Raw genomic sequence first — 56749 nt, 5'->3', positions numbered from 1 at the left:
GCGTATCTCGCGTTCTACTTCTGGCTGCGCCACACGTTCGGCGTGGACGCGATCGTCCACGTGGGCAAGCACGGCAGCCTCGAATGGCTGCCCGGCAAGAGCGTGGCGTTGAGCGAGCAGTGCTGGCCCGACCTCACGCTGGGGCCCACGCCGCATCTCTATCCGTTCATCGTCAACGACCCCGGCGAGGGCAGCCAGGCGAAACGGCGCGCGCATGCGGTGATCGTCGATCATCTGATGCCGCCGCTCACGCGCGCCGAAAACTACGGGCCGATGCAGGACCTCGAACGCCAGGTCGACGAATACTACGAGGCGCTGATGGTCGACGCGCGGCGCGCGAAGCTGCTGCGCGCAAGCATTCTCGAGACCATCGTGAAGCACAGGCTGCACGAGGAACTGAGCGTCGCAAAACCGCGCGGGGCGGACGAGGAAGACGCGCTGCTCGTGCGCGTGGACGCATGGCTCTGTGAGCTGAAGGAAGCGCAGATTCGCGACGGCCTGCACGTGTTCGGCCATTCGCCCCAAGGGCGCGAGCGACGCGACACGCTGCTCGCGCTCGCACGCTTTCCTGCCGGCGACGGCCAGGGCGCGAACGCGGGCTTGATCGATGCGCTCGCGAAAGATCTCGGCATCGCTGATTGCTTCGATCCGCTGACGGCGGAATGGTCGACACCGTGGACCGGCCCGCGGCCCGCGTGGCTCGAAGCCGTGAGCGATGCGCCGTGGCGCCACAACGGCGACACCCGCGAGCGACTGGAGCAACTGGCGGCGGTGTTGCTCGGAGGCGTCTGCGAAGCGACGGCGGGCGATGCGGCTGAAGGGATTGATGCGGCAGAAGCGGCAGAAGCGGCAGAAGCGGCTCGCGCGGATGCGGGGCCATCCCGCCTTGCCGGTTTGCTCGATGCCGCGCAAGCAGCAACCGCCTTGCCGCTCGCGACCCAGGTGCTGCACCGTCTGCGCGACGACGTGCTGCCGCGTCTCGACGCCTGCGGCAGCGAAGAATTGCGCCAGCTCACGCGCGGTCTGGAAGGCCGCTTCGTGCCGCCGGGCCCCAGCGGCTCGCCGTCACGCGGCCGCCCCGATGTCCTGCCCACGGGCCGCAACTTTTATTCGGTGGATACGCGCGCCATTCCCACTCAGGCCGCGTGGGCGCTCGGCGTGAAGTCGGCGCGCCAGTTGGTGGAGCGGCATCTTCAGGAGCACGGCGACTATCCGCGCGCCATCGGTCTCTCGGTCTGGGGCACGGCGACCATGCGCACGGGCGGCGACGACATCGCCCAGGCGCTGGCGCTCATCGGCGTGCGGCCGAAGTGGGCGGCGGGCAGCCATCGCGTGACGGACTTCGAGATTCTGCCGGCGGGCGCGCTGGAGCGTCCGCGTATCGACGTCACGCTGCGCGTGTCGGGCTTCTTCCGCGACGCGTTTCCGAACGTGATGCATCTGTTCGACGCCGCCGTGCAGGCCGTGGCGGATCTCGACGACGAGCCCGAGGACGTGAACCCCATTCGCGCGCGCGTGTTGCGCGAGCGCGACGCGTGGATCGCACGCGGGCTCGACGCGCAGGAAGCCCGCCAGCGGGCCGGCTGGCGCGTGTTCAGCGCGCGGCCCGGCGCCTACGGTGCGGGCTTGCAACAGATGATCGACACGCGCCAGTGGCAGACCGACGAAGACCTCGCCGAAGCGTATCGCGCCTGGGGCGGCTACGCGTACACGCAGACGGGCGCGGGCGAAGCCGCGCACGGCGCGTTCGCTACGCGGCTTGCCACCATCGACGTCGTGCTCCAGAACCAGGACAACCGCGAGCACGACGTGCTTGATTCGAACGACTACCACCAGTTCCACGGCGGCATGACGGCGGCTGTCCGTCATTTCGCGGGACAGCAGCCGCAGGTTTATCACGGCGACCACAGCAACCCGGCCGCACCGCGCGTGCGTCCGCTCGCCGAAGAGATAGCGCGCGTGATCCGCTCGCGTGTGGTCAATCCGAAGTGGCTGGACGGCGTGAAGCGCCACGGCTACAAGGGGGCCGCGGAAATCGCCGCGACCGTGGACTACCTGTTCGGCTACGACGCGACCGCACGCGTCGTCTCGGACCATCAATACGCGCTGGTGGCGGACGCCTACGTCAACGACGCCGACACGCGCGCTTTCATGCAGCAGCACAATCCGCACGCGCTGCGTTCGGTGTGCGAGCGGCTGATCGAGGCGATGGACCGCGGCCTGTGGCAGGCGCCCGGCGAACGGCGCGCGCAGATCGAAAGCCAGTTGCTCGCCATCGACGAGCGCATTGAAGAGAGGTCATCGTGAACGCATCCGCTGAATCTGTGCCCGGCATGTTGCCGCGATCCTATCCGTTCAGTGCCCTCGTCGGCCAGACCGCGTTGCGCGAAGCGCTGTTGCTCGCCGCCGTGGACCCCGGCGTGGGCGGCGTGCTGGTGAGCGGGCCGCGCGGCACGGCGAAATCGACGGCGGCGCGCTCGCTGGCCGAACTGCTGCCCGAGGGCCGCTTCGTCACGCTGCCGCTCGGCGCGACCCAGGAGCGGCTCGTGGGCTCGCTCGACCTGAACGAAGCGCTGCGCGGCGGCAGCGTCACGTTTTCGCCAGGCTTGCTCGCGCAGGCGCATCACGGCGTGCTGTACGTGGACGAGGTGAACCTGCTCGACGACGCGCTCGTGGACGCCGTGCTCGACGCCGCCGCAAGCGGCGTGAACGTGGTGGAGCGCGACGGCGTGTCGCACAACCACGCGGCGCGCTTCGTGCTGATCGGCACCATGAACCCGGAAGAGGGCGAACTGCGCCCGCAGTTGCTGGACCGCTTCGGGCTCATGGTCGAACTCGACAACTGCTTCGATGTGGCCGCGCGGCAGCAGATCGTGAAGACGCGGCTCGCATTCGACGCGGACCCCGATGCGTTTTGCCGCGCCTATGCCGACGAGCAGCAAGCCGTGGCGCAACGCATTCGCGAGGCACGTGAAGCGCTGCCCGCGCTCGCCTTCGATGACGCGATTCACGCCGACGTGAGCGCGCGTTGCATCGAAGCGGGCGTGGACGGCTTGCGTGCCGACCTCGTCATGTTGCGTGCAGCCCGCGCGCTGGCCGCGCTGGAGCGCGCCACGGCCATCACGACCGCACACGTGGACCGCGTGGCGCCCGCGGTGTTGCGGCATCGGCGACGCGAGGAGGAGGGCGGGCAACGCGGCGAGCGGGCTGCATCGCCTGGCTCGTCGTCTGCACCGCGAGGTGACACGGCTGGCGCCGCTCACGAAGAGAAAGGCCGTTCCACAGAAGGCGGCGACGTTCGTCATGGATCGCCGCCGCACACGGCAGCGGCGCAACCCGACGCCGGAACGCCGAGCCCGGGCGGCGAGCGCGACTGGGGCTACCTTGCGCCCGAGCACACGGACATCGCCAACGTGAAGGGCGTGATCCCGCTGTCCGTAAAAAAACGCTGAGCCATCGGAAAGGCGCCGCCGCTGACTCGCGCAGCGGATTCCGATGGCCGGGTGAAGTGGGCGTGAGCGCACGGCGCGATGGCGGACCTCGCACGAGCATCGGCACAGGCAGCAGCACGCGCATCGCGTGGCCCGCCACCTTCGCGCGCAAGCGCAACGCGCCGCTGCGCGCGGACCATCTGCGCTACGTGCGCCAAACCGCGGAGCGCGGCGAGTTGCATTGCTTCGTGCTGGACTGCTCGGCGTCGATGCTGGGCGGCGAACGTTTCGCGCTCGCCAAGGGCCTGCTGGTGCGCTGCTTCGATTCCGCGGCGCGGGCACGCGTCGAGGTGGCGCTGGTCTCTTTCGGCGGTGTGCGCGCTGACGTGCGCTTCGGTCCGGGCGTGCCGCGCTGGTGGAACGAACGATGGCTCGCGCCCGTGGGCGGCGGAGGCGGAACGCCTTTCGCGCTCGGCCTGCGCACAGCGGGCCAGGTGCTTCAGCGTGCCGCGCGCAGACAACCGGCACAGCACCGCGCGCTCTGGATTCTCACCGACGGCCGCAGCAGCGAACGTCCCGCGAAGCCGGCCTGGGCCGATCGCATCGTGTTCGTGGACTTCGAGCGCGAGGTGCCGGCGCTTCAGGTTTGCGGCCGGCTCGCGCAGGCGTGGGACGCGGAGTGGGTGCGGGCGCAAGCGCTGACCGGATGAGGTGAGCGGCGAGCAGGGCGCGGCAGACCGGTCACGACTGAAAAAAGCCGGCGCACCAACCCGCCCTTACGCCTCATACCACCGCGGCGTATAGATCCACTCGCCGTGGGGGCCGCCTGCCACGCCGCGCGTGGTCGACGACCCGACGATCACCATCGTGCGCATGTCCACCTGATCGGCGCGCAAGGCGCCCAGCGTCGTCGTGACGAGCGTGGCGCCGGGCCGGCCGATGTCGCGGCCCAGCACCACGCGCGTCTGCGGCGCGCGGTAGCCGCGCACGATGTCGAGCGCGCGGTCGAGCTGCCAGGGCCGCGCGCGGGAAATCGGGTTGTAGAACGCCATCACCAGATCGGCCTCGGCGGCGTGGCGCAGCCGTTGCTCGATGATGCGCCAGGGCTTGAGGTTGTCCGAGAGCGAGAGCATGCAGAAGTCGTGGCCCAGCGGCGCGCCTGCCTGTGCCGCGGTGGCCATCGCCGCCGAAACGCCCGGCACGATGGCGAGCGCTACCTTGCGCCAGCGCGGGTGGTCGGCGGTATCGAGCGCTTCGAGCACGGCGGCTGCCATCGCGAATACGCCGGGGTCGCCGGACGAGACGATCGCGACGCGCCGCCCCTCGCTCGCGAGCGCGAAGGCGTGGCGCGCGCGCTGAAGCTCTTCGCGGTTGTCGGTGGGATGCACGCGCTGATCGTCGCGGAACGGGCCGGCCATGTTCACGTAGGTCGCATAGCCGAGGATGTCGGTGGCCTCATGGAGCGCCGTGCGTGCGGCCGGCACCATCAGTTCGGCGCTGCCGGGGCCCAGACCCACCACCGTCACGCGTCCGCGCGCCGCACCTGGCAGAGCCGCCGCAACGGGTCGCGACGCGACGGCGAGGGCAATGCCGTTGTGGTGCGTATGGATTTCGTGAGGCACGCGCAACGCTGTGCGGAGCAGTTGTCCGGCGCGCTCGTGAGGCGCGCTGCCTTGCTCCGTTGCGTCACCGGCGGCGCTAAACCGCAGCGGCACGCCCAATGAGCGCGCCGCTTCTTCGAGGGCGTTGTCGTCCATGCGCTCTTCAGGCGCGAGCAATGCGGCGAGTGCAAGCGGTGCCAAACCTTGCGCGCGCAGCGCCTCGTGAACGCGGTGCACGATGGAGGCGGCCTTGGTGATTGGCGTGCCGGTCGAGTCGGGTTCGCCATCGGAACCGGAACGGCTGTTGAGGCCGGGTGCTGCGATTGAGTGGTCGGCCGAGTCCAGATGGTTCTCTTCGCCGCTCGTGTTGTTCTTCGCCGTCAGGTCGTGCGCGCCGTTCTTCGCTGCGCCATCGTTGCAGGCCGTATGCGCGCTATCCGGCGCGTTCAAATCCCCTACGGCCGCCACCACACTCTTCGGATGCACCACGAGTTCATCGCGCCGTTCGTCCGGTACCTGGGCCGTCACGCGGATCGTGAGCCGCGCGGATGCGTCCACCGGCAACGGCACGCCGTCGAGCCACGGCGCTTCGCCTTCGATGCGCGCATGCTCGCCCGCCAGCAGATCGGAGACGAAACGCTTGCCTTGTTCGAGGCTCGCGAGCGCGTAGCCTTCCGGCGGATTGAGCAGGCAGGTGCCGAAGCGCAGTTCGCCGCTCGTCGTGATGGCGGGCGCTACGCCGAGCGCCGCGGCGATCTCGCGCGCCATCACGTTGACGCCCGCAAGTCCGCCCAGCAGCGGCACGACGGCGCTGCCGTCTTCGGCCACGGCGAGCACGGGCGGCTCGCTGCCCTTGTTCGCAAGCGCGGGCGCGAGGCTGCGAATCACGATGCCCGCCGCGCACAGCGCCACGATGGGCGTGCCCTGCGCGTAGAGCGTGCGCAGATGGACGCCGAGTTCGGTGAACGCCACGTCGGCATCCACGCGCGCGTGCAGCCCGTGCAGTTGCGCGCCCGCGTAGCTCGCCTGAATGCGTCGCGCGGTGTCGAGCGCCCCCGGCCCCAGCACGACGATCGCGGGCGGTGCGCTTACCCTTGCCATTTTTCCCCCGGCACGACGAGCAGCGAAAAATACGGCGACGCCATGGGGTCCACGTCGGCGAGCGGCACGATGCGCTGGTTCGCCATCGTGGCGCGCTCCACGTAGAGCGCACGGCTGCCGAGACCCAGTTCATCCAGCACGCGCCGCACCTTCTCGAAGTTCCGGCCCAGTTTCATGACGACGGCCGCATCGGCGTCCTTGAGCCTGCGGCGCAGTTCGTCTTCGGGCAGCACGCCGGAGAGCACCGAAAGGCTCTGGTTGCGATAGACGAGTGGCGCGCCCAGCACCGCCGCGCCGCCCAGCATCGAACAGACGCCGGGCACCACGTCTACGTCGAAGTGGGGCGCGAGGCGGTCGTGCAGGTACATGTACGAGCCGTAGAAGAACGGATCGCCTTCGCAGATCACGGCCACGTCGCGGCCTGCATCCAGATGCGCGCTCACCACGGCGGCGGCCGTGTCGTAGAAGTCCGCGATGATGGCTTCGTACGACAGCGGTGGCGCAAGCGTTTCGGTCGTTACGGGGTAGATGAGGGGCAACTGGATCTGCTCGTGGGCGAGGTGCGCTTCGACGATGCTGAACGCGTTGCCCTTCTTGCCCTTCGCGACGAAATACGCGACCACGGGCGCGGCCTTGAGCAAACGCAGCGCCTTGAGCGTGAGCAGCTCGGGGTCGCCGGGGCCGACGCCGATGCCGTAGAGTCGCCCGCGCTGTGTCGTGCGCTCTGTCGTCCTCTGTGTCGTCATTCAGCCTCCGAGGCGAGCGCGTTCACGGCGGCCGCGGCCATCGCACTGCCGCCGCGCCGGCCTGCCACGATCACGTAGGGCACGCCGCGGCTGTCGGCGGCGAGCATTGCTTTCGATTCGGCGGCGCCCACGAACCCCACCGGAAAGCCGAGAATCAGCGCGGGCCGCGGCGCGCCCGCGTCGAGCATGTCGAGCAGATGGAAGAGCGCCGTAGGCGCATTGCCGATGGCGACCACGCTGCCTTCCAGATGAGGACGCCACAGTTCGAGCGCCGCAGCCGAGCGCGTGTTGCCAAGCTCGCGTGCCAACTGCGGCACGGCCGGGTCGCCGAGCGTGCAGAGCACCGGGTTCGCCGCGGGCAACCGCGCGCGCGTGACGCCTTCGGCCACCATGCGGGCGTCGCAGAGAATCGGGGCGCCGCGCTTGAGTGCCTCGCGCCCCGCCGTGCCGGCGCCCGGCGAAAACTTGAGCGCTTCGACGATATCGACCATGCCGCACGCGTGGATCACGCGCACCGCGAGCTTTTCGAGGTCGGGCGGGATGCGGGAGAGATCGGCCTCGGCGCGTATCGTCGCGAAAGACTCGCGGTAGATGGCCTGGCCGTCGCGGACGTAATCAAGCATGGGAAGAAACTCCGGCGTCCGGGCGTGCCGCGTGAAGGATGCGGGCAGCCTGGTCGAGGGTGAGGTGGGCAGCGAGGCGTTCGCCGAAGCGCGGGTGTTCGAAGCGCGGGCTTTCGGGGCGCAAGGCCAGGTCAAAAGCTTCGTTTTCATCGGAAGGCGCTTGCGCGGCCGCCTGCTCGATGCGCCGATAGACGTCGTAGCGTCCCGGTTCCACCGCCAGCAGCGTATAGGGCGCGCAGTGCGCGGCGGCGCACGAGCGCACGCAGCCGCTCAGGTGGACTTCCACGTTCATGTCCGCGGGTAGGTGCGGCGCGAGCACGAGGGCATCGGCTTTCGTGTCGGCATGCGCCTTCACGCAGCCCGGTGAGCCGGCGCACGCGACGAGCCTTGCGAGCGGATGCCGCGCGTCCTGGATCAGTCCGAGTGCATCCAGCCCACGTTCGACCTGCGCTAGCGCGGCCGCTTCGAGGTCGGGCAGCAGCAGGCCTTGCCACGGTGTGGCGCGCAGTGTCGCGTGGCCGTGCTTTTCGGCGACCTGTTCGGCCAGCCGCGCGAGTTCGTGCAGCGCGGGCGCATCGAGCCGACCGAGCGGCGGCTGGGCCCCCACGTACCAGCGTTCGCCATCGCGTTGCCGATGCGCGCCGAATCGCAGCGATGCATCGGCCGGCTGGCGGCGCCACGCGTCGACGGCGGCGTCACGGTGCAACGGAAAATCGATACGGCGTGCCAGGTGTTCGAGCAGCGCGGCCTCGCCGTGGGAGGCGACGAGATGGCGCATGCGCGTGTCGTCGGGGCCGGCGAGGTCGAGAAAGAGCGTGAGCAGCGCGCGAACCAGCGCGGGCACGTTGGCCGTCTGCACGGCGGCCAGTGCGCAGCGCTGCGTGCACGAAGGCTTGCCCGCGAGGCCGAACGCAAACCACGTTTCGTCGGCATGTTGTTCGGGCGCGATGGCCGAGAGCCAGATGTCGTGCGGATGATCGAGCGCCGCGAGCTGCTCGCCACCGTCGAGCAGCAACGCGAACTTCGGCGAGAGCGCCGCGAAACGCGGCTCGCCTTCCAGCAGCGCGAGCACTTGCGCGGCGAGCGGACGCGTGTCGATGAGCGCGCCGGCATCGCGGCCCGCGGTGGGACTCACCATCACGTTGCGCACGTCGTCGGCGGCAGCGAGGCGCGGGGTCAACGACGGAGCGTTGCATGACGCGTCGGACGCAAAGGGCGACGCGCCCGGCAGTTGCCGCGGCCCGAGCCCCGCCGCGAGCAGCCGCGCGATCAACGCGGCCTCGTGACCGGCCCGCACACCGCGTAGTTGCACGTTGGACCGGTTCGTCAGTTCGATCACGCCGGAAGCGTGTTCGCTGGCCGCCTCGGCAATCGCGACGGCCTGCGCGGCGAGCAGTTCGCCGCCGGGCAGCTTGATGCGGCACAACCCGCCGTCGCGTGCGCTCACGATGCGCGTAAGCGCGGGACAGGCGGAAGGCCGAAGCGAAAGAGAGAAATCGTGGCTCAATGCGCAGCGCTCGTTCAGTGAAATCGGTGAGAAGGCTCAACGAAGAATCAGGCGTCGCGCTGCGGCCAGGTGCGCTCCCTGCGTGGCGAGGAGAGCACGCTGCACCGGTGCACCCCGCCCGGTGTTGGCTTGCACGAACGTTCTTGCCGGCAGGTCTCCTGGCTCGCAGCTTGCCGGGTTGCCTCATGGACGACGCACGAAAAAACGCGTTGAACACCATGTGCGACCCGGCGTCCGTGCTGGCCTTCCCGGTGGATCGGCTGGCTTGCCCGATCGTCCAGTGGCGCGTGGCGGCGCGGACTTTCTGCTCACAGTTGCGGGGGCAGCCACAGCTTTGCTGTGTTCCCTTTTCAGCCCCGTAGGGCACCGGCGAGGCGGTATTATCCTCTTTTTTGCGACGGGCACGACCCCGTGGCGAGGCCGCATGGAAGCCCGAACAAGCGAAGGCGAGGCGGCACTGATCAAGCTCAAAGGAAACGATGCGATGCCGGCCTGGCTGACGGTGGTGGGGGTAGGGGAAGACGGGTTTGCCGGGCTCGGCCGGGCCGCGCGGCGCGCGTTGCTTGAAGCAGATGTGGTGGTGGGTGGCGAGCGGCACCTCGCCATGCTGCCCGCGCGCATTGGGGCTCAACGCGAGCCCTGGCCCTCGCCGTTTGACATTGCGCCGGTGCTCGCGCGTCGCGGCAAGCCGGTGTGCGTGCTCGCGAGCGGCGACCCCATGCTCTACGGCGTGGGCGCCACGCTCGCGCGTGCATTGCCCGCCGACGAATGGCGCGTGCTGCCGGCGCCGTCGTCGCTTTCGCTCGCGGCGGCGCGGCTCGGGTGGGCGTTGCAGGAAGTGGCGGTGGTGTCGCTGGTGGGCCGCCCGCTTGCGGCACTGAATGCACATCTTCACGACGGCGCGCGCATCTTCGTGCTGAGCCGCGACGGCGGCTCGCCGGCCGCCATCGCGGCGCTGCTGTGCGAGCGCGGTTTCGGTGCCACGCGCATGCACGTGTTCGAGCATCTGGGCGGCGATCGCGAACGGCGCATCGACACGCTCGCAACCGCCTGGCAGACCGATGAAGCAAAGGACGTGGCCGCGCTCAACGTCGTAGCCCTCGCATGCGAGGCCATGCGCGCGCATTCGTTGCCGCTCACCTGCGGTCTTCCCGACGACGCTTTTCTCAACGACGGCCAGCTCACCAGGCGCGACGTGCGCGCCATCACACTCGCGCGTCTCGCGCCGCGTCCCGGCGAACTGCTCTGGGACGTGGGCGCGGGCAGCGGCTCGATCGGTATCGAATGGATGCGCGCGCATCCCGCATGTCGTGCCCTTGCTATCGAAGCCGATGCGGGGCGCCAGCGTTTCATCGAGCACAATCGCGACGCGCTCGGCGTGCCCGGGCTCGTGCTGGTGGCGGGCCGTGCGCCCGATGCGCTGGCCGGCTTGCCGGCACCCGATGCCGTGTTCATCGGCGGCGGCGTGACCGTGCCCGGCGTGCTGGAGGCGTGCTGGTCGAACCTGCGCGAAGGCGGCCGGCTCGTGGCCAACGCGGTGACGTTGCAGGGCGACGCTGCGCTCGTGGCGTGGCGCGACCGTTGCGGCGGCACGCTCACGCGCATCGCACTCAACGAGGCGCTGCCGCTGGGCAGCTTCGACACATGGCGGCCGGCGCTACCGGTCACGCTCTACGAAGTCACGAAGCCTTTACCCCCTTTACCCCATGACGGCGGCGCGACCGCTCGCAACGGCGAGCAACGATGATGCGCGACGAAACGTCTGAAACGCCGCGGCCACTGCGCAGCGGCTACACCACGGGAAGCTGTGCGACGGCAACGTCGCTCGCGGCGGCGCGTCTGCTGCTGGGCGGCGAGACACGTGATGTGGCTGAAATCGTCTTGCCGAAGGGGCAGCACGTTGCGATGAGGCTCAAGTACTGCCGCTTCGTGAACGGTCATGATGGCGCCGAGGGTGCCGAAGCCGGCACCGTGAAAGATGCCGGCGACGACCCCGACGTCACGCACGGCGCAGTGGTCTTCGCGCGCGTGCGATTGAGCACGGAACCCGGCGTGCGCTTTCACGCGGCGCCCGGCGTGGGCACCGTGACGCGCGCCGGGCTCGTCGTGCCCGTCGGCGAACCTGCGATCAATCCCGTGCCGCGCCAGATGATGCGCGACCACCTCGCGCAACTCGCGGCGCAGTATGCGTACACGGGCGGCTTCGAGGTGGCGATCGGCGTGGAAGGCGGCGAGGCTCTCGCGCTCAAGACCATGAACCCGCGGCTCGGCATCGTGGGCGGGCTCTCGATTCTCGGCACCACGGGTATCGTGCGGCCGTTCTCGTGCTCGGCCTACATCGCGTCGATCCATCAAGGTATCGACGTGGCGCGCGCCAACGGCATCACGCATATCGCCGCCTGCACGGGCAACGCCAGCGAAGACGCCATGCGTCGCCGCTACGGCCTGCCCGACATGGCGCTGATCGAAATGGGCGACTTCGCGGGCGCCGTGCTCAAGCATCTGCGTCGCGCGCCCGTCGCCCGGCTCAGCCTGTGCGGTGGATTCGGCAAGTTGAGCAAGCTCGCCGCCGGGCACCTCGATCTGCACAGCCGGCAGTCGAGCATCGATTTGCCGCTGCTCGCGCAATGGGCCGCCGAACACGGCGCGAGCGACGAACTGCAGGCCGCGATGCGCGCGTCCAACACGAGCCAGCAGGCGCTCGCGCTTGCGCAGGCAGAGGGCATCGCGCTGGGGGACATCGTGTGCCGCGAGGCGCTCGAGGTGGCGCGCGGCATCGTGCCGCCCGAAGTCGCCGTGGAAATGTTCGCCATCAACCGCGAGGGCCGCTTCGTCGGCGAAGCACGATGAAGCGCCTGTTACTGCTCGGCGGAACGGGCGACGCGCTCAGGATCGCGCGAGGTCTGGCGCGCGACGACGTCTATAGCCTCGTGGGACTCGGCAAGGTGCCCGGCGATCTGGCATGCCAGGTACGCGTGGGCGGCTTCGGCGGCAGCGACGGGCTCGCGCGGTATCTGCGCGAGCAGCGCATGGACCTCGTGGTCGATGCTACGCATCCGTACGCGGCGAACATCAGCGGGCATGCGGTCGCGGCGTGCCGCACGGCTCGCGTGCCGTGCTGGGCGCTGCGGCGTTCCGCATGGCAGCCGGGGCCGCACGACGACTGGCGTTTCGTGCGCAACTGGTCCGAACTGATGGCGGCGCTCGCGCCGTTCGCGCGGCCGCTCTTCACCTCGGGGCGCGAGCCGCTCGCGCGTCTCGACGAAATTCCCGCGCATCAATACTGGACCGTGCGCTGCCTCGACGCGCATGCCGGCAACGCGCGTTGCCGCGTGATCGGCGCGCGCGGTCCGTTCACGTTGGAAGGCGAGCGCGCGTTGTTCGACGAGTGCGGCACCGATGTCGTGGTCAGCAAGAACAGCGGTGGCGTCGCGACCGAAGCGAAGCTCGACGTGGCGCGCGAACGCGGCTTGCCGGTGATCCTGCTGCAGCGGCCTACGCTGCCCGAAGCGGACCGCGCGTTCGACGACGCAGCAGCGCTGCTCGACGCCATCCGCGCATGGCGCGCCGCGCACCGGCGGTAATCCGACGAATCATCACGGAGCGAACGAATGACGGTGTACTTCATCGGTGCGGGGCCAGGCGACCCCGAACTCATCACGGTCAAGGGGCAGCGGCTCGTGCGCAGTTGTCCCGTGATCCTGTATGCGGGGTCGCTCGTGCCGCCCGCCGTGCTCGCGGGCAACACGGCTGAACGCGTGGTCAATACGGCGGATCTCGATCTCGATACGATCGTCGCGCTGCTCGCCGAGGCGCATCGAAACGGGCAGCACGTGGCGCGCGTGCATTCGGGCGACCCGTCGCTCTATGGCGCGATCGGCGAGCAGATTCGCCGCATCCGCGCGCTCGGGATTCCATACGAAATCGTGCCGGGCGTGACGGCGACGGCGGCGTGCGCGGCGGCGCTCGGCTGCGAACTCACGTTACCCGGCATCTCGCAGACGCTGATTCTCACGCGCTATGCAACGAAGACCGCGATGCCCGAGGGCGAGCAACTAGGCGACCTCGCGCGTCATCGGTCCACCCTGGCGATTCATCTGGGCGTGCGTCACATTGCGCGCATCGTCGACGAACTGCTGCCTCACTACGGTGCGGACTGCCCCGTCGCGGTGATCTACCGCGCGAGCTGGCCGGACGAGGAACGCGTGACGGGCACGCTCGCCGACATCGCGGGGAAAGTCGGGCAGACCGACATCGAACGCACGGCGCTGATTCTCGTGGGCCGCGTGCTGGCTGCGGAAGGCTTCGCCGATTCGTCGCTCTATGCCAGGGCGCTGACCGGCGGTCAATGAAGGTTGGGCAGGGCGCCAACGCATCTCGCCGACGCATCTGACTGAGCCCAGCCCGTGCGCCGCTGGCGCAATTCGTCATATCCATGTCGGATGCGCGCAAAATTTCCTGACGTGTTCTGACGTCATCCCGATTGGGCCCCGCGATCAATCGTTCGACACGCGTTCGATTCCTCGTTCGATTGCCGGGCGCCACACGCAGCTCGTTCATCCGAACCGGGGTATCCCGCGCCCAGCCGGCATGCGCCGGCTGGCGCCTCAGGGCACGTCATGCGAAAACAACTCACCATCCGCGGCGGGCTGGCCGCGACCATCGGCGGCTATACCGTCCTGCTCATGCTCGTCGTGGGCGCCTGCATCGCCGGGCTCTATGCGGGCAACGCCTCGCTCGAAGCCATGTATCGCGACGATACGGCCGCGCTGCTGCATCTGAAAACCAGTTCCGAACGCATGCTCGTGCTGCGCGGCGCGCTGGGCGACGTGGGGCAGATGCTGAGCGCGGGGCAGCCGGCGAAAGAGGCGATTGCGCGGCTGCATGAACTGCTCGCGCAAAGCAATGCGGAACTCGACGCCTACACACGCCTGCATGCGGCCGACGCGGCGGAACAGGCGCTCGTCGCCACGCTGCAGCAACACCGCCAGGCGCTGCTCGATCAGGTGGTCACGAAGGCGCTCGCGCAGCTCGATCAGGACGACACGTTCAATTTTCTCCAGACCCAGCGCGAGATGCCGCCCGCGCTTTTCGCGTCCTACCAGCAGGCCATCGGCGCGCTCGAAGACTTCCAGGTGGCGCGCGAAAAAGCCCGCTACGAAGCGGCGGATGCGCGCCTGCGCAAGCTTGTGGGCGGCATGGCGGCCGTGGCGCTCTTCGCGCTCGTGATCGGCGTGGTGGCGCAGCGCGCGCTCGCAAAGGCGGTGGTGGGGCCCATTCATCTCGCGGTGGATCACTTCCAGAAGATCGCGCAGGGCGATCTCACCGCTCACGTGGTGGCGACGCGCCGAAACGAGATGGCGTATCTGCTCGACGCGCTCAAGCAGATGCAGACGGGGCTCGCGAAGACGGTGCTGCAGGTGCGCACGAGCGCACACACCATCGTGGGCGACGTGCGCGCGATTGCGAGCGGCAACGTCGACCTTTCCGCTCGCACGGAACAGCAGGCGGTTTCGCTCCAGCAAGCGGCCGCGAGCGTCGAGCAACTGACGGCGGCGGTGCGCCAGAACGCCGACAACGCGCGCGACGCGCGCAGCCATGCCGCGGGCGCCGCAGATCTCGCCTCGCGCGGCGGCGATGCCATGCAGCGCGCCGTATCGACGATGGGCTCGATTTCGGAGAGCGCGTCGAAGATCGCGGGCATCGTGAGCGTGATCGAAAGCATCGCGTTCCAGACCAACATCCTCGCGCTCAACGCCGCGGTGGAGGCGGCGCGCGCGGGCGAGCAGGGCCGGGGCTTCGCCGTGGTCGCGGCCGAAGTGCGCGGGCTCGCGCAGCGCTGTGCATCGGCGGCCAAGGAGATCAAGGAACTGATCGGCGACTCGACGCAGCGGGTGGAGGACGGCAGCAAGCTCGTCACACAGGCGGGTTCGACCATGAGCGCGCTCGTCGATGCGGTGGCGCGCGTGAACACGATCATGAACGAGATCAGCCTCGCCTCCGACGAACAGTCCGCCGGCATCGAGCAGGTGAACGCCACCGTGACGCAGATGGAGCAGACGATGCAGCGCAACGCGGCGCTCGTGGAGGAAGCATCGGCGGCGGCGCTCTCGCTGGAAGCGCAGAGCGCGCGGCTCTATGAGGCCGTCGCGCAGTTCAACGTGCGGGACGAGGCGATGGCGTGAGCGCATAGGTGCACGGACGCGTTCAGCGGCCTGCAGCGATTCCGGTTAACCTGTGCGCCTCACGCTGCGCACAGGGCGCGGCCGCAACCGCTATCGCTTTCAGGAACGCAATGACCCAACCGCTCAGAATCGATTTCGTCTCCGATATCGCGTGCCCGTGGTGCGCCGTCGGCCTTTCTTCGCTTCAACTTGCGCACGCACGCCTTGGCAACGAGGTGGACGCGCAGGTCGTGATGCATCCCTTCGAACTGAATCCGCAGATGGGCCCGGGCGGCGAGGCCATTGTGGACTATCTCGGCAAGAAATATGGCCGTACGCCCGAGCAGATCGCCGAGACCCAGACGATGATCGGCGAGCGCGGCGAGAGCGTGGGCTTCACCTTCGGTCCGCGCACGCGCGTCTACAACACCTTCGACGGGCACCGGCTGTTGCACTGGGCCGGCATCGAAGGTAAGCAATTGCCGCTCAAGCTCGCGCTGCTGCGCGCCTATCACGGCGAAGGCAAAGACCCGAGCGATCACGAAGTGCTGGTGGAGGCGGCGCGATCGGTAGGGCTCGACGCCGACGCGGCGCGCCAGGTGCTGCAAAGCGGCGCCTACGCCGACGAGGTGCGCGCGGAAGAAGCGCAGTACCAGTCGATGGGCATTCAGTCGGTGCCGTCCATCATTTTCAACGGCCGCTATCTCGTGACAGGCGGGCAGCCCGTGGAAGCGTTCGAGCAGGTGGTGCGGCAGGTGCTGGCGGAGGCGCAGGCTTGATGGGGTTGTGAGCGGCCGTGATCTGCGGCGGGTCTCCAGCGCTCTGCGTGCTCTGTCGGGTACGACAAATGCGGCTCTTGCGCCCATGTGGCGAGCACGGCGCGAGATGTCTTCAAAGCGTTTGCAGACCGTCTGCAAACGCACTGCAAAGTGCTCTGCCAAGTGCGTCACCGCACAAAGCGTCCGTCGCGACGTTGAATTGTCGGCACGGTCTCTTAGAATGCATTGAGCATGGCTCGCTTCGGCGTGGACCCTTCGCCGGAGCGCAGTGGGCTGCGGTCAGGCCTTGCCGCTGGCCGCCAGGGTTTGCGCCGCCGGCCTCTGCGGCGCGTGCGCCGGCCCGTCGGGCCGGGCATCACGGACGGGAGCGGCGAATCATGCAAGACATTCCCGACGGGTCGCGCGTTCCAGTCTGGTGCGCGGCCGTTTTCCTCGTTGCCATGCCGGTGACGGACGCCTTCGCCAAATCGGCATGTCCCGCTTACGTCGAACTGCCTTCGGGCAGCGCATTCGACATTGCCCACCTCGTCAAGGACGCCGGTTCGCCCGAGGCGGCACTCGGCAAAGTGCGCGACGCGCTGGCTCGAATCGATGCGAACGGCGGCTGTCCGCACTCGGTGCGCCCGCTCGTGTGCCAGGAAACGCTGGCCGTCGCGCGAAAAGCGATGGCGGCGCTGCAGGCCTGCTCGTCCTCGCTTTCCGCGCTGCCGCCCGTGCAGCAGACTACGCGCGACGCGGCACGGTAGGCGGGCTGCGTGCGGGTTGCCGGCGGGATTTGCTGAAGATCGGCTTGAAGGCTTGAATCCGTGAAGGCTCGAAGACTCGACGCCGTGAAGGGGCATTGCCGCCGTTCCGCCGTGGCCTCGTTTTCACCGAGCGCCAGCCGAAGGCTTGAAAGATTTTGAAACGCGTGTAATGATAACGATTCGCATCTGGATGCGTGGCGACATGCCGCGCATCGTCCGATGATCGCAACGCAAAACTAATCGTAGCCAGCCTCGCACCTTCGCTCCGCGCGTAAAGGTCGCCCCGCCAGCCAGCATCGCGCCGCCCCCGGTTTCGTTCGACCGGTTGGCGCGTGTTCATCTTCGACGGGGATTCCATGTTCGACAAGAAGCCGCTGGCCACAGCGATGGCACTGCTGTGCGTCACATCGGCCGCCACGCACGCGTCCGCTCAAACCTCATCCGCTGCGGCTGCGGCGCCTGCCGGCGCCAGCGGAACGCGCAGCGCTACCAGCACCGCTAGCGCCACCAGCGCCCAGGCGAAGGACGGCACCCAGCTTGCCAGCGAAGGCACTTTGCCTGCTGTCGTGGTGTCCAGCGCCACCGACCAGCACGACTTCCAGGCCGACCGCGCGACCGTGGGCGCGAAGACGCCCACGTCGCTGCGGGACATTCCTCAGACCGTTACCGTCATCAACAAGGCGCTGCTCAACTCTCAGGCCGCCACGTCGTTTCAGGACGCGCTGCGCAACGCGCCGGGCGTGACGATCGGCGGCGCGGAGGGCGGGCAGATCGGCAACAACGTGAACCTGCGCGGCTTCACGGCGCAAAACGACATCTACCTGGACGGCTTTCGCGACCGCAACCAATACTATCGCGACACGTTCGACCTGGAAGCCGTGGAAGTGCTGTACGGGCCTTCGTCGATGCTGTTCGGCCGCGGCTCCACGGGCGGCGTCATCAACCAGGTCACGAAGAAGGCGAATCTCACGCCCTCGGCGGAAATTTCCACGATGATCGGCACCGACGACCGCTATCGCACCGCGGTGGATGTGAACCGGCCGCTCACGGATACGTCGGCGATCCGGCTCAACGCGTTCGGCCAGTCGCTCGGCTCGAGCCGTGACGAGATGCACAACAAGGACTACGGCTTTGCGCCCGAAGCGCGCTTCGGTATCGGCACGCCCACCGAGATCACGCTGTCCGCGCTCATCCAGCACAACTACGATCAGCCCGATTACGGCGTGCCGCCGCTCAACGGCCATCCCGCGCCCGTGTCGCGCAACACGTATTACGGCATCACGTCGGACCGCACGATCCAGGACGTGCAGACGTTCAACGCGAGCATCAAGCACCGCTTCAACGACCACTTCACGATCACCAACCGCACGCAGATTTCGCACTCCATGACGGACGCGCGCGAAACCGCGCCGCAGGCGGTGCTCACGGGGCCGCTCGCCACGAGCACCGCGCTCTCGAACGGCAACTACACGCAGATTCCGCTGAGCCAGTTGTACGTGAAGCTGCAAAGCCATGACCGCGTGATCCAGAACCACGCCATCTACAACGACACGATGGCGCAGTACAAATTCACGACCGGTCCCATTGCGCACGACCTGATCGCGGGCGTCGAACTGGGCCACGAGACTTACTCGAACCAGGCCTACACGCGCGGCAACCTGCCCGTGGTGTCGCTGATCGATCCGGTCTATCTGTCCGATCCGGCCGGCGTGACCACGACGAAGGGCAACTACGCGTCGTCGTCGGCGAATTCGATTGGGACCTACGTCAACGACACGGTCTCGCTCGGCCAGCACTGGAAGGTGGTGGGCGGGCTGCGCTGGGACCGCTACCAGGCGCACATCTCGAACACCATCAACGCGCCTTCGTATGCCGCGCAGACCAACAACTACACGAGCGTGCGCGGCGGCGTGATCTGGCAGCCGAGCGACTGGCAGTCGTATTACGCGTCGTACGGCACGTCGTTCAATCCGTCGCTGGAAGCGCTCACGGTCACGAACCTCACGCAGAACCTGCCGCCCGAAACGACGCGTTCGTTCGAAGTGGGCAGCAAGTGGGACCTGCTGAACGGCAACCTCTCGGTGACCTCGGCGCTGTTCCAGCAGGAAAAGCGCAACGCGCGAACCCAGGTGTCGTCGACGGAATACACGCTCGACGGCGACGTGCGCGTGAACGGTTTCCAGGCGAGCGCGACGGGCCGCCTCACGGAGCGCTGGCAGATCTTCGCGGGTTACACGTACATGGACGCGCGCATCGTCTCCGCACGCGACGGCACCCAGGGCCACGTGCCGGCCAATACGCCGCGCAACACGCTGACGCTGTGGAGCACCTATGCGATCACGCCGCACTGGCAGATCGGCGGCGGGCCGACCTACATGTCCGCGCGCTATGCGGCCAACACGAATCTCGTCGAGGTGGGCGGCTATACGCGCTGGGACGCGATGGCGGGTTATCACACGAAGCGCTACGACGTGCAGTTGAACGTGCTGAATCTGACGAACAAGCGCTACTACGACGCGCTGATTCAGTCGGACGGCGGCCGGTCGGTGCCGGGCATTGGGCGCACGCTGCTGGCGACGGCGAATTACCGGTTCTGAAGCCGGTTCTGAAGCCGGTTTTGAACGCGCTTTCAAGCTCGCCTCTGAATGCGGCGGGCGTCATTCAATCTGTATCGAAGGTCCACCCATGCTGCTGCCCATTCCCGATGTTTTGACCGCCGACCAGGTGCGCTACGTGCGCGAGCGTCTGGAAGGCGCAGGCGACGCGTGGGTGGATGGCCGCGCGACAGCGGGCTATCAGGGCGCGCCCGTGAAGCGCAACCAGCAGATCGCCGAGCATTCGCCGGTGGCGCGCGAACTGGGCGACGTGATCGTGGGCGCCATCGAGTGCAATCCGCTCTTCATCAGCGCGGCGCTGCCGAATCAGGTGTATCCGCCGCTCTTCAATCGCTACGAGAGCGGGATGACGTTCGGCAGTCACGTCGACGGCGCGGTGCGCGTGCTGCCGAACGGCGTGAAGCTGCGCACCGACGTTTCGGCGACGCTCTTCCTGTGCGACCCCGACGAATACGACGGCGGCGAACTCGTGATCGAAGACACCTACGGCATGCATCAGGTCAAGCTGCCGGCCGGGCACATGGTGGTGTATCCCGCAACGAGCCTGCATCAGGTGACGCCGGTCACGCGCGGCACGCGGCTCGCGAGTTTCTTCTGGGTGCAAAGCCTCGTGCGCAGCGACACGCAGCGCGCGCTGCTGTTCGACATGGACACGGCGATCCAGCGCCTCAATGCAACAGGCGCCGACGACGCGGCGCGCCGCAGCCTCGTCGGCTGTTATCACAACCTGCTGCGGCTCTGGAGCGAAACGTAGGCCTGAACCGGTAGGACTAGACGGACGGCCGCCTGCGTTAACCGGCTTTCTTCACCTGGAAGATCTTCACGGCTTCGGCCAGCGTTTGCGACTGTTCCTGCAGCGACCCGGCCGCCGCCGACGCCTGCTCGACGAGCGCCGCGTTCTGCTGCGTGGCGTTATCGATCTGCGCGATCTCCGTGTGAATCTGCTCGATGCCGGTGCGCTGCGCGGTCGTGGCCGTGCTGATCTCGCCCATGATCTGCTCGGCCTGCTTCACGCTCTTCACGATCTCTTCCATGGTGCGGCCGGCCACGTCCACGAGCCGCACACCCGTTTCGATGCGCTCCACGGAGCGGCTGATGAGCTCGTTGATCTCCTTGGCCGCCGTGGCGCTGCGCTGCGCGAGCGCGCGCACCTCGGTTGCGACCACAGCGAAGCCGCGGCCCTGCTCGCCGGCGCGGGCGGCTTCCACCGCGGCGTTGAGCGCGAGGATGTTGGTCTGGAACGCGATGCTGTCGATCACGCTGATGATGTCGCCGATCTTCGTCGCGCTCGTGTTGATCTCGCCCATCGTCGCGACGACTTCGCTCATCGTGCGCCCGCCTTCGGTAGCCACTTCGCTCGCGGAGGCGACCAGTTCGTTGGCCTGCGCGGCGTGCTCGGCGTTGTTCTTCACGGCGTCCGTAAGCGCGGCGATGGAGTGCGCGGTGCGCTGCAGGCTCAGTGCCTGCTGTTCGGTGCGCGTGCTCAAGTCGTTGTTGCCGGCGGCGATCTCGCACGAGGCCTGCGCCACCGTTTCCGCGGACTGTCGGACTTCGGCGATGGTCGACTGGAGCTTCTTGCGCATCATGTTGAGTTCGTAGTTGAGCCACGCGATTTCGTCGCGACCGGCCGATTCGATCTTCGTCGCCAGATCGCCGCCCGCAATGCGGCCCACGGTAGCGACCACGCCCTCGACCGGCGTCTTGATGGCGCGCCGGATGCCCCAGCCCAGCATCACGCCTACCGCGACCGCCAGCCCCGACGACACGATCACCACCGGCACGAGCGCGCTCGCCGCTGTGCTTGTGGCGGTGCCGTCGGCGCCGCCCGCAGCGTGCTCCGAGCTGGCGAGTTGCACCGCCCATAGCGCGGCGCCGCTCGCGCAGAGCACGAGCAGGATCATTGCGGCGAAGCCTGCGGAAATACGCGTCGTGAGACGGAAATTGGAGAGTCGGATCACAGTCACCTCGGTCACGCTTTTATAAAGGCTGCCAGGCACGCGGCTCGAGTGGCGCGCGAGGCATCGGCGCGATGTTCCATTCCGCGGCCGGCCAGCATCTACGCGTTATTACGGCAAGGCGGGGGACGGCGACTCACGGGGGTTTACGCGAAGCGTGCAACAGACTTGCAGCGTTTTTTCGGGCGATGCATAAGCGATCGTTTAGTCAATTCGCGCGGCGAGTGGCCGGGGCGCTTTCTGGGCCCGTCTTTGGACCGGCTTTTTGGGCTGCTTTCCGGTCTGCCTTCCCGGTCGCTTGCCGGCGATGGCGGGCGGCTGCCCGTGCGGGGTGCTTTGCCTTCGTATTCGGGCAGGGGCGGGAGGTGCGCATCGAGCCCGAGGCGGGTCATCAGGCGGCGCGCGTCGAACGGTGCGCGCACCTTCACGTCGTTGTCGAAATAGCAGAAGACATCGCGTTGGCCGCGCGGCTTCGGTGCCGGGCGTCCGATGCGCCGGGCGTCCGCGGGCTCCGCGCCCGCATGCCAGGCCGCGATCCGTTCGGCCCAACGGGCGAGGGCGTCGTCGGGATAGGCGCCGTGGTACATCTGCTCGCTGCCATGTAGCCGCAGATAGACGAAGTCGCTCGTCACGTCTTCGGCATAGGGCCACTTGCCGGCGGAATGCGCGAACACGAGTGCGATGCGATGGCGGCGCAGCAGATCGACGAAGGCTTCGCAGAGGAAGCTTTCGTGCCGGATCTCGATGGCGTGGCGCAGCGGCCGCTTGCGGTCGATAGCCAGAGTCGAGCGGCCGGCGACGCGCTCGTCGTGATGCTCGCGTGCGAAGTCGAGCGCCGTTTGCGTGTCGCGCGGCAGCAGGGCGAAGAAGTGCTCGAAGCGCTCGGCGTCGAACCGAAACGAGCCCGGAAACTGCCAGAGCAAGACGCCGAGTTTTTCCTTGAGTTCGAAGACGCCCGATGCGAGGAAGTTGCCAAACGCGGCTTCGATGTTCTTGAGGCGCAACCGATGCGTCAAGAAGCGCGGCGCCTTGACGGCGAAGACGAAGCCGGGCGGCGTCTGCTCGTAGAACCCGGCGTAATCGGACGGGCGCATGAGGCTGTAGAACGACCCGTTGATCTCGATGGTGGGCAACGCCTGCGCGGCGTAGTGCAGTTCCTGCGCCTGCCGCAGCCCGGGCGGATAGAACACGCCGCGCCAGGGCGCATAGCGCCAACCCGAAATGCCGATGCGGATGGTTTTCATGCCGTCCCCCTTGTTTCCCTTATCGCGGCGCGCCGGCGCCGGATATCGGGTGAGACAGCGTGAACGCGGATGGCGTTTCGCTGGCGAGCGAGCGCATTGGGGCGTGACGCCTCGAATGTTTGTTCGCAACTAACGGTCTGTCCCGCAAGGCACCTTCGAATCGGTTCCGGTCGCCTGCGTGCTCGATCCATCGTGCTTCGCCGGCTGGCAAGCGACCGGGGCGGGTAGGTATGCCGGTCAGCGGTTCCCGTCAAGCAGGTCGTTCAGCAATTCGTCGAACGCTGCCTGGGCTTCTTCGAGCTCCTCCAGCGCGGCGTCGAACGTCTGCAAGGCGAGTTGCGACGGGCGTCCGTCGCCCTTGGGCGGAAACTGGGACTGAAGGGCGGCAAAGGTGGTGTGGACGCGCTGCGTCGCCGCGAGCACACGGTCCATTGCGCGGGTTTCTTCGGCTCGTGCTTCTTCGGGTGTCATGGATGCTCCGTCAGGTTCAAATCAGATTCGGGACAAACGGCTCGCGCTCGGCGGGACCGTGGATCGGGGTGGACCGGGCGTGCGGCGGGCTGCGGAAGGCGACGGTGCGAGCGACGACGAGATCCGCCCGCAGGGCGGCAAGGTCTCTGCGGCGCGCCCGCCAACCCGTGCTGCTCACGGCACGGGCAGTCCGCCGTTGGCCTTCACTTCGCGCAGCGATAGCGACGATTCCACGGACGTCACGCCCGGCAGGCAGCGAAGCTCGTCGCGCATAAACGTACCGTAGTCGTCCAGGTCGCGGGCAACGACCTGCAGGATGTAATCGGCACTGCCCGAGACGTTATGACACGACAGGATGCGGGGAATGGCCAACACCTCGCGTTCGAAGCGGTCGGCGAGCGCGCGGTCGTGGACGGCAAAGCGCACGTACACGAACGCCACCACACCGAGCCCGAGCGCTTCGCGCGAGAGCATGGCCCGATACCGCTCGATATAGCCTTCCTGTTCGAGTCGTTTCAGACGCCGAGCACAGGGCGTTTCGCTGAGCCCCACCGTTTCGGCGAGGCGCGCGTTCGGGATGCGGCCATCCGCCTGTACGGCGGAGAGGATGGCGCGGTCAATCCTGTCGAGTTCGGGGGTGTTCACGGTGAAAATGGAATTCTCGAAATTAAGTGCGGATGTTAGCGTATTCCTCCAGGCGAAGCCGGCCACGGACTGAAAGTCGCCAGAAATCCCTCGTGTCGCGATAGCAATATAGAGCCCGACAAAACGGGTTCCTGCCGGGGTTTTCTGCGATGGTTTCCACTCACCTTCTGGTCGTCTTCGTTGCCGCACTGATCGTTGTCTATGCCTTGCCGGGCCCCGACATGGCCTTGATCCTGCAAACCAGTATCGGACGAGGCGTGCGCAGCGGCCTCGCGGCCGCAGCCGGCCTGGGCGCGGCGCGCGCGACGCACGTGACGCTGTCTGCGTGCGGCGTGGCCGCGCTGCTTCACAACGCACCCTGGCTCTACGAGGTGGTGCGGTATGCGGGCGCGGTTTATCTGGCATGGGTCGCCGTGCAGATATTCCGTTCGCCCGTGTTTGCGTTGCCGGGGGCCGGAGCTGGCGATAGTCGCGCGGCCACGCCTCGTCAGCCTGCGGCCAGCGCAGCCGCGGTGTCGGCGGCGCTGCAGCGGCCGCGGCGCGTCGACTTCGTCAAGGGGCTGCTGACGAACCTGCTCAACCCGAAGGCCCTGCTGTTCTGCTCAGTCCTATTGCCCCAGTTCGTGCGTGCCGACGCTGGCCCCGTGGCGTTTCAGGTCACGGAGCTGGGCGTCGTGCTGGTCACAATGGGCGCGTGCTTCGACGCCCTCTACGTGCTGGGTGCGGCACGCATCGCGAACTGGGTCCGCGCGCATCCACTCGCGCAGACTGCGCAGCGCTGGGCATTTTCGGCTGCGCTGATCGGGTTCGCGGTGCGACTCTCGCTCGATTGAGGCGATTGAAGCGATTGTTGAGGCGATTTGGGCGATCAAGACCGCCGCAGCGGCACTCTCCAACGCCTTCTACATCTTCAAGCGGCCCGCTTTGCTCCGAGGTAATCCAGCTTGCCCAGTTCCACACCGTTGTGGCGGAGGATGTCGTAGGCCGTGGTCACGTGGAAGAAGAAATTGGGCAGCACAAAGTGCAGCAGATAGCTCATGCCCGTGAATTCGATGGGGCCGGTGCGCATCTTGAGCGTGATCGTGCGCTCTTCGGAGCCGTCGATCTGCGCGGGCTTGAATTCCTTCAGGTAATCGATCGTCTTCTGGATGCGGGCCTGCAATTCGTCGAACGTGAATTCGACGTCCTCGTAGCGCGGCGCTTCCACGTCGGCCAACCGCGCAGCACAGCCTTTGGCGGTGTCGGTCGCGATATGGATCTGGCGCGCGAGCGGCAGCATGTCCGGGAACAGGCGTGCGCCCGTGAACACCGAAGGATCGATCTGCTTTTCGGCCGCGTGCGCTTCGCCTTTGCCCAGAATGGCTTGCAGGTTGGTCAAGCCGTGCAGCAGCACGGGCACCGATGCTTGATACATGGAAATGGACATGGGAATTCCTCGTTCTTCGATGGTGTGCGCCGCGCTTCGCCCGGTTGCGCACTGCGACGCACCGGAAGCTGCGGGCGGCCCATTATGCGTCATCTTCTGAATGCGTCGCCATCGGCCATACGGACAGGTGCCGGTGCGCAGGAACTGTGCTTGAATGGTTTTGTCGGACGGTTCTGCGCTATCCCACTGAAACGAAATTCCCCTCGGGTTCGAGTCGCAGCGCGCGTGCTGCGGCCGTGCCCGGCGCGGGCAACGCGTGGCTACCGTCGTGCATTCCGGAGGTGTCGAAACCATGGCGAAACATCCGCTGGCAGGAAGTGAGCGTGCAGTTGCTGAAGGATCAAAGGTGGTTGGGCATTGCGACCCGGCCGAGGTAATCGAGGTGGTGGTCATGCTGCGTCGCCGGGACGAACCGGCGTTTCACGCGCTCATGCAGAAGCTGGAGTCCGGCGCCCCGGACGCGAAGCCGCTTTCGAGGGAAGAGTTCGCGAAGCGCTTCGGCACGCCCGCTGACGACCTTGCCAAGGTGCAGGCTTTCGCGGCGCAGCATGGGTTGGCCGTCGTCCGCTCCGACGCCGCCGCGTGCACCGTCGTGCTGAAGGGCACGATTGCCGAATTCCAGAAGGCGTTCGACGTCGAATTGCAGCATTACGAGCATCACACCATCGGCCGCTATCGCGGGCGCACCGGGCCGGTCAACTTGCCAGACGATCTGCACGGCGTCGTCACCGCCGTGCTCGGGCTGGACAATCGTCCGCAGGCGCGGCCGCACTTTCGTATCCGCCCCCCGTTCCGGCCGGCCCAGGCGCGCGAAACCGCGTCGTTCACGCCGCCGCAGTTGGCCGCGCTCTACGAGTTTCCGGCTGGCGACGGCGCCGGCCAATGCATTGGCGTCATCGAACTGGGCGGCGGATATCGCAACGCCGACCTGCAGCAGTATTTCTCGAGCCTCGGCATGCCGGCGCCGAAGGTGGTGGCCGTGGGCGTGGACCAGGGCAGCAATCGGCCGACAGGCGACCCGGGCGGGCCCGACGGCGAAGTAGCGCTCGATATCGAGATCGCGGGCGCCGTTGCGCCGGGCGCGACCATCGCCGTCTATTTCACTCAGAACAGCGATGCCGGCTTCGTCGACGCGGTGAGCCGTGCGGTGCACGACACCACGCACAAGCCATCCGTCATCGCGATCAGTTGGGGGGCACCGGAAACGGCGTGGACGGCGCAATCGCTGCAGGCCTTCAACAACGTGCTGCAAGCCGCGGTCGCGGTGGGCGTTACGGTATGTGTGGCATCGGGCGACAGTGGATCGAGCGACGGGGTGAGCGACGGCGCAGATCACGTCGACTTTCCTGCATCGAGCCCGTATGTGCTTGCCTGCGGCGGCACGAGCGTGCAGGCATCGGGTCAGTCGGTGACGAGCGAAACCGTCTGGAACGACGGACCTTCAGGCGGCGCGGGCGGTGGCGGGGTGAGCGGGGCGTTCCCGGTCCCTGCCTGGCAGGAAGGCTTGAGCGTAACGCGAACCGGTGGTTCGAAAATTGCGCTTTCCGGCCGCGGCGTGCCCGATGTTGCGGGAGACGCATCGCCGGCAACGGGCTATGAAGTGCTGGTGGACGGCACGCAAACGGTGGTGGGCGGAACGAGCGCCGTGGCGCCGTTGTGGGCGGGACTGATCGCGCGCATCAATGCAGCGAAGGGCCAGCCGGCCGGGTTCATCAATCCGAAGCTGTATAAGGCTCAACGCGTGTGCAACGACATCACCCAGGGTAACAACGGCAGTTTCGAGGCGGCGCCGGGCTGGGACGCCTGCACGGGGCTTGGCAGCCCCAATGGTCAGAAAATCGCCGCGGCTCTATAGTCGTTGGCGAACGTGGTGTGGTGAAAGGGCCGCCGGCTTGCCGGCGGTTTCCGTCTGGCGCGACTCGCCACCGGGCGGTCGCGTGGCGTGAAAACGCATAACGAATCCGATGGAGCGATCATGACGAACCCCGATTCAGCTTCCGGCAGTGTGCAGTCGTCCCACAATTCCCACGCGTCGCCCGCATCGCGCGCGTCGGTAGCCTCCGCGGCTTCGTCCGCACTGGCGGCGGCACCTTCTCCGGTGCCGTCGTCGCCGGCAGCGCACCGCAGCGGCGACCAGCCATTCTTCGACCCCGTCGCCTATGGCAACGGTCCCGACGATTCGGTTACGGATACGAGCGAGAGCGCGGCCATTACGAAGCATTCCATCGTGATTGGCGGCAAGAAGATCAACTACACGGCCACGGCGGGCCACCTCGTCACGGTCGACCCGAGCAGTTCGCAGCCGAATGCCAGGATCTTTTATGTGGCGTTCACAGAAGACGGGCAGAAAGAAGAAGCGCGGCCCGTCACGTTCTTCTATAACGGGGGGCCGGGCTCGTCTTCAGTGTTCGTCCTGCTGGGCTCGTTTGCGCCGAAGCGCATCAAGACTTCGATGCCGGGTTTCACGCCGCCCGCGCCGTATCAGCTCGAAGACAACCCGGACAGTCTGCTGGACAAGAGCGACCTCGTGTTCATCAACCCGGTGGGCACAGGCTATTCGGCAGCCATCGCGCCGCACAAGAACCGGGATTTCTGGGGCGTGGACAAAGACGCCGACTCCATCAAGCAGTTCATCAAGCGGTTCCTCACAAAGAACAACCGCTGGAATTCGCCGAAGTATCTGTTCGGCGAGTCGTACGGCACGGCACGCAGTTGCGTGCTCGCGTACCGCTTGCATGAGGACGGCGTGGATCTGAACGGCGTCACGCTGCAGTCGTCGATCCTCGACTACACACAGGCGGGCAATCCGGTGGGTGCGCTGCCTACGGCAGCAGCGGACGCGTGGTATCACCGCAAACTCGGCGTGGCGCCCACACCAACGGACCTGGGTGCGTTCGTGGAAGAGGTCGCGCAGTTCGCGCGCACCGACTATCTCGCCGCTCTGCGCAAGTTTCCGTCGACCGACGACGCCACGGTGGAAAAGCTCTCCGAGTACACCGGCATCGACAAGACGACGCTGCTTGCATGGAGCCTCGACGTTGCAGCCTACGACAGCCGCGGCAATTCGCTCTTCCTGACGACGTTGCTCAAGTCGAAAGGCGTGGCGCTGGGCGCCTATGACGGTCGCGTCACCGCTATCGATACCGGCATTGCCGGCAAAATCGATCCGAACTCGGGCGGCAACGATCCGACCATGACGGCGGTGAGCGGCGTCTACACCGCGATGTGGAACCAGTACCTGAACGAGCAGCTCAAGTACACGTCGAACTCGTCGTTCACGGATCTGAACGACCAGGCGTTCCTGAACTGGGACTTCAGCCACATCGACCCAACGGGCGAACAGAAGGGCCTGGACTCGAAGGGCAACATCGTGCTTTATACGGCGGGCGATCTCGCGGCCGTGATGGCGCTCAACGTCGATCTCAAGGTGCTTTCGGCAAACGGCTTCTACGACTTCGTCACGCCGTTCTACCAGACGGTGCTCGATCTCCAGCAGATGCCGCTCGTGAGCCAGTCGGTGCGGCAAAACCTGTCGGCGCGGTTCTACCCATCGGGGCACATGGTCTATCTGGACGGCGGATCACGTACCGCGCTCAAGGCTGACCTCGCGAAGATGTACGACGCAACCGTGTCCGACACGGCGGCGGTGGGCCGCATTCGGGCGCTCCAGGCACGCAAGGCGAGTTAGCGGCGTCGCGGTTAAGCGCCAGGCGTCAGGTGGCGGCGTTGCGCTTGCCGTCGGTCTCGGTGGCGGCAAGCGCGATGCATCAGCGATGCATTGGCGGTGTGTCGACTGCGGTGGTGTCGCGCACTATTCCGGCTTCGCTTTCGACAAGCTCACCGGCTTGTGCTGCAACCAGTTCAGCACCTCGCTCAGCATGAAGTCGCCGGGTTTGCCGTACACCACTGGCTGAGTCGTCGGCCGCCTACCGACGCTCGAGTTGGACGACTGCGCACGTTGAGCCTCGATTGTCTGCAGTTGCCCTGTGACCTCACGCGCATGCGTTGCTCCAGCGCGGTGTCCGGGCGACCGTCGTGGCTCGATAGATGGCGATCGAGATCGATCTCCCTCACGGCAGGCAGGTCGCCGGATTGATCGGGCGGGTGGTCGTCCACGGGCAGATCCGGTTGAACGCCCACGTTCTGGACCTTCAAACGGTCCACGAGATCGGGCACGGTCTGCTCGTTGAAACCGCTGATGCGTACGTAGCCGAAGCCTGGTGCCGGGCGCTCCAACGTGACGTTGTTCTGGTGAATGAATGCGCGCGTCAGAACGAAGGTCATCGACCGGTCTTCTGCCGGCCGGTAGACGAGTCGCACGGTTTTCAGGCGAGGCAATTACCGCATTGCGCGGGGCGCGACGTGACTCGCGCCCCCACGATTATTCGCCTGACCGGCCGCGGCCTATCCATCGATCAAGCAGCTTGCCCGCCGCCTCGCGGCCGCCCAGACCGAACGAGAGCGCCACAGCGACAGCGATTGCGCCGAGCACGAGGCCAAACGCGAGTTGCACGATCTCGTTGGCAATGCCCATCGCGCGAAGCCCCATCGCGAACACGAGGCCGAGAATGGCGAACTGCGCGATGCGGGCGAACAGTTCGCTATGTTCGTTGTCCGCTTGCTGGATGACGCGACGCGCGAGATTCGAGAGCCAGAAACCGATCACGAGGATCATGCCGCCCATCAGCACATGGCCGCCGAACTCGATGAACAGTGTCACGACGTCGCGTACCTGCGTGAAGCCGAGCCGGTTGGCGGCCTCGACTGTCGCGAACAGCATTGCGAAGAACACGATCAGGCGCGCGGCCAGCACGGACGGCTGCAGCATGCCGGAGAACACGCGCTCAAGACCCAGTGCGCCGGGTAGCCCGTCGACGCCCGCGGCGACGAGCAGCTTTTGCGCGAGCGCGGCAACGAAGCGCGCAACGTAGAACGTGACCGTCACGATCACGATGGCCGCAAAGAGGTCCGGCACCGCGCCGAGAAACTGGTTGAGCATGTTGGTCGCAGGGCCCGAGAGCGCCTCGATTTTCAGGGCATCGAGCGCGGAGATCAGCGTGGGCACGAATACGAACACGTAGACGAGGGTGCCAACGAGGCTCGATACGCGCACCGGCGTCGGGCTGTCCAGGTTCTGCGCCAGCTTGTCCGCGCCCGCCGCGGCGAGCAGGTTGGTCACGAGCCCGCGCAGCACGCGCGCGACGATCCAGCCCACGAAGCCGATCACCGCCGCCGCAAAGAGGTTCGGCACGACGCCGAGCAGCTTGTCGACCATGCCTTGCACGGGCGCGAGCAGCCCGGACAGCGCAAACGCGGACAGTACCGCGGGCAGGAACATCAGGATCACGAGCCAGAACAGAACGTCGCCCAGATAGCCGCTCACCGGCGCGATGCCCGCGCCGCCCGTGAGCTTGTCGTCTAACTTGCCCGATCTCAGCGCGCGGTTCGCCAGACTACGCAGTAGCGATGCGACGAGCCACGCGATCAACGCGAGCGTGACGCCGCCGATCAGGTTCGGAAGGTAATCCACCATCCGCGCAATGAGCGCGGAAAAGGGATTCGAGACAGCGGAGAGATTCAGCGCGTTGAACACGCCGACGACGGTGACGAGCATCGCAAACCAGAACACGCCCGCCGCGACGCCCTGTTCGACGCGAATCACCTGACCTGTGCCGTGCGCGATCTGCTGATTCACCTTCAATGCGGACAGGAGCTTGCGTACGACCACTCGAAGAACTGCGGCGACGATCCAACCGACGATCAAAAGGCCAATGGCTCCGGCGATCTTCGGTAGAAAACCTCCCAAGGCGGCCAGCAATGGCGAAACGAAACTGGATACGTCCATTTTTATTCCCTCCCCGTCGTTGAAACACAATTTGGACTACGTAGGACCTCAACAATAGAACCTGCTCGCTGAGCATACATCGCGGTAGCGCTGACAGGTGCCGGATTTGACTATTCGTGACAATGCGGCATCGGATCTTTTTAAGCGTGCCCCTCCGCTCGAGTGCGCCTCGCAGCTCGGCCATGGAGGAAGAGATGGCTAGCGAAATGCGCCTGGCCTGAGCGCCGACCGGAGTTCAGAAATATTCACAGTCTCCATGCGTGCATGCGGCATAAGTCAAGAATTGCCCTCTCGCCTTAAGGGCGCGTTAAGGGTGCGTTAAGGGCGTCACGACATAACTTCCAGGAGACAGGTCCATGAGCCGTACGCGCCTTGTCACGAAGTTGTGTCGTCTCGCACACGGGCACATTCGACACACCACGACTCCTTGCAGCTCCAACGGTCGGTCAGCCGAAGCGAATGCTTGAGCATGCATCGCAAGCTTTGCTCCGGCAGCCTGTTCGCAAGGCGGCGCGTGAGCAACGGAATCGTCGAATACGTGCGTCAGCAGCGAAGCTCTGCCGGCTGCTGCGGTACTCGGGGTAGCGGCTCGTCGGCGTTGCGCAGTGATCGTCGATCCAGTGTCGCTGGCCTTGATCGTGGTTGTCGGCGCCCGCTCCGCGCAGCGTGAACGCCCGAATGTGCTTGGTTGTTGGCACGCCCATTGCCAGGCGATTGGGTGAGGCGCGTCACACCGGCCGTCGACTCGCTGTAGCGTGACGCATTCGGATTGCCTTCCTTGCCGGCCACGGAGGCGATGTTGACGATACGTCCCAAGCCCTTTGCCACCATGTGCGGTACCACGTTGCGGCGCGTGAGGTAGGGGCCTATCAGATTGACTTCGATCATTCGATCACGCGTCGCCACACGGCCGGCTCCAGTTGCCGGTGTTCCGTTCGCGTGCCGCTTGCCCGCCGACCGCCGACCGCCGACCGCCGACCGCCGACCGCCGACCGCCGACCGCCGACCGCCGACCGCCGGCCGCCGGCCACCTCGAGGCGCTCGCGAACAAGCGGCGTGAAGAACGACACGATTCTGTTTTTCAGATGGACAAGTGCCATGTCTTCGATGGCCAAGGGGGTGCCAATTTGACGCTGTGAATGGCGGGCGTGGCGCATAGGCGCTGGCCCCGACGCTGCCGCGGCGCATGCGACCACGGCAGTCTTTCACGACGCAGCCATCCTCGATATGTTTTAATTGCCTTCAACTCATCCATTCCGCATCCATGGTGTGCCGACCAATGAACGCAGGGAAAACAGCCAGCACAGGAAACACATCGGACGCAGACACAGAAGAGAATCGCCAGACGGCGCGCCTGTCGCCTGGTGGAGGCGTGAAGACGCTGCGTGAGCGGAGAGTACGCACCGTAGTCGCACTCGCAATCGGGCTGATCGGCATGCAGGGCATGCACACTGCGTGGGCGCAAGACGCCGCGCTGCTCGACGACCGTGTGACGCAGCACTCGGTTGCCGACACGATCTGCCGGCCCGGCTATGCCGACGCGGTGTCTCCGTCGCTCGACAGCATCATGGCCCGCAAAGACCGCATGCTGGCGAAGCATGGTATCGATGCCGAGGACGGCACCTCGTACGCGCTGGATCGCCGCGTGCCTATCGTGCTGGGTGGTTCTCCGGACGCTGCCGCGAATTTCGAGCTGCGCCCATGGGCCGGGCACGCCGGCGAGCGCCGCAAGGAATTGCTGACCGCGAGGCTGAAGCGATGCGTGTGCGCGGGGCGCATGACGCTGGCCGAGGCACAGGCCGCCATCGTCGGCAACTGGCCGGCGCGGTACGGGCGTCTTGGGCGCCGCTGCGAGGGAGAACTTGACGACGGCGCGAGCGCGAGTGCCGAAAGGTCTGGCGACAACGGCTCTTGAGAGGCTTGAGGGTGCTGGCATTCCTCAGCGCGAGCCCGCGTTAATAGCGGGAGCGCGTGCCAGTGCGCGAAGCGAGTGAAGCACTCAAAGCGCACCACGCGAACGCCACGTGCTCACGACATCAGGCCCCCCGCGCAAACATGATGCGTCGGCACTGGCCTCGCCGTAGCCCCCACGCTTGCCCGTCGACGCGTTGACTTCACCCGTCGCGGCCAGGCCACTCGTCGTATGGCGTGTAAGGCAATGCGCGCTTGTGCCGCGTGACGTCATAGAAACGGAGGATGGTCTCGCGCGCCTCTTCGCTCACGGGCTTGCCTTCCAGAAAATTGTCGATGACCTCGTAGGTCACGCCATAAGCCTCTTCGTCCGGACGCTGCGGCCGTAACGTTTCGAGATCCGCGGTGGGAATCTTCTGCGTCAGCGCTTCGGATGCGCCCAGCGCTTTCGCTACCGCGCGCACCTTCCGCTTGTCGAGGCCGGCCAGCGGCAACACGTCGGCGCCGCCGTCGCCGTACTTCGTGAAGAAACCCATGACGGATTCCGCGGCGTGATCGGTGCCGATCACGATGCCCGTGCGTGCGCTCGCCACCGCGTATTGCGCGATCATCCGCTGCCGCGCCTTGACGTTGCCGTGCACGAAGTCCTGTTGTTCGTGGCTCGCGAATGAAAGGCCGCTTGCGGCCAACGAGGTCATCATCGCGTCCGCGGCCGGGCGGACGTCGACGGTCAGCGTTTCGTCGGCGCGTACGAACGCAAGCGCTTGCCGGGCATCGGCTTCGTCGTGTTGCGTGCCATAGGGCAGACGCATCGCGACGAAGCGCGCCTCATAGTTGTCGGCGCGCAGCCGCTCCACTGCCAGTTGTGCGAGTCGCCCGGCCGCGGCCGAGTCGATCCCGCCGCTGATGCCCAGCACGTAGGCTTTCAATCCGTTAGCACGCAGATAACGCGCGAGAAACGCGACGCGCCGTTCGATTTCGGCGGCGAGATCGATGTCGGGCGTCACGCGCATTTCCGCGCGGATGCGCGCCTCGTGCGCGGCATGATTCGATGGCTTCATGGGGCGATCTCCTTCGTGGCCTCGTGGGCAGCGGACGTCATCCATCTGCTCCACACTACTCAAGATTGGCCAGGCCAGTTGTTTCGGGCATGCATCATGCGTGATTGTTCATGATGCGACCTCGATGCGCGGCCTTACGACGCGCGCGTCGATGCGCCTGAACGCATTAGCCTTCATGATACGCAGAAGCCTGTTTTCGAATACGTCATGAAACAGAACGGACAAACTTGTGCCGGCACGGGCTGTATCGGCACACACGGGGAGGGTATGGACAATCGCCACGAAAGTGATCGCGCGCCGGATCGCCGCATGTTGCCGGCGAAAGCTCGGGCGCAGTCACGATGGGCCGCGCACGTCGTCGCGACGTTCTTTGTCTGCCTCACGACCGGTGCGGTCGCAACGGCCGCCCTGGCGCAGTCGTCGCTGCCGGCGTCGTCCGCATCGTTGCCGCCATCCGAACCACCCGCACAGGCTGCACAGGCCGCATCGACGCCCGCCGCATCGAGCCTGTTCGTTCCCGAAGGCGCAAAGCCCGGCGACCCCAACGCGGCCCTGAAGATGCGCGACGCCTTCGCGCACGAAGTCACGCGCCGTCTCGACGTGCCCGACGCGGATCAGCGCTTCTATGCCGGCCAGTTGCAGGGCGCGCTCGCTGCGCACAACCTGGGGAGCCTTGCGGGCGAGTACGTGGTGCTCGTGGATCGCAACGAGAACGTGCAGGCGCTCTTCATCTACTATCGCGCGCTGCCCGTGGAAGGGTGGCAACTGCTCGGCGCGTCACCGGTCGCGACCGGCCTGCCGGGCCAGTACGATCACTTCGTCACGCCGCTCGGCGTATTCGAGCACACGCCGGCGAACATGGACTTTCGCGCGGAAGGCACCATGAACGAGAACGGCGTGCGCGGTTATGGCCAACGCGACATGCGCATTTTCGATTTCGGCTGGGCTGAGGCCGAGCGCGGGTGGGGCAAGGGCGGCACCTCGCAGATGCGCTTCCAGATGCACGCAACCGACCCCGATCGCCTCGAGCCGCTGCTCGGCGTCCGGCACTCGAAGGGCTGTGTGCGCATCCCCGCGTCGCTCAATGCGTTCCTCGATCACTACGGCATTCTTGATGCCGAATACGAAGCCACCGTCGAAGCCGGCAAGCCGCTGTGGGTGCTGCATGGAGATCGCGTCATCACGCCTTGGGCCGGGCGCTATCTCGTGGTCGTGGACTCGGAGCGCAAGGTACGCCCGGCATGGTCGCCCTTGCCGGGGCCGAAGGCGGGAGCCAACTTGCCGCCGGGCGGCGACACCGCGGACTGAGCGTGAGCCGCCGAAGCGGCATCGAGAGAAAGCCGGCCCCGCCCGAGCGGACGTGACGCCCCGAGTGGAGCGGGTGCCCCGTGCCGATGATCAGCGCTTCACGACCGGGCCAGGGTCACCCCTGCAAGCGCCAGTACGAAGCCGGCAATCTGCACCGGCAGCAGCGTCTCGCCGAACCCGAGATACCCCTCGACGGCCGCGAGCGGCGGTGCAAGAAAGAGCAGCGCAGTGGCGCGCGCGGCATCGCCACGCCGAACCATCCACACGAGCAGCGTGACGCTCACGCCGGAGAGCATGACGATGCCCCACGCGAGCGAAGCCCACAGTGCCGGCGAAGGAATCCAGCGGTGCTCGCCGAGCGCAAGCGCGAGCACGCACGCGACGAGCGCGGCGCCAAAGTTCTGCACGGCGCTGGCGCTGCGTAGGTCGGCCCTTGCCAGCGACGTCTTCTGAAACAGCGTGCCGGCGGTAATGGCGCCCACCGCAAGAATCGACACGGCCACGACGAGCCACGGCGGCGCGGCGCCGTGCGTCACCTGCCCGGCAGGCGCGGTGATTTTCGGCGCGAGGACCAGCGCGACGCCGGCAAGGCCGAGCGCCATGCCGGCCCAGCCACGTCGATGCAGCCGTTCGCCGAAAAGCGGAGCCGCCGCAGCCGCCGTGAAAAGCGGCTGCAACGCCCCGAGCAGCGCCATGACGCCTGCGCTCAGCCCTTGCGCGACGGCCCAGTATCCGGCGCCCAGGTACACGCCCTGCAGCAGGGCGCCCGCGAACAGATGCTTGCCGAGGTCGCGTCCCGAAGGCCACCGTGCCCGCGCCGCGAGAGCCGCAAGCGCGAACAGCAGGGCGGTGCCGCCGAAGCGCGCGAGCAGGAACAGGTTGGGGTCGGCGAACGGCGTGATGGCACGGGCGACAACAAAGCCCGTGGACCAGAGCACGACGAACACGGCGGCAGCCAGCGTGGCAATGAGCATGGGCATGGGTGGGGCAATCGGGCGTGGGCAGTCGAAAGCCCGCAGTATCGCGTGAGGCCCGGGGCCGCGTCTTGTTCAGTCGTGCAATGCCGGCGTATGTGTGGCCCGTGCGGCCCGTGCCGCCTGTGCCGCCTTCGATCCGGCGCAGCGGTTATTCGATGGAAAAGGTATCCACCGGCTGATTCGCGCTGGTGTCGCCGGCAAAGCGCGTGCGCAACTGCTCGTAGAGCCGGCGCGCCTCGTCCAGCGTGAGATCGATCCAGTAAGGATCGCCGGCTGCGTCGTTGAGCCGTTCGGGTGGAAACTGGATTTCGACCGCAATTCCCTTTCGGTACACGTCGCGTGCTCCTTTGAACTGACGAGCGCGCAGTGTAGCAACGCAACCGCCCCGAATTCGTGCCCGCTGCGAAATGCAGTCCTTCCGGTCACGGCTTGACGAAGTCCGAATTTTTTCGCGAGACAGACGTGGCCCGAACGCCGCTCAGCTTTGCCGCTGCGCGAACTCCGGCGTGAAGCGGCACCCCAGCCGGTAACGCGAGCCGGGATGCACGAAGCGTGCGTAGGTCACCGCGACGCCGTTCGACCACGTGCGGCGCACGAGCGTGAGACAAGGCTCGCCCGGCGAGATGTGCAAAAGCTCGGCTTCTTCGGGCGTGGGCAGGCCGGCATCGACCACGTGCTCGATGTCGTGCACGGGCACGACCGCATAGAGATATTCGGACGGCCGCACCGTCGAAAAATCCTGTTCGATGAAGGCCGGCGCCACGGCGGGATTCACGTAGCGGTCTTCCAGTTGCACGGGCAGGCCGTTCTCGCGATGCACGCACGTCACGTGAAAAACCGACGCGCCCGCGGGCAACTCCAGCGCGTTCGAGACTACGAGCGGCGCCGTCTCCCGTTGCGTGAGCAGCGTTTCGCAGGCGTATTCGTGGCCGCGCGAGCGGATCTCGTCGCCGATGTGGGCGATCATCAGCAGCGTGGATTGCGGCTTGGCCTCCGCGACGAACGTGCCCACGCCCGAAAGCCGCGTGAGCCAGCCTTCGCCCGTGAGCTCGCGCAGCGCGCGGTTCACGGTCATGCGCGAGACGCCGAGCGAGGCCACCAGATCGTTTTCGGATGGAATGCGGTCGCCGGGCTGCCAGGTGCCCGCTTCGATCGAAGAGCGGATGTAGTGCTTGACCTGCTCGTAGCGGGCCACCGGCGCGTCGCCGGCGTGTGCCGGGCTGGCCGCGCCGGCTTTCTCGCGTGCCCCGTGGTGCGTGGTGACGGACATCGCGCAGCCTCCTCGTTCAGTGATGCGTGTAATGCGTCGATAAAGCTCGCGTTGGGCACGCGCGCGGATAGCACGCGCAACAGCGACGCGTGCCGCGGATGAGCCTCGCCAAGCCTTTGAGGCTCATGCCGTGCCCAGCGCACCGGGCGCAACAGTCGCCGCGATGCCCGCCGTTCGCCATCATGCCGCGCCCGGGCCCGCGTCTTCCGCGCGCGTCCAGAACGCATTGCGGTCGAAGTAGTTCTGCAGAAACTGCCGCAGCCGCGGATGCGACGCGTCGTGAAACACCTCGCGCGGATTGCCTTGCACGGCGATGCGGCCCTGGTCGATGAACACGACCTTGTCGGCTACCTGCGCCGCAAAACCCATTTCGTGCGTGACGACGGCCATCGTCATGCCGTCGCGCGCAAGCTGCTTCATCACCTGCAGCACTTCGCCGACGAGCTCGGGGTCGAGCGCGGACGTCGGCTCGTCGAACAGCATGATGTGCGGCTCCATGGCGAGCGCGCGGGCTATGGCCACGCGCTGCTGCTGGCCGCCCGAAAGCTTCGCGGGGTAGGCGTCGCCCTTGTGCGAAAGGCCCACGGTTTCCAGCATCGCGCCCGCGCGGCGCCGTGCTTCGTCGTGCGGCAGGCCGCGCACGCGCACAAGCGCTTCCATGACGTTGCCGAGCGCCGTCATGTGCGGCCACAGGTTGAACTGCTGGAACACCATGCCCACGTTGCGCCGCACGCGGTTGATCTCGGCCGCTGTGGCGCGCACCCGCCGGCCGTTGCGTTCGCTATAGCCGAGCAGTTGCCCTTCGATGAGCACCTCGCCCTCGTCGTAGGTTTCGAGCGCGGCGAGGCAGCGCAGCAGCGTGCTTTTGCCCGAACCGGATGGCCCGATGATGCAGACCACTTCGGAGCGCGCAATGTCCAGGTTCACGCCGCGCAGCACTTCGACGTCGCCAAAGCGCTTGCCGAGCCCGCGCACTTCGATGAGCGGCGTCGCGCGGCCGGTGGCTTGCGCCGGCGCGCCGGAAGAGGAGGAGGGCAGGTCGGTCATGACGTTCATCGGGTTGTTCCGCTTGTTCCGGATCCTTCCAGGATGTTCCGCTTTGCTGGCGATCGGGCCGGGAATCGCGAGGCAGGCAATCGTGAGACAGCAAGTTGTGAGGCAGCAGTCAGAGCGCGAGGCGCGTGAAGGCAGTCTTCACGCTCAGGCCATAAACCGTGCGAGCCGCGCCTCGGCCCACTGCCCGGTGCGCGACGCGAGTTCCACCAGCACGAGATAGCAGACGCACAGCGCGAGCAGCGTTTCGACGAAGGCGAACGTGGCGGAGCCGATGCCGGTCAGCACGAACGTCAGCTCGGGCACGGTGACGATCGAAAGCACCGCCGTTTCCTTGCTCAGCACGATGATGAGGTTCACGAGCGCCGGCACGATCAGCACGGCCATCTGCGGCAGCTGGATGCGCCACACCGCTTGCCAGCGCGTGAAGCCGAGGCACGACGCCGCTTCCAGATGTCCGCGCGGCACGGAACGAAAGCCCGCGCGAAACACCTCGGCGAAATAGGCGCTGCCGTACACGCCGAGCCCGAGCACGCCCGCGGTGAGCGGTTCGAGCGTGATGCCGAATGACGGCCCGCCGTAGTAGAGCAGGAACAGCTGCACGAGAAACGGCGTGCCGCGCAGCAGTTCGATGTAGACGCGCAACGCGCCGCGCACCCATCGTCCGCAGAAGAGTTGCAGCAGCGCGATCACGAAGCCGAGCACGATGCCGATGGCGACGCCGGCAAGCCACGTGCCGAGCGTCATCGCGAAGCCCGCGCCGATGGCGGGCAGGTTGTGCGTGATGACGGTGGGATCGAGCTGCTGCATGGCGGTGTGTGCGGTGGGCGGCAAGCGCTAGCTGTGCTGCAGGCGTTCGTCGGCGGCGTGCGCCACGAGCGCGAGCGTGCCGCAGATCACGAAGTAGATGAGCCCCGCGGCGACGTAGGCTTCGAGCGGACGATACGTGCTCGCGGCGATGTTCTGCGCCGTGCGCGTAATTTCGGCCACGCCCACCACGGAAATCAGCGACGACGCCTTGATGAGCAGCACCATCTCGTTGACGAGCGAAGGCAGCGTGAGGCGAAACGCCTGCGGCACGAGAATGCGGCGCAACGTATCGAACGCATTGAGCCCGAGCAGCCGCGCGGCCTCGATCTGTCCAGGCGGAATGCTGAGGAATCCGCCGCGCAGAATCTCGGAAATGTACGAGGCCGAACAGAGCGACACGGCGCTGATGGCGGCCACGAGCGGCGGCACGTTGATGCCCGCGAACGGCAGCAGGTAGTAGACCAGCAGCAGTTGCACGAGCATCGGCACGCCGCGAAAGAAGAACACGTAGGCGCCGGCAAAAAGCCGTGCGGCGCGATGCGACGAAAGCCGCGCCGCGCACACGCCCACCGCGACGAAGAAGCCGATCACGAGCCCGGCGAGCGAAATCGAGACAGTGGCCACCGCCGCGTGCAGCAGCAGCGGCAGCCCCTGCACGAACGCGCTCAGGCTGAACATGTCAGGAGTTCAGTAGTTCGGGGAGGGCATCGTGGAGGGCACGTCCATCGCGACGCCGAACCACTTCTTCTGCAGCGCCGCGAGCCGGCCGTCCTTGTTCATCTTCACGAGCGCCGCGTTGAAGGCGTCGGCGAGCGGCTTGCTGTCGGCGTCCTTGCGCAGGCAGTACGCGAAGTAGACCTTCGCGCCGAACGGCGGCTGCACCACCGCGAACGTTTCGGGCCGCTGCTTGGCCACGTAGGCGATGTTGGTCATCGAGTTGGCCACGGCCACGATGCGCCCGGCGGCGAGGTCCGCGTAGGCCTGGTTGTTGTCCACGTATTCGCGAATCTCCGGCGCCTTCGGCAGCGTGGCGACATAGCTCTTCAACTGATCGAGCTGCGCCGAGCCCTTGCCCGCGCCCACGGTCTTGCCCGCGATGTCGGACGACTGCTTGATGCTGGTGTCGTTGGCGCGCTTGAGCAGCGCGTCGGTGGCGTCGGCGATGGGCAGCGTGTACGTGTAGCGCTCCATGCGCGCCTTCGTGACTGTGAGCGGGCCGCCCACCATGTCGAACTTGCCCGCTTCGAGGCCCGGCAGCACGCTCGGCCACGGCAGGTCGATGAAGCGCACCTTCACGCCGAGTTCCTTGCCCACCTCGGCGAACAGGTCTTTGTTGAAGCCCGCCTGCTGGCCGTTTTCGAGGAAGTCGAACGGCGCGAACTGCATCTCGGTGCCGACAACGAGCTCGCCGGCTTTCTTCACCTTCGTGAGCTGATCTTCGGCGTAGGCCGCGAGGCTCGCGGAACACAGCGCGAGCATCAGCAAACCACGCTTCCAGCCTGCAGCGATCTTCATGGGTCTCTCTCCGGGTGGCAAAGCGAAAGTCGCGCGGGAACGCGAAGCGGCGCGAGTATGCGGCGCAGTATATACCGCAGGTTTGGCGCGAAAAAAATAAAAACCGCAGGGATAAACGGCCACGCGCGGCCTTGCGCGCGCTATCCGGCAAGCGCTTGCGGCTCCGTGAAAACACGCATTGCGATGCAGCTTGCGGCCGGCGTTTTGGCGGTATATACCGCTTCGATACCTGCGCCTTACGTACCCCAGAAGCCCATTCGAGGAGCCGCCGATGCCGTCCGTTGCCACCATTCCCGTGATCGACTTCGCCGGCGTGCGCGCGGGCGACGCCGCCGCGCTCGCGCGCGCGGGCCGCGAGATTTACGACGCGTGCACGACGATCGGCTTCTTCTACATCGTGAATCACGGCGTGCCGCAGCACGTGATCGACGCGGCCGAGGAAGCCGCGCGCACGTTCTTCGCGTTTCCGGTGGAAACGAAGCGGCGCGCGGCGGTCAACAAACGGCACCGCGGTTTCAATTCGCTCGGCGACGCCACGATGTACCAGGCGACGCGCCCCGACTACAAGGAGTTCTTCAGCATCGGCCTGGAGTTGCCCGAAGACGATCCCGACGTGCTCGCGGGCCAGGCCTTGCGCGGGCCGAACAACTGGCCGGACTTCATGCCGTCGCTGCAGCCGGTGCTCTATGGCTACTACGAAGCCGTCGCGCAGTGCGGCGCGGACCTGCTGCGCGCGGTGGCCGTAGGGCTCGGCATTGACGAACACTTCTTCGCCTCGCGCTATACGAAGCGGATGCAGCGCACGCAGATGGTCTACTACCCGCCCCAGCCGCCGCAGTCCGACGAAGACCAGTTCGGCGTCGCGCCGCACACGGACTACGGCTGCATCACGCTCTTGTGGCAAGACCAGGTGGGCGGGCTTCAGGTGCGCGAGATCGCGAACGAAACGTGGGTCGATGCGCCGCCCATGGCGGGTAGCTTCGTGGTGAACGTGGGCGATCTGCTCGCGCGCTGGACCAACGACCGTTTCCGCTCCACGCTGCACCGCGTGATCAATGCATCGGGCCGCGAGCGCTATTCCATCGCGACCTTCTACGATCCGACGTACAGTGCGACGGTCGACCCGCGCGATCTGGGCACGTCGGCCGCCGAAGTGCGCTATCCGCCTGTGGCGGCGGGCGACTACATCCTTGGGCGCATCAACGATTCGATGGGCTATCGCAAAAAACTCGCGGCCCAGCAACAGCAACACCCAGGACAACAGGAGAAAACGGCATGACGGATTCGGGCGCGGGCGCGGGCGAGAGCGAGAGCGCTTCGCTTGCATCGACTCTCGCGGCGCTGCGCGAGGCCTTGGGCAACGACGCGGTGCGCACAGGCGACGAAATTGGCGAGCGTTCCATGACGGACTGGACGCATCACGCCCCGGCGCGTCCCGCGGCGCTGCTGCTGCCGCGCACGACCGATGACGTTTCGCGAGCGCTCGCCATCTGCAACGCTGCGCGTCAGCCCGTGGTGCCGCAAGGCGGCATGACGGGACTCGCGGCAGGCGCTGTGGCGCGCGCCACCGACATCGCGATTGCGCTCGACCGCCTCGCGGGCGTGGAAGAGATCGACCGCGCCGCGGCCACCCTGACCGTGCGCGCGGGCACGACGCTGCAGGCTGCGCAGGAAGCGGCCGAGGCGGCGGGTTTCGAACTTGCGCTGGACCTCGGGGCGCGCGGCTCGTGCCAGATCGGCGGCAACCTCGCGACGAATGCGGGCGGCAATCGCGTGATCCAGTCGGGCACGGCGCGCGAGCAGGTGCTCGGGCTCGAAGCCGTGCTCGCGAGCGGCGCCGTGCTGAGTTCGATGAACAAGATGGTGAAGAACAACACCGGCTACGACCTGAAGCAGCTCTTCATCGGCTCCGAAGGCACGCTCGGCATCATCACGCGCGCCGTGTTGCGCCTGCAGCCGCGACGCGCGGCGCGGCATACGGCGCTCGTCGCGCTCGAAAGCTACGATGCCGTGGTGAGTCTGCTGCGGCGGTTATCGGCGCGGGTGGGCAACGACATCGGCGCATTCGAGATCATGTGGCCGGACTTCTTCGACTTTGGCGTCGCGCTCACGGCAAGCGCTCGCTCGCCGTTTGCCACGGCGCACCCGCTCTATGCGCTCGTGGAGCACACGAGCTTCGATGCGGCCGACGGCGGCGAGCGGTTCGCCACGCTGCTCGGCGAGGCGCTGGAAGACGGCGCCATCCGCGACGCCGTGATCGCGCAGACGGTGGCCGATGCCCGCGCGCTGTGGGCCATTCGCGAATGCACGGCGGAGTTTCCGGCGCGGCTCGATCCCGTCAACTTCGACGTGAGCCTGCCGATTGGCGACATCGGGCGCTTCGTCGATCATTGCCGCGCCGAACTGGATCGCCGGTGGCCCGGCAATCGCTCGTATTTCTTCGGGCATATCGGCGACTCGAATCTGCACGTGACCGTGGATGGACACTCGGTGCCCGGCGTTTCGCATCACGACGTCTACGCGTTCGTCTACGCCATGCTCGCGCCGTATGGCGGCTCCGTTTCGGCGGAGCACGGCATCGGTTTGCTCAAGAGGGAGTTTCTGCCGGTGTCGCGCTCGCCCGAAGAACTGGCTGCAATGGCCGCGATCAAGCGCGCGCTCGATCCGAACGGGATTCTCAATCCGGGCAAAGTGATTTAGGCCGGCGCTGGGCGGTGCATTCCCGCAAGCGCCGCGCCGTTTTCCTTCAGCGAACCACGGTCAGCACGATCGCGCTGGCGCCCAGCACGCCGCCGCAGAGCGCGCAGGCCCACAGCAGCGCACGCGTGCGCTGATGCTCGCGCCGGATGTCCGCGGCAAGCCGCAGCCGCGTTTCACTGCGATCCGCGCGATGCTCGTGCTCCAGATAGCGCACGAGCAGTTGCGGCATGCGCGGCACCATGTGCGCGAGGTGCGGCAGTTCGCGCGAGAGCCGCGCGATCCAGCCACGATGGCCCAGATCGCGCCGCGCGATATCGGCCAGCACGCTTTTCGCGATGTTCCACGAATCGATCTCGGGATTGAGGGTGCGCGCAAGCGTCTCGGCCTGGCTAAAGGCCCGCTGCGCGGTGACGAGCCGCGCGGGCACGGCGCCGTCGAATGGCTGCACAGCGTGCAGCAGATGGTGGAACGCCGCGCCCGCCGAACGGTCTTCGGGGGCGGCTGCGAAATGGGCCTCGCTGCGCGTGCGCAGTTCGGCTTCGAGCTGTTCCGTGCGCGTCTGAGCGGGCACGTGGCCGGCGGCCTGGTGGATCTGCGCAAGCCGTCCGTAATCCTGTTCGAAGAGCGCGGTGGCGCCGTGCACGAAGAAGTCGCGCTCCGGCGACGAGAGGCTCGACATCACGGCGAACTCGGCCAGCACGAGCCGCCCGCGGCTCTCGGGCTCCACGCTCACGCGCACGCGTCTCGCGTCGAGCGCCGCATGAAAGAAGCCGTGCTCGAACGCCTGCTGCGTCACGACCTCGATCAGATGCACGGCCACTTCGGCTACGTTCACGTGGTGCGCGTGCAGCGCTGCGATGTCGAGAGCCGGCACCGCTTCGACGTGCTGCACGACGAGCGTGCGCGCCGTGCACAGTTCCCAGATCACGTCGGGCACGACGAGCCGCGCGTCGCCTTCGAACTGGCGACCGGTCTGGCTGAGGCTGGCGGCCTGCTCGCGCAGATCGAAGCGGCGCTGAATATCTTGCGTGAACGACTCCGCGAGCGTCTGCGCGTTGAGCCGGCGAGCGGCGGCGAAGAAGCGTTCCATCCAGTTGGCGGCGCCGCGCAGCAACGCGGCTTCGTCGCCCACCTGTTCGACTTCGTGCTCGCGCAGCAGCTTGATGGCCACGGTGCGATGGCCGTTGACCGGCACGGCGAGCTGCGCGATGTGGGTCTGCTCGCAGAAGCCCGTGTGCACGGGCGTGAGATCGATCGAGGTGAAGAGGTCGGCGAGCGGGCGGCCGAAGGCGGTGTGCAGCGCGGCCTCGGTGGCGGCGGGGGCAAGCGGCTCTTCGAGATGTGCGACGGCGTCGAGCGCGTCGTGCAGCGTGCTCTGCGCCAGTTCGGGATGTGCGGCAAGCGCCTCGGCGAATGCACCGGCGACCGGCGCGAGACGCGGCAGCGCAGCGGCGAGTCCCGGCGGCACGTTGCCGGCCTCGTGCATGCTCGAGACAAGCGTGACGAACCAGTGGAGCTTGTGGTGCTCGGGCGCCGCGCGCCGGAGCAGGCGGGCGCCGTAACGCAAGGCACACAGGACGAGCAGGAAGCGACGGAACAGTGAACGCATGGAACGCATGGAATGCAGGAAAGCAGCGGAAGAGCGACGGTGCCGCCTGCAAGGCGGCGCGCGTGCGGGTCTTCGACACGCAATCGGAGCGTTGAGGGTAACAGGGAACGCAGTGGGGCGGGGCATCAGGGTTTGCGCTCAGCGCCGCATACAAGGGAGTAACCAGGGCGTCACCCGAGCGTAACCAAGGCGTAACCCTGGGCCTAACCACGACCCTAACCGCGAGCGTCGCGAGGGCTGCGTTCCAGCAGGCTGGACGCCTTGGCGCAGGCCGCTCGCATGGGGTTTTTCATGCCGGGGCACGCATTCTGTCGCGCGGTTTCACGTAATACAATACGGCGGCTCAACCTTACCGCTGCTGCCCCGGGGCCCGGACAACGCGATGCTCGCAGAACAACGTCATCAATACATCCTTACGCAGGTCGCGAAGCACGGCGCACTCTCGGTGGCCGAACTGGTACGCGAGCTGAACGTCTCGCGCGAAACCATCCGGCGCGATCTCAATACCCTGGCCGGCCGCGGCCTGATCGTGACGACACACGGCGGCGCGCTTTCCAACGAGCGCCGCGAACCCGACCTCGACGTGCGCGAAGCCGCGAATGCCGGCGCGAAGCGCGCCATCGGCGAACGCGCGGCGCAACTGGTGCCCGACGGCGTGTCCGTCATCATCGATTCGGGCAGCACCACGCATGCGGTGGCGCGCGCGCTCACGGCGCACCACCGGCTCACCGTCTATACCAACGACTGGCGCATCGCGCTGCTGCTGGGCCGCCGCAACGACAATCGCGTGACGCTGCTGGGCGGCGAGCTTTCGGACAGCGAAGACGCCGCCTTCGGGCTCGACACTGTGCAGCAACTCGCGCAATACCACGCCGATTTCGCGTTCGTGGGCGCGGGCGGTATCACGACCGAAGGCTATCTGACCGACTATTCGCGGATGGTGGCCGAAGTGCGCAGCCGCATGCTGGGCGCGGCCGGCACGGCCATCGTGGTGGCGGACCATTCGAAGTTCGGCCGCGTCACGCCCGTGCGCATCAACGGCTTCGAGAGCGTGCGTTACGTCGTGACCGAACTCGCGCCGGAGCGCGCCATCGCGAAGGCGATCACGGCGCGCGGCCCGGAAATCGTGGTCGCCTGATTACCTGACGTGCAGCCCAAGGGCCGCCACCGTGCGGCCGATCGCGGCGACGGCGTTGTGCATCTCGTTGGCGTCGATAGCGCCGATGCAGCCCACGCGGAACGTCTCCAGCTGCGTGAGCTTGCCGGGATAAAGGATGTAGCCGGCTTCGCGCACGGCGGCGTAGAAATCCGCGAAACGCCATGCCGGGTCGCGCGGCGCGTGGAACGTCACGATCACGGGCGCCTGCACTTCGCTCCGTAAAAACGGCTCGAAGCCCAGTTCCCTCATACCTTCTATCAGCACGGCGCAGTTGCGCGTGTAGCGCGCGCCGCGGGCGGGCTGGCCGCCTTCGGCCGCGAAGCGGTCGAGCGCATGGCGCAGCGCCGCAACCACGTGCGTGGGCGGCGTGAAGCGCCACTGCGATGTCTTCTGCAGGTAGACGTACTGATCGTGCAGATCCAGCGCGAGCGACGGCGAGCGCCCCGCACATTCCTCCAGCAGCGCGCGGCGCACGATCACGAAGCCCATGCCCGGCACGCCCTCCAGACATTTGCCGCTCGCTGAGATCAGGGCGTCGATGCCGCCGTCGCGCAGATCGATGGGCAGCGCGCCGAACGAACTCATCGCGTCCACGATCAGCCGCTTGCCGTGCCGCTTGCACACGGCAGCGATGGCTTCGAGCGGGTTCAGCAGCCCCGCGCTCGTTTCCAGATGCACGAGCGCGACGTGCGTGATGCGCGAGTCGCGGTTCAGCGCGTCTTCCACGGCGGCGGCCGTCGCGGGTTCGTCCTCGCCGAGCGGCAGCGCCACGTGGGCAATGCCCATGCGCTCCAGAATGCGCACGATGCGCGCGCAATAGGCGCCGTTGTCGGGCACCAGCACGCAGCCGTTGCGCGGCACGAGCGTGCCGATCGCGGCTTCCACGGAGAAGGTGCCGCTACCCTGCAGGGGCACGCAGACGTAGTCATTTTCGCCGTGTACGATCTGCACGAGATCGGCGCAGACGCTTTGCGTGATGCGGTTGAAGGCCGCGTCCCAGGAGCCCCAGTCGCGCAGCATCGCCTCGCGCGTCGAGGGCGACGTGGTGAGCGGACCGGGCGTGAGCAGGACGGGATCGTTTCCGAGAATCAACATGGCCTCCGGCGAAGGGGGTGGACGGCAAAGAATGCGAACGGCAGGGGACACGAACGGGCAGCCCAGCGTCTCGATGATATGCACTTTATTGGCAGATTGTGTCATTTTATGGAAATTGATCCAATCGTCATGGCGCTGTCACGAAACACTGTGATTCTTGCCGTGCCCGGCGATACGGGGCTTTGATGGCTTGAGCGGCGCGCGCCGCGAAGCCCGCAAGCGCCTGCGCCCGGGTCGCGGCGCGCAGATTGTCTGCAATCTGCAATTCCTGCCACATCTGGGATACCGTCGGCAGGAATACCGGCGGCGGGCGGCGCCGTCGTCCCAATCACAACTGCTACCGGGTTTGTCCGCATGCCGGGCGTCCCGTCTGATCTTTATGCCTTCGGAGAGCGACATGACAATGAAGCATCCCCTTCTCGCAAGCGCAGTCCGCAAGCTGGTGCCGCTGCTCGCGGCAGCGGCGGTGATGGAAGGTGCCGCGATGCCGGCCCACGCAGCCGACGCCGTCGTGCTGTACACGGCCGATGGGCTCGAAAATCTCTACCGCGACGTGCTGCCGGCCTTCGAGAAGAAGGAAGGCGTGAAGGTGAACATCGTGACGGCGGGCAGCGGCGAAGTGGTGAACCGCGCGACCATCGAAAAGGACGCGCCGAAGGCCGACGTGATCGTCACGCTGCCGCCGTTTATCCAGCAGGCGGCGCAGGGCGGCCTGCTGCAGAACTATCAGAGCGTGAACTACAAGAACGTGCCGGCTATCGCGAAGGCGTCGGACGGCGCGTGGGCCACGTTCGTCAACAACTACTTCTCGTTCGCGATCAACCCGGAAGTGGTGAAGACCCAGCCGAAGACGTTCGCGGACCTGCTGCACCCCGACTACAGCGGCAAGATTGCGTACTCGAATCCGGCCACGGCGGGCGACGGCATGGCGGTGATCATCCTCACCACGTCGCTGATGGGCGAGGACAAGGCATTCGACTACCTGAAGAAGCTCGAACAAAGCGCGAAGTTCCATACCAAGGGCACGGGCTACCTCGACGTGCTGCTCTCGCGTAACGAGATCATGGTCGCGAACGGCGACCTCCAGATGGATCTGGACGACGCGGCGAACGGCGGTCTTTCGCTCAAGCCGGTGTTTCTTGCCGCCGAGTCGAACGGCCAGCCCACCACGTTCCAGCTGCCGTACGCGATCGGCCTGATCAAGAACGGCCCGAACCAGGCGGGCGGCAAGAAGCTGATCGACTATCTGATGTCGAAGGAAGTGCAGGCGAAGGTGCCCGACGTGTTCGGCATTCCGGCGCGCACCGACGTGCCGCTCGCGGGCAAGAACGGCGAAACCGTGAAGCAGTCGATTGCGGGCGTGAAGCTGATCCCCGTGGACTGGAACCAGGTCATGACGAAGAAGGCCGACTGGACCACGCGCTGGAAGAACGACGTGATCGGCAGCTCGGGCAAGCAGACGGAAGTCGTGAAGCCGAAGCAGTAAAGGTGGGTGGTGCGGCGGACGGGCAGGTGGCGTTTCAAGCGAGTTTCATGTGCGGCTTCGCACGGGGTGTCGTGTGAGCCCTGTGCGAAGTTCAGGTGAGCTTCGCGTGAACTTCAAGCCAGTCTTCGCCGCACGCGGGTGCCATGTTTCGAATCCCGGGCCTGTCGCGTTTGCCGCGTACAGGCTCGACGTCTGGAGGATGTAGCGGGTGACAACTGAGAGCACGGCGCAGGGCGCAGCGGCGCGTGCCGCTACGGCGGCTGTGGCCGCGTCGCCGCTGGCGGGCGCGGCGGGCCTCGATGTGCCCGCGGCGCCCGCTCGGTCTGCCGCTGGCGCGCAGGCAGGCGGGGTGGTTGGCGCGGCGGGTGTGGAGATCGAACATCTCACGGTGCGCTTCGGCTCGCGCACGGTGCTGGACGACCTGTCGCTCACCATCGAGCGAGGCGAACTGCTGACCGTGTTGGGCCGCAGCGGCTGCGGCAAGACGACATTGCTGCGCTTCATCGCGGGCTTTATCGAAGCGGACGGCCTGACGGGCACGCTCACGGTGGCGGGTCACGATCTGACGCACGTGCCGCCGCATCGTCGCAATCTGGGGCTGCTGTTCCAGAGCTACGCGCTGTTTCCGCATCTCTCGGTGTTCGAAAACGTCGCGTTCGGCTTGCGGGCGCGGCGCATTGCGTCGAAGGAAATTGCGCGGCGCGTGGCCGATGCGCTCAAGCTCGTGCAGCTCGGCGATGCGGGTCACGTGATGCCCGCGCAGCTCTCGGGCGGCATGCAGCAGCGCGTGGCGCTCGCGCGTGCGCTCGTGATCGAGCCCGACGTGCTGCTGCTCGACGAGCCGCTGTCGGCGCTCGATGCGAACCTGCGCGCCTCGGTGCGCTCCGAACTCAAGGCGCTGCACGAGCGCCTACCGAATCTCACGATCGTCTGCGTGACGCACGACCAGGACGACGCGCTCGTGCTGTCCGACCGCACGCTGCTCATGCGCGATGGCCGCATCGCGCAGCTCGGCACGCCGCAGGCGCTCTACGACACGCCCAACGACGCCTACGTCGCGCGCTACCTGGGGCCGGCCAATCTGCTGCCGCCGCACGTGGCTTTTGCATTGGGCGACGCGCGTTACGTCGAGCGCGACCGTCTTGCGTGCCTGCGTCCCGAGAGCCTGCGCATCGTGCCGCTTGGCGAAGGGCAGTTGCACGGCACGATTGCGTCCGTCGAATGGTATGGGCCGGTGCTTTCGGTTTCCGTCACGCTGGACGCGTGGCCGGCCGAACCGGTGCTCGTGACGGCCCAGCGCGGCGTGGGCATGACACCGGAACGCGGCGCGCGCGTGTCACTGCGTTACGAGGCAGACGATGTCGTCCTTGTTCAATCCTGAAGCGGGTGCCGCGGGTTCGGCCGACGTGGCCAACGCGGCCGACGCCGCCAGCAACCGTCGGGCCGCGATGGCCGCCTCGCATGCAGCGGCGGTGCGGCGCCGCGAGCGGCTGGCGCAAGGGCATCTGCTGTTGCTGGCCGTGATCGTGCTGGGGCCGCTCGTGATCTATCCGCTCGTGCGGCTCGTGCTGCTGAGTCTCACGGGGCCGCACGGCCTGAGCCTGCACGCCTATGCCGCGTTCTTCCAGAATCCGGAGTCGCGCGGCGTGGCGGGCACGACGTTATGGGTGCTGTTCGCGAGCGCGAGCATTGCCTCGGTGCTGGGGGTGGCGCTCGCGGCCATCCTGTTCTTCAAGCCGTTCCCGGGCGCGCGGCTCGTGACGCGCTTCCTGGAACTCTTCGTGGCGTTCCCGTCGTTTCTCGTCGCCTTCACGCTGATCTTTTTGTATGGCTCGCAGGGCTCCGTGAGCATCGGGCTGCAACGGCTGCTGCATCTGGATTCCGCATCGTTCGATTTCCTGTTCGGCATTGGCGGCGTGATTCTGGCCGAGGTCGTGTTCTATTCGCCGTTCGTGGTGCGTCCGACGCTGGCGTCGTTCGCGCTGCTCGACATGCGGCTCGTCGAGGCGGCTCGCAGTCTCGGCGCGAACGGCTGGATGGTGGCCGCGCGCGTGGTGCTGCCGCTCGCGTGGCCCGGCATCGCGGCGGGCACCATTCTCTGCTTCCTGCTCACGCTCAACGAGTTCGGCATTCTGCTCGTGCTGGGCAGCGCGCATCTCGTGACGCTGCCGGTTGCCATCTACAGTTCCGCCACCGTGGATCTCGACCTGCCGATGGCCGCCGCCGGCGCGGTCGTGATGCTCGCGATGTCGCTGTCGCTCTACGCGCTGTACCGGCGCGTGAACCGACGCAAGCTGGGAGGAGCAGGCGATGGAAAGTGAGCGCATGAGCCGCGTGGACTCCGCCTTGCCGACCCCGGGGCCGGCCTCTTTGGCGCCCGCCGCGCTGCCGCCGCTGCACGGACGCGCGCGCGCCGTGCAGCGCAGCCTGCCCGCGCGCATCGCGGGCGGCGCGCTGCTCGCGCTCGCCGGGCTGCTGTGCTTCTGGCTTTTCGTGCTGCCCGTGATCGTGGTCGCGCTCTCGAGCGTTGCCGCGCACTGGTCCGGCACGATCCTCCCCGACGGCTTCAGTACGCGCTGGTTCGAGCGTCTTTCGTCGAGCGATTTCGATGCGCTGATGACGAGCCTCGAGATTGGCTTTGGTGTATCGGTGCTGGGTACGGCGCTCGGGCTGTGGCTTGCGCTGGCGCTCGAAGGCCGCGACCGGCGCGGTCTGGGCGCGGTGCTCGACACCGTCGCCATGATGCCCAACGGCGTGCCGAGCGTCGTGCTCGGGCTCGCGGTGCTGATCGCGTATCACAAGGCGCCGGTCGATCTGTCGAGTTCGGCGGCGATCGTCGTGCTCGTTCAGCTCGCGCTGGTGCTGCCGTTTTGTTATCGCTGCGCGGCGGCCGCGCTGCGGCCGGAACTCACCGTGCTGAGGGAGGCGGCGGCAAGCCTCGGTGCGCCGCCTTCGATGGTGCTGCGCCGCGTGGTGCTGCCGCAGCTGGTGCCGGCTATCCGCGCGAGTCTCGCGCTCGGTTTCGCGCTTTCGCTGGGCGAACTGGGCGCGACGCTCACGGTTTATCCGCCGGGATTCGCGACGGTGCCGATCGTCGTGGTGGGCCAGGTGGAGCGCGGCTACTACCTGCCGGCGTCGGCGCTCTCGCTGATTCTTTTGTTGGCCTCGCTCGCGGCGTTGTTGCTGATTGCCGCGCGCGCGCCGCGTCGCCGCATGGATTGATGCTGGTGTGTGTTTTTTCTCCACCGGCGCCGAGGCGGCTGCCGTGCTTGGGTCGCACGTGCGGAGGTGGCAAAATGTGTCGAAATGACTGAAAATATGCAATCCGATTCCGTCGGCGTCATCGAGGTGGTGCGCAGGCATTCGCTCACGGCGCTCGTGCGCGACGAAATCGAGCGGCACATCGTGCAGAAGGCGCTCGCACCAGGCGAGAAGCTCACCGAAGCGGACTGGGCGGCGCGCCTTGGCGTATCGCGCGGTCCGGTTCGGGAAGCCTTCCGGGCGCTGGAGCAGGCGGGGCTCGTGCGCACCGAGAAGAATCGCGGCGTGTTCGTACGCACCGTATCGCTTGCCGAGGCCGACGAGATTTACGCCGTGCGCGTCGTGCTCGAAGAGGCGGCGTGCCGGATGTTGGCGGGCCGCGTCGATGCCGCGCGGGTCGAGCGCCTGCGTCGTTGCGTCGAGACGATGCGCGAGGCGCTCGATGTGCACGATCACGACGCCTATGCGCGCGCCAATGTGGCGTTTCACGACGCCATCGTGGCGGGCGCGGGCAACGCGAAGCTGTATGAAACGTATCGGCGTCTCGTGGGCGAGCTGAGTCTGTTTCGCCGCGCAGCGCTCGCCGTGCGGGCCGATGCGATGGAGCAGTCGCTCGCGGAACATCGCGAGATCTTGACAGCGCTCGCCTCGCGCGATGCCGAACGTGCCGCGGCGTTGATGCGCGGGCATGTCGAGGGCGGGCGGCGCCGGGCGCATGAGGCGTGCGAGGGGCCGGTGCGGAACGCGGGCGAGGTGCCTGTAAGCGACGTATGCGTCGCGGGCCGCGGTGGAATCGATCGAATGTGATAGCCCCGGGGCCAGAGCCTGGCGGGTGAAGTGGATTGCGAGCGGGGGAAACGAGCGTGCAAGGAAATTCGAACGTGCAGGACACATCTGCGCGCAGCATCGGCAGCGACGTCACGGTGAATGGCCGCGTCTATCGCGTCGGGCAACTGGCGTCGAAGCCGGTGGTGGTGGTCTGCGTCGACGGCTGCGAGTACGACTATCTGGAAGCGGCAGTCGCGGCCGGCGTGGCGCCGTTCATCGGCCGCATGCTGCGGGAGGGGACGGCGGCGAAGGGCGACTGTGTGATTCCGTCGTTCACGAACCCCAACAATCTTTCGATCGTGTGCGGGGTGCCGCCGTCGGTGCACGGCATCTGCGGCAATTACTTTTGGGATCCGCAGGCGAATGGCGGCAAGGGCGCCGAGGTGATGATGAACGACCCGGCCTATCTGCGTGCCGGGACGATTCTCGCTGCGGCGGCCCGTGCGGGCGCGCGCGTGGCTGTCGTGACCGCGAAGGACAAACTGCGGCGGCTCCTCGGCTGGCAGCTCGAAGGCATCTGCTTCTCGGCGGAAAAGGCCGACGCCGCCACGCTCGAAGAAAACGGCATCGAGCACGTACTGGAATTCGTCGGCCGGCCGGTGCCTGACGTGTACAGCGCCGCGCTTTCCGAGTTCGTGTTCGCGGCGGGCGTGCGGCTCGCGCAGAGCGGGCAGGCCGACCTCATGTATCTCTCGACCACCGACTACGTGCAGCACAAATGCGCCCCGGGTAGCGACGGCGCGAACGCCTTCTACGCGATGATGGACGGCTATCTCTCGACGCTCGATGCGCTCGGCTGGACCGTCGGCCTCACCGCGGATCACGGCATGAACGCGAAGCATGATCCAGCGAGCGGCGAGCCGAACGTGATCTATCTGCAGGACGTGCTCGATGCGTGGCTCGGCGCGCGCGCATCGCGCGTGATCTTGCCGATCACCGACCCGTATGTGGTGCATCACGGTGCGCTGGGGTCGTTTGCGACGGTGTATCTGCCGGCGCAGGCGAATTCGGCCGACGTGATGGCACGCATGCGTTCGATCGATGGCATCGAGCTCGTGCTCGACAACGCCGCGGCATGCGAGCGCTTCGAGTTGCCGCGCGATCGTGTCGGCGACGTCGTTGTGATTAGCCGGCGGGACGTCGTGCTCGGCACACGGCGCGAAGAGCACGACCTCTCGGGTCTCACGGTGCCGCTGCGCTCGCACGGTGGCCTCTCCGAACAGACCGTGCCGCTCGTGTTCAACCGGCGCATCGAGGGTATCGAGCGCCTTTACGGCGGCCGGCGGCTGCGCAACTTCGATGTCTTCGACCTGGCGCTGAATCACGTGGAGGTGTCGTGAGCAAGGTGGCGAACGAGGTGCGACGCGATCATCCGGCTCATCCGGCTCATCCGGCTCATCCGACGTTTCGCGCCGAGACGCTGCGGCTCGCCGGCGCGCGCGTGGCGCGCGAACGCACGCTCGACGTGTTCGATCCGTACAGCGGGATGCGCGTCGGTACAGTGCCGCTTGCGAGCGTCGACGACGTGCGGGCTGCCTTCGACTACGCAGGCGCGTATCAGGCAAAGCTGACGCGCTATGAGCGCTCGCAGATTCTGGAACGTGCGGGCATGCTGCTGCGCGAGCGCGCCGAGGAAGCGTCGGATCTGATCTCGCTCGAATCGGGTCTCTCGAAGCAGGACTCGCGTTACGAGACAGGACGCGTGGCCGACGTGCTGAAGTTCGCCTCCATCGAGGCGCTGCGCGACGACGGCCAGAGCTTCTCGTGCGACCTCACCCCGCACGGCAGGCAGCGCCGCGTGTTCACGCAGCGCGAGCCGATCGCGGGCGTCATTGTCGCGATCACGCCGTTCAACCATCCGATGAACCAGGTCGCGCACAAGGTGGCGCCCGCGGTCGCGACGAACAATCGCGTGCTGCTGAAGCCTTCGGAAAAGGTGCCGCTCTCGGCGCTGTGGTTTGCCGATCTGCTCTACGAGGCGGGGTTGCCTCACCCGATGCTGCAGGTGCTGACCGGCGATCCACGCGAGATCGCCGACGAACTGATCACGCATCCGCTCGCGGAACTGGTGACGTTCACGGGCGGCGTGGCGATCGGCAAGTACATCGCGTCGAAGGCGGGCTACCGGCGCACGGTGCTGGAGCTGGGCGGCAACGATCCGCTGATCGTGCTCGACGACGCCGACCTGGAACGGGCGGCGACGCTGGCCGTGCAGGGCTCGTATAAGAACTCGGGGCAGCGCTGCACGGCTGTGAAGCGAATGCTCGTACAGCGCAACGTGGCCGAGCGTTTCACCGAGCTTGTGGTCGAGAAGACGCGCGAATGGACGTACGGCGATCCGTTCGATCCAGCCAGCCAGATGGGCACCGTGATCGACGAAGCGGCGGCGAAGTGCTTCGAGGTACGCGTCGACGAAGCCGTGGCACAGGGCGCGCGAGTGCTCACCGGCAACCGGCGAGAGGGCGCGCTCTATGCGCCGACGGTGCTCGATCGTGTCGATCCGAGCATGACGCTCGTGCGCGAGGAGACGTTCGGGCCCGTGTCGCCTGTTATTACGTTCGACACCATCGACGACGCTATCCAGCTCACCAACGGGACGGCGTTTGGGTTGTCCGCGGGCGTGTGTACGAACCGGCAGGACGCGATCGTGCGGTTCATCAACGAACTGCGCGTGGGCACTGTGAACGTGTGGGAAGTGCCGGGGTACCGCATCGAACTCACGCCGTTCGGCGGCATCAAGGACTCGGGGCTCGGATACAAGGAAGGCGTGCAGGAAGCGATGAAGAGCTTCACGAATCTGAAGACGTTTTCGTTACCTTGGGAGTAGGAAGACGTGGCATTGAATGTTGACGACGTCCGTACGCTGTTCGAGCAGTACGGGAGCATGTCCTATAGCGGTGAACCGGTGAGCCAGCTCGAACATGCACTGCAGAGTGGTGCGCTGGCGGAGCAGGAAGGCGCGAGCGAGGAACTGATCACTGCGGCGTTCCTGCACGACCTCGGGCATCTGCTGAACCAGCAGGGCGAAACGCCGACGGCGCGCGGCATCGACGACGTGCATCAGTACTTCGTGCTGCCGTTCCTGCGGCCGGTGCTGCCCGATAGCGTGCTGGAGCCCATTCGGCTGCATGTGGACGCGAAGCGGTATCTGTGTGCGAGCGATCGCACGTACTTCGATCGCCTGTCGGCCGATTCCAGGCGGAGCCTGCAATTGCAGGGCGGCGTGTTCGACGAAGAGGGCGTCGAAGCGTTTTTGCGCAAGCCGTTCGCTCAGGACGCGGTGCGGCTGCGCCACTGGGACGATCTGGCGAAGGAGCAGAACAGGGTCACGCCGGATATCGAACACTTCCTTGAGATAGTGCGGCGCGTGATGGACCGGCACGGAGATGTAGTTGCGCGGTGAACGTTAGAGCTTTTTGCGCAACCGGCTTCGGATGATGCCCGATTGCTTCGATTGCGGTACGAGCACCGCGTTCTTGAGGCCTCTTTTAGTTCGTCGGCAAGAGCCTAAAAAAACTGCTTGCCACGGGCGCGGGAGGTGACTAGAATTTCGCTCTTTCGCGCTCCGGGAAGCGGGGCGCGGGGAGACGGGAAGGCCCGCGTGGCGTGGCGTTCCGGGCGATGGTGGTGAAGTTGGCGGGTTGGGAAGCGGTAAAAAACCTGTTGACGGCTGACCCGGAAGTCTTCATAATCTCGTTTCTCTGCTGCTGATGCAGCGACGCAGGCGGTGCTGGAGGGAAGTGACTCTGGTGACGGTGCGAACGATCTTTAAAAACTTACAGCCGATAAGTGTGGGCGCTTGATGGC

49 protein-coding genes, 2 pseudogenes and 1 riboswitch (1 of these 52 cut by a window edge) are annotated in these 56749 nt (G+C 66.9%); of the genes and pseudogenes, 28 read left to right on the top strand and 23 right to left on the bottom strand.

The features are described 5' to 3' along the window. The 3 genes in view from cobN to PKKP23_RS29320 are tightly spaced (at most 56 nt apart) and all read left to right on the top strand, a layout consistent with a single transcriptional unit that may run on beyond the window. Positions 1-2307, top strand: the 3' portion of a protein-coding gene (cobN, locus tag PKKP23_RS29330) for a cobaltochelatase subunit CobN (protein ID WP_126879448.1). Its footprint begins 1626 nt before the window's first position; the window shows 2307 of its 3933 coding nt (coding positions 1627-3933); its start codon lies off the left edge, out of view; the stop codon is at positions 2305-2307. A gap of 26 nt (positions 2308-2333) precedes the next feature. Continuing rightward, complete coding sequence (locus PKKP23_RS29325; protein WP_126879447.1) at positions 2334-3452, top strand: magnesium chelatase ATPase subunit I; 1119 nt, start codon at positions 2334-2336, stop codon at positions 3450-3452. Positions 3453-3508: 56 nt separating this feature from the next. Further along, entirely contained in the window at positions 3509-4141 is a 633-nt protein-coding gene (locus PKKP23_RS29320) for a vWA domain-containing protein (RefSeq protein ID WP_126879446.1), read from the top strand. Between the two features lie 66 nt (positions 4142-4207). Here the strand turns inward: PKKP23_RS29320 and cobJ are convergent, their stop codons facing one another. The 4 genes from cobJ to cobG are packed head-to-tail and all read right to left on the bottom strand — an operon-like array spanning position 4208 to position 9009. After that, positions 4208-6133: a precorrin-3B C(17)-methyltransferase gene (gene cobJ / locus PKKP23_RS29315; RefSeq protein WP_126879445.1), complete on the bottom strand. Its 1926-nt coding sequence runs from the start codon at positions 6131-6133 to the stop codon at positions 4208-4210. Continuing rightward, a complete protein-coding gene (locus PKKP23_RS29310) occupies positions 6121-6879 on the bottom strand; it encodes a precorrin-2 C(20)-methyltransferase (RefSeq protein ID WP_126879444.1) in 759 nt (252 codons plus the stop codon). Before PKKP23_RS29310 ends, cobJ begins: the two co-directional genes overlap by 13 nt. After that, positions 6876-7502 carry a precorrin-8X methylmutase gene (locus PKKP23_RS29305; protein ID WP_126879443.1) on the bottom strand — a complete coding sequence of 209 codons (627 nt, stop codon included), beginning with the start codon at positions 7500-7502 and terminating at the stop codon, positions 6876-6878. Before PKKP23_RS29305 ends, PKKP23_RS29310 begins: the two co-directional genes overlap by 4 nt. Continuing rightward, positions 7495-9009: a precorrin-3B synthase gene (gene cobG / locus PKKP23_RS29300; protein ID WP_126879442.1), complete on the bottom strand. Its 1515-nt coding sequence runs from the start codon at positions 9007-9009 to the stop codon at positions 7495-7497. Before cobG ends, PKKP23_RS29305 begins: the two co-directional genes overlap by 8 nt. 131 nt (positions 9010-9140) lie before the next feature. Next, positions 9141-9395, bottom strand: a riboswitch (cobalamin riboswitch). A 98-nt stretch (positions 9396-9493) separates the two neighbouring features. On the opposite strand from cobG, the gene cbiE reads away from it, so the two are divergent. The 9 genes from cbiE to PKKP23_RS29255 all read left to right on the top strand — a co-directional run bounded on the left by cbiE (position 9494) and on the right by PKKP23_RS29255 (position 20067). Then, on the top strand, positions 9494-10756 hold the full coding sequence (gene cbiE / locus PKKP23_RS29295; RefSeq protein WP_126879469.1) for a precorrin-6y C5,15-methyltransferase (decarboxylating) subunit CbiE: 1263 nt from the start codon (positions 9494-9496) through the stop codon (positions 10754-10756). Next, positions 10756-11859: a cobalt-precorrin-5B (C(1))-methyltransferase gene (locus PKKP23_RS29290; protein ID WP_126879468.1), complete on the top strand. Its 1104-nt coding sequence runs from the start codon at positions 10756-10758 to the stop codon at positions 11857-11859. The genes cbiE and PKKP23_RS29290 overlap by 1 nt, the downstream gene beginning before the upstream one ends. After that, the gene (locus PKKP23_RS29285; RefSeq protein ID WP_126879441.1) at positions 11856-12593 is read left to right on the top strand and encodes a cobalt-precorrin-6A reductase; all 738 of its coding nucleotides are present in this window, start codon (positions 11856-11858) and stop codon (positions 12591-12593) included. Before PKKP23_RS29290 ends, PKKP23_RS29285 begins: the two co-directional genes overlap by 4 nt. Positions 12594-12620: 27 nt before the next feature. After that, a complete protein-coding gene (gene cobM / locus PKKP23_RS29280; protein WP_126879440.1) occupies positions 12621-13361 on the top strand; it encodes a precorrin-4 C(11)-methyltransferase in 741 nt (246 codons plus the stop codon). A gap of 267 nt (positions 13362-13628) precedes the next feature. Next, positions 13629-15194 carry a methyl-accepting chemotaxis protein gene (locus PKKP23_RS29275; protein WP_126879439.1) on the top strand — a complete coding sequence of 522 codons (1566 nt, stop codon included), beginning with the start codon at positions 13629-13631 and terminating at the stop codon, positions 15192-15194. Between the two features lie 110 nt (positions 15195-15304). Continuing rightward, complete coding sequence (locus PKKP23_RS29270) at positions 15305-15952, top strand: DsbA family oxidoreductase (RefSeq protein WP_126879438.1); 648 nt, start codon at positions 15305-15307, stop codon at positions 15950-15952. Between the two features lie 377 nt (positions 15953-16329). After that, positions 16330-16698 (top strand): hypothetical protein, encoded by a 369-nt coding sequence (locus PKKP23_RS29265; protein WP_017778287.1) that lies wholly within the window; start codon positions 16330-16332, stop codon positions 16696-16698. 356 nt (positions 16699-17054) lie between these two features. After that, positions 17055-19295, top strand: a complete 2241-nt coding sequence (locus tag PKKP23_RS29260; protein WP_126879437.1) for a TonB-dependent receptor — start codon at positions 17055-17057, stop codon at positions 19293-19295. A gap of 88 nt (positions 19296-19383) precedes the next feature. Then, positions 19384-20067, top strand: coding sequence for a Fe2+-dependent dioxygenase (locus PKKP23_RS29255; RefSeq protein ID WP_017778289.1), 684 nt, complete (start codon positions 19384-19386; stop codon positions 20065-20067). Between the two features lie 37 nt (positions 20068-20104). On the opposite strand, the gene PKKP23_RS29250 is transcribed toward PKKP23_RS29255, so the two are convergent. The 4 genes from PKKP23_RS29250 to PKKP23_RS29235 form a co-directional block, all read right to left on the bottom strand. Further along, on the bottom strand, positions 20105-21271 hold the full coding sequence (locus PKKP23_RS29250) for a methyl-accepting chemotaxis protein (RefSeq protein ID WP_126879436.1): 1167 nt from the start codon (positions 21269-21271) through the stop codon (positions 20105-20107). A gap of 143 nt (positions 21272-21414) precedes the next feature. Further along, the gene (locus tag PKKP23_RS29245; RefSeq protein ID WP_126879435.1) at positions 21415-22512 is read right to left on the bottom strand and encodes a DUF72 domain-containing protein; all 1098 of its coding nucleotides are present in this window, start codon (positions 22510-22512) and stop codon (positions 21415-21417) included. 237 nt (positions 22513-22749) lie between these two features. Beyond that, positions 22750-22983, bottom strand: coding sequence for a hypothetical protein (locus PKKP23_RS29240; RefSeq protein ID WP_042303213.1), 234 nt, complete (start codon positions 22981-22983; stop codon positions 22750-22752). Positions 22984-23157: 174 nt separating this feature from the next. Further along, entirely contained in the window at positions 23158-23628 is a 471-nt protein-coding gene (locus tag PKKP23_RS29235) for an Lrp/AsnC family transcriptional regulator (RefSeq protein WP_126879434.1), read from the bottom strand. Between the two features lie 149 nt (positions 23629-23777). On the opposite strand from PKKP23_RS29235, the gene PKKP23_RS29230 reads away from it, so the two are divergent. Further along, positions 23778-24461 (top strand): LysE family translocator, encoded by a 684-nt coding sequence (locus PKKP23_RS29230; protein WP_126879433.1) that lies wholly within the window; start codon positions 23778-23780, stop codon positions 24459-24461. Between the two features lie 77 nt (positions 24462-24538). Here the strand turns inward: PKKP23_RS29230 and PKKP23_RS29225 are convergent, their stop codons facing one another. Further along, complete coding sequence (locus PKKP23_RS29225) at positions 24539-25054, bottom strand: DUF1993 domain-containing protein (RefSeq protein WP_126879432.1); 516 nt, start codon at positions 25052-25054, stop codon at positions 24539-24541. A gap of 292 nt (positions 25055-25346) precedes the next feature. On the opposite strand from PKKP23_RS29225, the gene PKKP23_RS29220 reads away from it, so the two are divergent. Both PKKP23_RS29220 and PKKP23_RS29215 read left to right on the top strand, forming a co-directional pair. Beyond that, a complete protein-coding gene (locus PKKP23_RS29220) occupies positions 25347-26909 on the top strand; it encodes a S53 family peptidase (protein WP_126879431.1) in 1563 nt (520 codons plus the stop codon). Positions 26910-27029: 120 nt separating this feature from the next. Next, complete coding sequence (locus tag PKKP23_RS29215) at positions 27030-28742, top strand: S10 family peptidase (RefSeq protein ID WP_126879430.1); 1713 nt, start codon at positions 27030-27032, stop codon at positions 28740-28742. A 185-nt stretch (positions 28743-28927) separates the two neighbouring features. Here the strand turns inward: PKKP23_RS29215 and PKKP23_RS29210 are convergent, their stop codons facing one another. The 4 genes and pseudogenes from PKKP23_RS29210 to PKKP23_RS34640 form a co-directional block, all read right to left on the bottom strand. Further along, entirely contained in the window at positions 28928-29338 is a 411-nt protein-coding gene (locus PKKP23_RS29210) for a hypothetical protein (protein WP_126879429.1), read from the bottom strand. A 97-nt stretch (positions 29339-29435) separates the two neighbouring features. Further along, positions 29436-30899, bottom strand: coding sequence for a mechanosensitive ion channel (locus tag PKKP23_RS29205; protein WP_126879428.1), 1464 nt, complete (start codon positions 30897-30899; stop codon positions 29436-29438). A 551-nt stretch (positions 30900-31450) separates the two neighbouring features. Continuing rightward, positions 31451-31603, bottom strand: a pseudogene (locus tag PKKP23_RS34645) (L-rhamnonate dehydratase); the annotation flags it as partial. Between the two features lies 1 nt (position 31604). After that, positions 31605-31822 (bottom strand): annotated as a pseudogene (locus PKKP23_RS34640) (SDR family NAD(P)-dependent oxidoreductase); the annotation flags it as partial. 449 nt (positions 31823-32271) lie between these two features. Here PKKP23_RS34640 and PKKP23_RS29195 point away from each other — a divergent pair. Continuing rightward, the gene (locus PKKP23_RS29195) at positions 32272-32814 is read left to right on the top strand and encodes a hypothetical protein (RefSeq protein ID WP_126879427.1); all 543 of its coding nucleotides are present in this window, start codon (positions 32272-32274) and stop codon (positions 32812-32814) included. A 199-nt stretch (positions 32815-33013) separates the two neighbouring features. On the opposite strand, the gene nadE is transcribed toward PKKP23_RS29195, so the two are convergent. After that, positions 33014-33871, bottom strand: a complete 858-nt coding sequence (gene nadE, locus PKKP23_RS29190; RefSeq protein WP_126879426.1) for an ammonia-dependent NAD(+) synthetase — start codon at positions 33869-33871, stop codon at positions 33014-33016. A 309-nt stretch (positions 33872-34180) separates the two neighbouring features. Between nadE and PKKP23_RS29185 the strand changes: the two genes are divergently transcribed. After that, entirely contained in the window at positions 34181-35179 is a 999-nt protein-coding gene (locus PKKP23_RS29185) for a L,D-transpeptidase (protein WP_240659177.1), read from the top strand. A 98-nt stretch (positions 35180-35277) separates the two neighbouring features. On the opposite strand, the gene PKKP23_RS29180 is transcribed toward PKKP23_RS29185, so the two are convergent. From PKKP23_RS29180 to PKKP23_RS29150, 7 genes are all read right to left on the bottom strand, one after another. Next, positions 35278-36159 (bottom strand): DMT family transporter, encoded by an 882-nt coding sequence (locus PKKP23_RS29180; protein WP_126879425.1) that lies wholly within the window; start codon positions 36157-36159, stop codon positions 35278-35280. Positions 36160-36304: 145 nt separating this feature from the next. Beyond that, a complete protein-coding gene (locus PKKP23_RS29175; protein ID WP_126879424.1) occupies positions 36305-36490 on the bottom strand; it encodes a hypothetical protein in 186 nt (61 codons plus the stop codon). 144 nt (positions 36491-36634) lie between these two features. Then, complete coding sequence (gene hutC / locus PKKP23_RS29170; RefSeq protein ID WP_017778306.1) at positions 36635-37426, bottom strand: histidine utilization repressor; 792 nt, start codon at positions 37424-37426, stop codon at positions 36635-36637. Between the two features lie 180 nt (positions 37427-37606). Further along, complete coding sequence (locus tag PKKP23_RS29165; RefSeq protein WP_126879423.1) at positions 37607-38482, bottom strand: amino acid ABC transporter ATP-binding protein; 876 nt, start codon at positions 38480-38482, stop codon at positions 37607-37609. 144 nt (positions 38483-38626) lie between these two features. Next, positions 38627-39289 carry an amino acid ABC transporter permease gene (locus PKKP23_RS29160; protein WP_017778308.1) on the bottom strand — a complete coding sequence of 221 codons (663 nt, stop codon included), beginning with the start codon at positions 39287-39289 and terminating at the stop codon, positions 38627-38629. A gap of 27 nt (positions 39290-39316) precedes the next feature. Continuing rightward, positions 39317-39967, bottom strand: a complete 651-nt coding sequence (locus tag PKKP23_RS29155) for an amino acid ABC transporter permease (RefSeq protein WP_126879422.1) — start codon at positions 39965-39967, stop codon at positions 39317-39319. Positions 39968-39976: 9 nt separating this feature from the next. Continuing rightward, positions 39977-40804 (bottom strand): transporter substrate-binding domain-containing protein, encoded by an 828-nt coding sequence (locus tag PKKP23_RS29150; protein WP_017778310.1) that lies wholly within the window; start codon positions 40802-40804, stop codon positions 39977-39979. A 271-nt stretch (positions 40805-41075) separates the two neighbouring features. Here PKKP23_RS29150 and PKKP23_RS29145 point away from each other — a divergent pair, with 271 nt between their 5' ends. Together PKKP23_RS29145 and PKKP23_RS29140 are read left to right on the top strand one after the other, a co-directional pair. Then, positions 41076-42083, top strand: coding sequence for an isopenicillin N synthase family dioxygenase (locus PKKP23_RS29145; protein WP_017778311.1), 1008 nt, complete (start codon positions 41076-41078; stop codon positions 42081-42083). After that, positions 42080-43504 carry an FAD-binding oxidoreductase gene (locus tag PKKP23_RS29140; RefSeq protein WP_126879421.1) on the top strand — a complete coding sequence of 475 codons (1425 nt, stop codon included), beginning with the start codon at positions 42080-42082 and terminating at the stop codon, positions 43502-43504. Before PKKP23_RS29145 ends, PKKP23_RS29140 begins: the two co-directional genes overlap by 4 nt. Positions 43505-43550: 46 nt before the next feature. On the opposite strand, the gene PKKP23_RS29135 is transcribed toward PKKP23_RS29140, so the two are convergent. Further along, the gene (locus PKKP23_RS29135) at positions 43551-45113 is read right to left on the bottom strand and encodes an ABC1 kinase family protein (protein WP_168724607.1); all 1563 of its coding nucleotides are present in this window, start codon (positions 45111-45113) and stop codon (positions 43551-43553) included. Positions 45114-45495: 382 nt separating this feature from the next. On the opposite strand from PKKP23_RS29135, the gene PKKP23_RS29130 reads away from it, so the two are divergent. Next, the gene (locus PKKP23_RS29130; protein WP_126879419.1) at positions 45496-46251 is read left to right on the top strand and encodes a DeoR/GlpR family DNA-binding transcription regulator; all 756 of its coding nucleotides are present in this window, start codon (positions 45496-45498) and stop codon (positions 46249-46251) included. On the opposite strand, the gene PKKP23_RS29125 is transcribed toward PKKP23_RS29130, so the two are convergent. Further along, complete coding sequence (locus PKKP23_RS29125) at positions 46252-47367, bottom strand: 2-aminoethylphosphonate--pyruvate transaminase (RefSeq protein ID WP_126879418.1); 1116 nt, start codon at positions 47365-47367, stop codon at positions 46252-46254. Positions 47368-47764: 397 nt separating this feature from the next. Here PKKP23_RS29125 and phnS point away from each other — a divergent pair, with 397 nt between their 5' ends. From phnS to PKKP23_RS29085, 8 genes are all read left to right on the top strand, one after another. Beyond that, positions 47765-48853: a 2-aminoethylphosphonate ABC transporter substrate-binding protein gene (gene phnS, locus PKKP23_RS29120; protein ID WP_126879417.1), complete on the top strand. Its 1089-nt coding sequence runs from the start codon at positions 47765-47767 to the stop codon at positions 48851-48853. A gap of 349 nt (positions 48854-49202) precedes the next feature. Beyond that, positions 49203-50234, top strand: a complete 1032-nt coding sequence (phnT, locus tag PKKP23_RS29115; protein WP_240659182.1) for a 2-aminoethylphosphonate ABC transport system ATP-binding subunit PhnT — start codon at positions 49203-49205, stop codon at positions 50232-50234. Then, a complete protein-coding gene (phnU, locus tag PKKP23_RS29110; protein WP_126879415.1) occupies positions 50212-51174 on the top strand; it encodes a 2-aminoethylphosphonate ABC transporter permease subunit in 963 nt (320 codons plus the stop codon). Before phnT ends, phnU begins: the two co-directional genes overlap by 23 nt. After that, complete coding sequence (gene phnV, locus PKKP23_RS29105) at positions 51164-52075, top strand: 2-aminoethylphosphonate ABC transport system, membrane component PhnV (protein WP_420873257.1); 912 nt, start codon at positions 51164-51166, stop codon at positions 52073-52075. The genes phnU and phnV overlap by 11 nt, the downstream gene beginning before the upstream one ends. Positions 52076-52159: 84 nt before the next feature. Beyond that, entirely contained in the window at positions 52160-52921 is a 762-nt protein-coding gene (locus PKKP23_RS29100; RefSeq protein WP_240659176.1) for a phosphonate utilization associated transcriptional regulator, read from the top strand. Between the two features lie 74 nt (positions 52922-52995). Beyond that, positions 52996-54282 carry a phosphonoacetate hydrolase gene (phnA, locus tag PKKP23_RS29095; RefSeq protein ID WP_126879413.1) on the top strand — a complete coding sequence of 429 codons (1287 nt, stop codon included), beginning with the start codon at positions 52996-52998 and terminating at the stop codon, positions 54280-54282. A 5-nt stretch (positions 54283-54287) separates the two neighbouring features. Beyond that, positions 54288-55769 carry a phosphonoacetaldehyde dehydrogenase gene (phnY, locus tag PKKP23_RS29090; protein ID WP_240659181.1) on the top strand — a complete coding sequence of 494 codons (1482 nt, stop codon included), beginning with the start codon at positions 54288-54290 and terminating at the stop codon, positions 55767-55769. Between the two features lie 6 nt (positions 55770-55775). Next, on the top strand, positions 55776-56345 hold the full coding sequence (locus tag PKKP23_RS29085; protein WP_126879412.1) for a phosphonate degradation HD-domain oxygenase: 570 nt from the start codon (positions 55776-55778) through the stop codon (positions 56343-56345). Positions 56346-56749 lie beyond the last annotated feature (404 nt).

Origin of the sequence: Paraburkholderia kururiensis JCM 10599 = LMG 19447 (genome assembly GCF_003986935.1) — a bacterium.
GTDB classification, from domain to species: domain Bacteria; phylum Pseudomonadota; class Gammaproteobacteria; order Burkholderiales; family Burkholderiaceae; genus Paraburkholderia; species Paraburkholderia kururiensis.
This window is presented reverse-complemented; position numbering and strand designations above follow the sequence as displayed.

Excerpts from the sequence above, each read along its gene's own strand:
- PKKP23_RS29325 (WP_126879447.1), top strand. The coding sequence starts at position 2,334 with ATGTTGCCGCGATCCTATCCGTTCAGTGCCCTCGTCGGCCAGACCGCG.
- cobJ (WP_126879445.1), bottom strand. The coding sequence starts at position 6,133 with ATGGCAAGGGTAAGCGCACCGCCCGCGATCGTCGTGCTGGGGCCGGGG.
- PKKP23_RS29310 (WP_126879444.1), bottom strand. The coding sequence starts at position 6,879 with ATGACGACACAGAGGACGACAGAGCGCACGACACAGCGCGGGCGACTC.
- PKKP23_RS29305 (WP_126879443.1), bottom strand. The coding sequence starts at position 7,502 with ATGCTTGATTACGTCCGCGACGGCCAGGCCATCTACCGCGAGTCTTTC.
- cbiE (WP_126879469.1), top strand. The coding sequence starts at position 9,494 with ATGCCGGCCTGGCTGACGGTGGTGGGGGTAGGGGAAGACGGGTTTGCC.
- PKKP23_RS29290 (WP_126879468.1), top strand. The coding sequence starts at position 10,756 with ATGCGCGACGAAACGTCTGAAACGCCGCGGCCACTGCGCAGCGGCTAC.
- PKKP23_RS29285 (WP_126879441.1), top strand. The coding sequence starts at position 11,856 with ATGAAGCGCCTGTTACTGCTCGGCGGAACGGGCGACGCGCTCAGGATC.
- cobM (WP_126879440.1), top strand. The coding sequence starts at position 12,621 with ATGACGGTGTACTTCATCGGTGCGGGGCCAGGCGACCCCGAACTCATC.
- PKKP23_RS29275 (WP_126879439.1), top strand. The coding sequence starts at position 13,629 with ATGCGAAAACAACTCACCATCCGCGGCGGGCTGGCCGCGACCATCGGC.
- PKKP23_RS29270 (WP_126879438.1), top strand. The coding sequence starts at position 15,305 with ATGACCCAACCGCTCAGAATCGATTTCGTCTCCGATATCGCGTGCCCG.
- PKKP23_RS29265 (WP_017778287.1), top strand. The coding sequence starts at position 16,330 with ATGCAAGACATTCCCGACGGGTCGCGCGTTCCAGTCTGGTGCGCGGCC.
- PKKP23_RS29260 (WP_126879437.1), top strand. The coding sequence starts at position 17,055 with ATGTTCGACAAGAAGCCGCTGGCCACAGCGATGGCACTGCTGTGCGTC.
- PKKP23_RS29255 (WP_017778289.1), top strand. The coding sequence starts at position 19,384 with ATGCTGCTGCCCATTCCCGATGTTTTGACCGCCGACCAGGTGCGCTAC.
- PKKP23_RS29245 (WP_126879435.1), bottom strand. The coding sequence starts at position 22,512 with ATGAAAACCATCCGCATCGGCATTTCGGGTTGGCGCTATGCGCCCTGG.
- PKKP23_RS29240 (WP_042303213.1), bottom strand. The coding sequence starts at position 22,983 with ATGACACCCGAAGAAGCACGAGCCGAAGAAACCCGCGCAATGGACCGT.
- PKKP23_RS29230 (WP_126879433.1), top strand. The coding sequence starts at position 23,778 with ATGGTTTCCACTCACCTTCTGGTCGTCTTCGTTGCCGCACTGATCGTT.
- PKKP23_RS29225 (WP_126879432.1), bottom strand. The coding sequence starts at position 25,054 with ATGTCCATTTCCATGTATCAAGCATCGGTGCCCGTGCTGCTGCACGGC.
- PKKP23_RS29220 (WP_126879431.1), top strand. The coding sequence starts at position 25,347 with ATGGCGAAACATCCGCTGGCAGGAAGTGAGCGTGCAGTTGCTGAAGGA.
- PKKP23_RS29215 (WP_126879430.1), top strand. The coding sequence starts at position 27,030 with ATGACGAACCCCGATTCAGCTTCCGGCAGTGTGCAGTCGTCCCACAAT.
- PKKP23_RS29210 (WP_126879429.1), bottom strand. The coding sequence starts at position 29,338 with ATGACCTTCGTTCTGACGCGCGCATTCATTCACCAGAACAACGTCACG.
- PKKP23_RS29205 (WP_126879428.1), bottom strand. The coding sequence starts at position 30,899 with ATGGACGTATCCAGTTTCGTTTCGCCATTGCTGGCCGCCTTGGGAGGT.
- nadE (WP_126879426.1), bottom strand. The coding sequence starts at position 33,871 with ATGAAGCCATCGAATCATGCCGCGCACGAGGCGCGCATCCGCGCGGAA.
- PKKP23_RS29185 (WP_240659177.1), top strand. The coding sequence starts at position 34,181 with ATGTTGCCGGCGAAAGCTCGGGCGCAGTCACGATGGGCCGCGCACGTC.
- PKKP23_RS29180 (WP_126879425.1), bottom strand. The coding sequence starts at position 36,159 with ATGCCCATGCTCATTGCCACGCTGGCTGCCGCCGTGTTCGTCGTGCTC.
- hutC (WP_017778306.1), bottom strand. The coding sequence starts at position 37,426 with ATGTCCGTCACCACGCACCACGGGGCACGCGAGAAAGCCGGCGCGGCC.
- PKKP23_RS29165 (WP_126879423.1), bottom strand. The coding sequence starts at position 38,482 with ATGAACGTCATGACCGACCTGCCCTCCTCCTCTTCCGGCGCGCCGGCG.
- PKKP23_RS29160 (WP_017778308.1), bottom strand. The coding sequence starts at position 39,289 with ATGCAGCAGCTCGATCCCACCGTCATCACGCACAACCTGCCCGCCATC.
- PKKP23_RS29155 (WP_126879422.1), bottom strand. The coding sequence starts at position 39,967 with ATGTTCAGCCTGAGCGCGTTCGTGCAGGGGCTGCCGCTGCTGCTGCAC.
- PKKP23_RS29150 (WP_017778310.1), bottom strand. The coding sequence starts at position 40,804 with ATGAAGATCGCTGCAGGCTGGAAGCGTGGTTTGCTGATGCTCGCGCTG.
- PKKP23_RS29145 (WP_017778311.1), top strand. The coding sequence starts at position 41,076 with ATGCCGTCCGTTGCCACCATTCCCGTGATCGACTTCGCCGGCGTGCGC.
- PKKP23_RS29140 (WP_126879421.1), top strand. The coding sequence starts at position 42,080 with ATGACGGATTCGGGCGCGGGCGCGGGCGAGAGCGAGAGCGCTTCGCTT.
- PKKP23_RS29135 (WP_168724607.1), bottom strand. The coding sequence starts at position 45,113 with ATGCGTTCACTGTTCCGTCGCTTCCTGCTCGTCCTGTGTGCCTTGCGT.
- PKKP23_RS29130 (WP_126879419.1), top strand. The coding sequence starts at position 45,496 with ATGCTCGCAGAACAACGTCATCAATACATCCTTACGCAGGTCGCGAAG.
- PKKP23_RS29125 (WP_126879418.1), bottom strand. The coding sequence starts at position 47,367 with ATGTTGATTCTCGGAAACGATCCCGTCCTGCTCACGCCCGGTCCGCTC.
- phnS (WP_126879417.1), top strand. The coding sequence starts at position 47,765 with ATGACAATGAAGCATCCCCTTCTCGCAAGCGCAGTCCGCAAGCTGGTG.
- phnU (WP_126879415.1), top strand. The coding sequence starts at position 50,212 with ATGTCGTCCTTGTTCAATCCTGAAGCGGGTGCCGCGGGTTCGGCCGAC.
- phnV (WP_420873257.1), top strand. The coding sequence starts at position 51,164 with ATGGAAAGTGAGCGCATGAGCCGCGTGGACTCCGCCTTGCCGACCCCG.
- PKKP23_RS29100 (WP_240659176.1), top strand. The coding sequence starts at position 52,160 with ATGACTGAAAATATGCAATCCGATTCCGTCGGCGTCATCGAGGTGGTG.